Source organism: Streptococcus catagoni (assembly GCF_011421425.1).
Lineage (GTDB): Bacteria > Bacillota > Bacilli > Lactobacillales > Streptococcaceae > Streptococcus > Streptococcus catagoni.
The window spans coordinates 634,384-692,054 of sequence record NZ_WPCW01000001.1; the positions used below are offsets into that span (position 1 = coordinate 634,384).

Consider the following 57,671-nt stretch of genomic DNA (forward strand, 5'->3'; position numbering starts at 1 on the left):
TTCCTTGTTTTGAATCAACTTATCAAAGAAATGTTTATAAACTTGTAAGTCAGCTTGCTCTGATAAATATTCTTGGTATTTCTCCTGACTTAAAGCCATAAATTCTGGTTCATAAAAAGAGAAAACTTCACTAAATTTTGCATATAAAGCAGAGGCTTTTGATTGGAATTCTTGGTATTTTGAAAGGGTCGTATCCTGATCATTTTTCATTTGCGCATAGACATAAACTTTTTCGATGCGTCGTGATAATTCAAGATAAAAGTTAGTAATAGTGAGTAAACTTTCACTAGAGTCTAATAAGTGACCAGAGAAGGCTCTTGCTTTTTCCAGTTCTCCAAGTAAAGCTTCATGTTCTTGTTCCCAAGCAGTATCCGTTGCAAAAACCGTGCTTAAATCCCAAGTATATTTTTCTTCCAGATGATTCCTATTATCAGTCATATATTCCTCCTTAAAAACTATTCTTTCATATTTTAACATAAAAGTAGGGGGGATAAAGCGTTTGCACGTATTTATTTGATAAATTTCGGTAATATTTTTCAAAAGCTTGGTAATAGGGTTCTAAATCTTTTTGTATTTGACAAAATCCAATTTGAGATCTTACTGGTTTAACTTGGGGATAATAAGCATCCAATGACTTTTGCAAAATGTTTTCTCCCTTCAGATAAGCCAATTCTTGATAGTGCAACCATCTTTTTTCTTTCCTAAAGAGAGCCTTTTGAACCTTAAATACAAGATTTTGATCCATTTTTACTTCAAACTCTTTGCTTTTGATTTTCCTATAGGGCAGCCTAAAAAAAGACAACAAGTCACTATTTATGGCAGTAGATCTTGTTAGAAATACAACTTTTCCAAAAATATCTTCATGAATAAGGTACTTGAGCCTCACTAAATTTTTCTCTAAGTCCAATTCCCAAAGGTGAAAACCAAAGTCCTTTGTGAAATAAAGAAACTGTTTTTGAAGAGCAGTAAGTCGATTTTTGAGCCATAGTTTTTTACCTAGAAGCCACAAAACATGAAAACCATTAGCATAATAGGCCTGACTTCTGCTGCATAGCTTTTCTAAGGAAAGACTGGAACACTGAACCTCTAAAATCAGCTTTTGGTTGATACACAAATCTGCCACCTGATTAAGCTGGGCATCAAATTTTTCCAATTCTACAGTTCCTTCTTTGATCAAGCTTTGGTATAGTTTTGCCTTTAAAGAGAGGTGTTCATAAGATTCATTTTCCGAAAAATAGCAAGACTTTTTTAGCTGACGATGTGCAAAATGTGGACATTTTATTTTGCCGTTTTTTAATAAGACTTGACCAGCACAGGCTGGGCAGGTAAAGCTTTGTTTAACAGGAATACCTTCTAATAATGATACTAAATTCCCCTTTTCATCAAGTGCCCTGAGCATTATTTCTCCTTCTTCATAAGTCCTTACTTAACTATACGAAAAAAGACTCACTTCTTTTGCAAGTCTGAGAAAAAAATTTTTTTAATCTAAATAAGCCTTGATTTTATCTTTTTCAAGCTTAGTCAGTGGACGATAATCGCCTACTTTTAACTGGCTTAATTCAAATTCAGCAAAGGCAACACGCTTCAAATAAATAAGTTTCAAGCCATAAGTCAGAAACATCTTCTTAACCTGATGAAACTTTCCTTCTGAAATAGTCAGATAGGCTAGGGAAACATCCTCTCCTTCTTCTATTATTTCGAGTTGCGCAGGCTTACAGACATTTCCATCAGGAAATACCACTCCATTCATAAAGAATTCTACAGCATCTTGTCCCAAAAAACCATTTACTGCAAGATAATATTTTTTCTTAACATGATACTTAGGATGTAACATTCTAAAACCAAGTGGACCATTAGTTGTCATAAGAACTAGGCCTTCAGTATCTCGGTCTAAGCGACCAAGGGGATAAATCCCCTCTTTTTTATCATCTTCTCTCAGTAGATCTACTACTGTTTGGTGCTTAGAATCCGTCCGTGCTGTAACCGTTCCAGCAGGTTTGTTAAGCAGATAGTAGGCTTCAGGAAAAGCTCTTATCTGCTGACCTTCAACCAGAATCTCTTGAATACCAGAATCAACATTTTGTCGACCACTGGTGGCTATTCTGCCATCAATGGTAACTTGTCTCGCCTTGATCAGCTTTTTGACTTGATTTTTGGAACCTATCTTAGTATTTTCTAGCAATTTATCTAATCTCATAACTCTAGTTTAGCATAAATCCGAGTCAGACAAAAAAGACTTTTTCTGCCATGTCAAATCACTATTTCTCAGAGAAATCTTATGGTGAGCACAGCCATTGGCGAAAAAAGTGAGCCCCCAACCCTTTAGAAAAGTACAAGAAAGTGACAAAAAAAGATTTAAGAATTGAGCAGGTTCAAGTCTTAAATCTGAAGATCTTATTCTAATTCTGATGCTGCTTCTTTGTCTACAACAACCACAACATTATCATGTTTTTGAAGGATACTTGCTGGCAAGTCCTCTCTAATATCGCCACTAATCATTTCTTTGACAGCTTTTGCTTTTTCTTTACCAAAAGCTAGTAAGACAATCATTTTTGCCCCCATGATTGAAGCTATCCCCATGGAAATAGCTTGTTTAGGCACCTGATCAATGCTGTCAAAAAAGCGGCTATTAGCTTCAATTGTCGAAGCTTCTAAGTCTACCAGATGCGTTTTTGTAGCAAAGGAAGTCCCTGGCTCATTAAAGCCAATATGCCCATTTCTGCCAATTCCTAGAATTTGGAAATCAATAGGATGATCTTCAATAACCTGATCATAACGCTTAACTTCTTGATTCAAATCTTGCGCTAGACCATTTGGTAAGAAATTTTCTTTAAAGCTTTTATGATTAAATAGCTGAGCAGCCATAAAAGAATGATAGCTTTGTTCATGCTCAACTGGTAAGCCAACATATTCATCAAGATTAATTGTGGTAATTTCTGAAAAATCTAGTTGACTTTTGACCACTTCTTCATAGAAGCTTATAGGTGTACTTCCTGTTGCTAAACCTAAGGTTTTTGCCCCTTGAGCTAAACTTTCTTTTAAAAGTATGAAGGCAATTTTTCCACCTTCTGCTTGGTTTTCCACACGAATAATTTTCATATTAACCCCCTATTGGTATAGACCTCTTATGTTTTTATTATATGGTATATACCAATTTTTGTCAAGCCATTATCTCTTTTTTATAGTTTATTTTAATGACGCAAGACTTTGCAAGTGTTATAATGGTTAAGTTGATTTATTTGATAAGAATACCTAGAAGAGAAAAACAAAGGAAGTAAAGATGAATACCACTGATTTTGACTTTGATTTACCAGAAGAATTGATTGCCCAAACACCTTTGAAAAAAAGGGATAGTTCAAAACTTTTGATTATTGATCATAAAAAACAGAGCATGAAAGATAGCCATTTTGATCACATTATAGAAGAACTTAATCCTGGCGATGCCTTAGTGATGAACAACACCAGAGTTCTACCTGCCCGTTTACATGGGGAAAAACCTGACACCCATGGTCATGTTGAATTATTATTACTTAAAAATACCAAAAATGACCAGTGGGAAGTTTTAGCTAAACCAGCCAAAAGATTAAAAGTTGGGAGCAAGATTTCTTTTGGTGACGGACGACTTCAAGCTACCGTCATTGAAGAACTTGAACATGGAGGCAGAATTGTTGAATTTACTTATCAAGGCATCTTTTTAGAAGTCTTGGAAAGTCTAGGTGAGATGCCACTTCCGCCTTATATTCACGAAAAACTTGAGGATTCAGAGCGCTATCAAACCGTTTACGCTAAGGAAAATGGTTCTGCTGCTGCTCCGACAGCTGGTCTTCATTTTACAGAAGAACTCCTTGAAAAAATCAAGGCCAAAGGTGTTCACTTAGTCTACCTCACCTTACATGTCGGTCTTGGTACCTTTAGACCTGTTTCAGTTGAAAATGTTGATGAACATGACATGCATTCTGAATTTTATAGCTTATCTGAAGAATCAGCTCAAACCCTACGTCAGGTAAAGGCTTCAGGTGGTCATGTTATTGCTGTTGGAACAACCTCCATTAGAACCCTTGAAACGATCGGACAAAAATTTGAGGGTAAGATCGAAGCTGATTCTGGCTGGACCAATATTTTTATTAAACCAGGCTACCAATTCACTATCGTTGATGCTTTCTCAACAAATTTCCACCTTCCTAAATCAACCTTGGTCATGCTGGTTTCTGCATTTGCAGGCCGTGAATTTGTCTTAGAAGCCTACAAACATGCCGTTGAAGAACAGTATCGCTTCTTCAGCTTTGGCGATGCCATGTTTGTCAAATAAGTTCATTATAAATGAGCAAAGAAAAGCTCCCCTAAGAACTGATTTCTGATACGTACCCCTTTTACTGGACTAATCCAGTGGAAGGGGTTTTTGTATGAAATATAATTATAAGTTTAAATTAAATGCAGTAAAAATGTATCAATCAGGTCAGTGGATAGAGACTCCAGTTGGTATTGGACAAAAAAACTTTAGAAAAAGAATTGTGCAGTGGTCAAAAACTGCTGAAATACATGGTTTTGATTTTTTTAACATTCAAAATCATCTAAGGATCGTACAATTGAAGAAAGATATGAGTTAGTTGCACGTGTCTTGTCTGGAGAATCTCAAAAAAGTGTTGCAATTAACGCGGGTATTGATTCTGGACTATTGTCTAAATGGGTTCAAATATACAAAATAAAAGGGTATGAAGGATTGAACCTTAAAAGAGGTCGCCGAAGGAAAAAGGAACCGCCTATGAATAAAAAGGATAAGCCAGCTGATTTAACGCCTACAGAAAGAGAAGAGTTAATAATATTAAGAGCTGAAACAGCCTATTTAAAAACAGAAAATGGAGCAATAAAAAAATTAATCGCCTTGAGACACAAAAAGGAAGCTGCACTACTCAAGGCGAAAAAGCGGCAATTGTCAAGGAACTTAAAGAAAAAGGATATCACTTAAAATATCTTCTCAAAGCAGTAAACCTAGCCAAATCAACCTATTATTTCGAGATTGGCAAGATAGATGTTGTTGCTTTAAGAAACGAAGAGTTACTTAACGAAAACAAAAGTATTTTTGAGTCAAACAAATGTAGATATGGCGTTAGACGAGTTTATCAAGAACTGATTAATCGTGGATACAAAGTGAACCATAAGAGAGTTCAACGTCTCATGCATGAAGAAGGCTTATTAGGCAAACATCCGAAGGAAAAATACCACTCATATAAAGGTGAAGTCGGAAAAATTGCCGACAATATAATTACTAGAAACTTTAACACAACTGCACCTTTACAAAAATAGACAACAGATGTATCTCAGTTCAATTTTTTACGGGGAAGTGTTACATATCGCCAGTTTTAGATAGGAATACAAATGAAATCATATCATATGACTTATCCAGGAGTTCTAAGCTTGAACAGATAAGAAGAATGCTCAGTAGAGCTTTTAATAAATTCCCTTCAGTAGAAGGTCTTATATTTCATTCTGATCAAGGCTGGCAGTACCAACATCCTTATTTTAGAAATACATTACACAAACATGGTATTATCCAGTCTATGTCGCGGAAAGGTAACTGTTATGATAATTGTATAATGGAGACATTTTTTGGAAGGTTAAAAAGTGAGATGTATTATGGCTATGAGAAAGACTATTCTTCATTTGAAGAATTCTCAAGAGCTGTTGAGGAGTATATAGATTATTATAATAACAAAAGAATTCAGGCAAAAACAAAATGGATGTTATCCTGTACAATACAGGATAACATCCATGGGGGCCGCCTAGTTAATAAGTATGTGTCCAGGATTCTGGGTACATATCATTCTCAGCTTTTAGAGAGGGGTTAATTTTTAAAAAAAGAAAAAGATCAAAGAAAGGAGCCATATGGGAACTTTCTTCAATCTAATTTAATCAAGCTGTCGCTAGGACTTTATCATTTATTCTTTATTTTGATTGACACGGTGCCATTGATTGATTACATAGGTTAGAGCAACCAATTGGTTATAGCCTGTGGGACTGATTTCTGTAGTATCCTCACTTGTGCCTCCTAAATTAGCTGTGTATAAAGCAATAAGATATGGACTTTTCTCACATACAATGGCATCAACATTCAGAGCTTCTCGAACATAACCTGGCTTTTGATAAATGACCAAGTCTGGTAAATAGGTTTTATAATATTGATCAGGGAAGGATGCGCCAATATAATAAAGTATATCTTTATACTTTTTCTGATGTTTCCACAAATATTCTAAGACTTGGATATAGTAGTCACTTGTTGTCTTATTTCCTTGACGTTGAATAGTCTTAATAGAGGTTTTTGATTCCCCATATTTTTTTAGGTGTTTAAAGGCCTTGTCCATACCTCCTAGTCTATCTGCCAAGGCATAGGCCGGGGTGTTTTCAGAATAAACCAAGGAATACTCCTGCATTTCAGGGATGGTCATAGCTCCAGCAAATTGACCAACATAAGCCTTGTGTTCCATCTCATATTCATAAGTTGTATTGGTAATATCATATCTTTCATCCATTGAAAGCTTACCCTTAGACACTTGATCAACCACTAACATATTGAGAGGCAACTTATAGGTACTCCCTGCAGTCATTGGCTGGGTTTCATTCATCGAAAATGTCTTCCCAGACTCTAAGTCCTTATATGAAAAAGCAATCTGTGAATGATCAATACCATATTCATCTAGATAAGCCTTTACCGTATCAACCAAGGAAAGCTTGTCATAATCATAGTAAAGCCCCAAAGCATTCATTCGATCCCAATCGGCTTGCATAACAGCCTCCTTAGCTTGGGCTGATTTTTCTTTGGCCTTTACTTCCTTGCTACTGTCCTTAAGCTTATTCTTTTTCTTCTTAAGTTCCAGGCTTAGATAATTTCCTCGAGCAAATTTATTTTTTTCAAGAGCTGAGCTTGTCACGACAAAAATCAAAATACCCAAAAACCCAATACAAAGACTAATTAAAAACAACTCTTTTTTAATAGATTTTCTCTTCTTATCCACTCTAATTCTCCTATGATTATATTTTATATCAATTTAATAAAAAATCAAGTAAATATGTCCATAGTTTACAAAAATATGTCAATATTATTACAAAGCAGGGATTGAAGAGATACTAAAAAGAGCTAGACTCTTGTCTAACCCAAAAACTCCCATTTTTAATTTTAAATTATGCTTGTGCTTCTTTGTATAATTCAGCAACCTTGTTCCAGTTAATAATTTCAAAGAAAGCTTTAATGTAATTTGGACGTACATTACGGTAGTTCAAATAGTAAGCATGTTCCCAAACATCAAGTGCTAAGATTGGTTTTTTACCTTCTGAAATTGGAGTGTCCTGATTTGCAGTTGAGGTAATTTCAAGTTTACCGTCTTTGTTAACGACTAACCAAGCCCAACCTGAACCAAAACGTCCTACTGCAGCAGCTGTAAATTGCTCTTTGAACTTGTCAAATGAACCAAAGGCTTCATCAATTGCCTTGGCAACTTCTTCAGTGACTTCTGTTTTCTCAGGAGAAAGCAACTCCCAGAAAAGAGCATGGTTAAGGTGACCACCACCATTATTGATCAGTGCTTGACGAATATCAGATGGAATAGCATCAACATTAGCCAGTAGTTCTTCTAAGTTTTCACCAATTTCAGGATGTTTTTCAAGTGCTTCGTTGGCTTTTGCTACATATGTTGCATGATGCTTATCATGATGGAGAGTCATTGTTTCTTTGTCAAATTGTGGCTCTAAGGCATCATATGCATATGGGAGATCAGGTAAAATAATAGCCATGATTTTGTCCTCTTTTCCTCTTATTTATAATCTTATGGTAACGCATTTTGATAAAGCTTTCAACTATTTTGTTTATAGGAAAAGAAAGCTGATACTAAGTATTTTAGGTCAAGCTGAGAAGTTTAAGAATTGCTAAATCAAACAAATAAGATTTTTCATAAAGACCAGTTTTGATCTGGTAATCTGTTTCAATCAAAATTTTAAGGGCCTTTTCTAAAAAGTCAATAGTAAGAGTACGAGAGTCTTTTATGGCATACCTAACCTGATAAGGATTTATTTTTCTGCCTAGAAGATCTGAAAGAGACATGATTATAACCTGCTCATTTTTACCTTGCTGTGTTAAAATGGCAATTTGCAAAAACAAACGAAACTGCCCCAGCATGATAGCAATCAATTTTATCTCATCTTCACCCGTTAACCTCAGATCATGTACCAGTTCTCTGGCCTGATCGCTGTTTTTTTGAAGCACTAATCGTGTGAGTTCAAAAATATTATCTTGAAGGCTCTTTGGTATGGCTTCATCAATATCTGAAAGTCCTATAACTCCGCTTTTTTTGTAAGATTTTAAAAAAAGCAAATTTTTCATCATTTGACTAAAATCATCATTGGATTTTATCAGTAGCTTTTCAAAGACACCACTATCAAAGCTTAACTTTAGCTGATGACTATATTTTTGAAAATAAGTTGTCAACTCATTACTCTTTAAAGGATTAGCTTCTAAAATATGGCCATCTCTTTTTAACAGTTTAACCAGACGCCTTTTTCCATCCAGCTTACCTGGAGCAAATAAGATCAACCTTGTTGTATCTAGAGGATTTTCCAAATAAGTTTCCAAGGCCTTCAATTCAGTATCCTTTAAGAAATTTTTTTTCTGAGTTGTAATGTCTTGGAAATGATCAAAGATAACAATCTTGTAGTCAGCAAAAAAAGGTAGGCTTAGTAAGTCCATTTCTGCATCTTGATAATCAACCTCGGACAAGTCAAAATAGGAATAGGTCAAGTCATCCTTATCAAAGCCAATTTTTTTCATAAACTGCTCTTTAAGGTGACTAAATTGACCAATATCTTCTCCTGTTAGAACTGTCAAAAGTGGCAAATTGTCTTTTTCTATTTTATCAATCTTTTCTATAGCAATCATACCCTTATTATAACATCTTATTTATCAATTCGTCTCATATTCCTTTTTTATTGCTTCAATGACAGGTTTCTATCTGCCATTTTTTAATTCCTTTTAAGCGGATTGCCCCATTTTGGTCTGTACGGTAGGTGACAATCTTTCTTTTTTTGAAGCGTTCAATGGTCTCTTTATGAGGATGCTTGTAAATATTATCTTTCCCAGCAGATATTAAGCTAATACGAGGCTTAACATGGTCTATAAAGGATTCAGTAGAAGATCCTTTTGAACCATGATGAGCTGCCTTTAAAATATCAACTGCTAGCTTGGGATAACGTTCAATAAGGGCTTTTTCTCCTTCTTTTTCTAAATCACCTGTAAAAAGAAATCTTTGATTTAAAAGTTTCCCGTATAAGACAATGGAATCATTGTTTTTACCATCTCCTTTAAGCCAAGGATAAATCACCTTTAATTGACTTCCCATAATCGAAATGCTATCCCCTATACCAAGAACCTTAACTCTCACTCTTAACTTGGCCAATCGTTTGAGGAAGGCCTTATTGGTCAGGCTGCCAGAACTAATTAAAATCTGATCAACCTTAAAAGATTTAACCACCTCTTCCATATCTCCCACATGATCAGTATCTGTATGCGTAAAAAGTAATTGGTCTATCTGATCTATTCCTCTTGATTTTAAATAGGGAATAAGGGTCTTTTTAGCATTAGCGACGGTTTCTTTCTTTTGCCAATTTTCTCTACCTTGAAAGTGGTATTGACCCCCAACATCAATAAGGAGAGTCTTATTATAGATATCACGAATAAGGATACTATCACCTTGCCCTACGTCTACAACTGTCACCTCATTATAGAGGGGCATTTTTATAGAATAGAAGATCAGGCTCAAGATCAATAGCAGAGCTAACCTTGTTTTTTTCTGTTTAAAAGTGGCCTGTAAAATAGTCAGTGTCACTATTAGCAAGACAAATTGAAGAAGATTAGGACTACCGAAGATAAGCTGACTGGAGAAATTTTTTTCGACAAATACAATTATTTGTTCCAAAAAGATAAAGGCTGGATTAATAAAGCTTATCTTAACTAGTGGGGAAAGAATGAAGATAAGAGTTAAAACCGGCAGCATGAAAATATCAAATACCAGTGAAAAAAGAGTCGTTAAGATGATTGAAAGAGGGTTAAAACTGGCAAAGTAGAATATAAGAAATGGTAAAATCCCTACACTTAAGGTTAGTGTTTCAATGACTTTCTCCTTTAGCTTAGCTCTTTTATGACTCTTAAAATGACTTAGGATAAAGGCATAAGCATAAGAAAGAACCCCTCCAACTGTAAGTAAAAAATGAGCTTCTAGAAAAAACATCACTAAAAAACTAAAAGCAAAATTAGTCATACCCCTAATCCCAATATTGGAAAAATTCCTCTGCAATAAACTCCTGACAACTGAAACACTATAGCCGGTCAAAGCAGCATAAAAAAAGGAAAAAATGAATTCACAAATGGGAAAGTAGCTCTGCCCTATACCTATTTTTTTTAAAATATTTCGAAAACCATTGAGAAAGAATGATACCTGCATACCTGACAAAGCAAATAAATGGATGATCCCCAGATGGCTATAAGTTTCTGTCATAGAAGTAAAGGATTTATCTAAATAGCCAAATAGTAAACCTGTCATATAGTGAGACATGGGCTTAGGAAAAGCTTCTTGGCATAGGACAATAGCTTGCCGACGCCACTGAGACAAATAGTTCTGAAGCTGACTGACTTTGACAAGATCAAGCCTAGTGATTTTTTTAATATGTCCTATCCTATAAATTCCCTGATTTTTCAAATGTTCTTGGTAGTTAAAGCCCCCAAAGTTTCGTTCTTTATCAGCTTTTTTCAAGATGATATCAGCCTGAATTTGTAAAAAATCTTTATTTTTCTTGAAAAATTGATATTCTTTTTTGGACTTTAATTTATAAAATAGTAGAAACTTATCTCCCTCATTTTCTCCTTTAAAGGAGAGGTTATCACCATTAATAAAAATTGTATCTGGAATGAGTTTCACAACTTTAAGTTCAGTTCTTTGCTGATTAAAGGACTTTTCCTGAGACTCCTTAGTAAAGGTGAAATAAGCTATAAAGACAAGTAAAATGGCAAGTACCTTTAATAGATCTTTGAAGCTATGATTTTTAAATAGCTGAATAATCAAAAACAAATCTATTACATAAAGTAAAAGTGAAGGTTTATAAATACTAAAAAAACAAAGTATGAGTAAGTAGATCAGTTGAATGGGCGGAATAGCTATTATCTTAGTCCACACTGATATCATTTTTCAGTTTTTCCAAGGTTTTTTGTCCTATGCCAGATATCTTCAATAGGTCATCCAAAGACTTAAAGCCTCCCATTTTCTCTCTGCTTTCCAAGATTTCTTTTGCCCGCTTTTCACCTACCCCAGGAATTTTTGTCAGATCCTCCAAATCAGCTTTATTGAGATTAACTTTTTCTTTCTTTTCTTCTTTTAAGCCAGCTGCAGTTAAGGAACTAGGACTTTCAGGTCTATTTTCACCTTTTTTGGCCACATAAATAAGGGCTTCATCACTCAGCTTCTGGGCTAAATTCAAGGCATCTTTATCAGCTTCTTCCTTCAAGCCGCCGGCCAGCTTTATAAGATCAGTAACACGGCTACCTGCCTCTAGATGATAAACACCTTCCTGTTTAACCGCCCCCTTAAGATCAACGACTATTTCTTGTCCACTACCAACTTCTGAAGTTGATGAGCTTGTTTCAGCTTTACTGATGACTTGCTCTTCTTTTGCTAGATTTACCAGCTGTTCAGACTCTGCTTTTTTATCACTATATCCCCAAAAAATCAGATAAGCAACCAGTAAAAGACCTAATAATAAAAGAAGGGTTATGAGACGACTGCGACCCATCTTGTCAGTAATCAATTTTTTCAAATATACTAGTTTATCTTCCATAAAATCTACCTCACTAGTTTATTCGAAAAAAGTTTTCAAAAATAAAAAAATAAGTAGCAAAAATAGCCAATCGGTCATAAAGAAATTTATGGATTGATGATAAAAGGCAAAGCAGTTCCTCATTGAACCTCGTATCCAACACGGGGTTTCTTTATACAAAAAGACGATAGATTTAAATTTTTCTATCGTCTTTGATTTTATTATTATTAGATTCAGTTCAACATACTGTAATTTGACTATTTTTTACTCCTCTATTTTATAAGAAGGTTTAATATGAAGTTCCTCTTAAAATTTATTTATTAAGTAGTAGCTTATAATTCCCTGGATTTTGCGGATCTATAAGCACATTCAGATAATATCCAAAAGGACATATTTTCTTGAAGTTTTGTATCTGAATAGCTTCAGAGTTAAAGTAGTCTCCTTTATCATCTGCCAATTTAACATACTGAAGTCGATAAGGTAAGTGTCCATTAGTTGTATAAATTGCAGAATCTCCCTATCCAATAATACGAGTTTTATCATAACCCCCTGAGCATGACGTTTCTTGAATCGGTTCCGTTTTTCATGATAAAAATATAAGAAAGCAATACCAACCATCAAAATAATAACCCAATATTTGCAAACTTCAATTAAATTCAAATTTTTATAACAGAATATCAATTTGATTATAATCCATTATTTATTGCGAAATTCCTCAATATCTCTGCATCATTATTTTCCTTTTCTGGAAATATTGAAAAACAAAAGCTTACAGTTTTATCATCCTTGAAATGTTCAAACAATGATTTTCTTAAAAGCTTTGTTTTATCTGAATTAAATTCACTTCTTTTTTCCCCTTTGTATTTCTCTTTACATTTTTACAATATATCTTTCTCGGATCTTCCGCATCACTCAAGCTTAGAGAATTTACCATAGATATTTTTTCTGCTTCAGAAATATGTTCTGGAACACTGACAGGGATATAACGCCCTAAATAATCAGTAAACTGTTTTAAAATATCACCTAAATTTTCTGTATATTCTATTTCAAAGTATTCTCTCATAGTTTTTGGACCTATCAACAAGCTATGACTGTTTGCTTCGCAAATTAAGTCATTTGACAAATCATTCGATCTCATAAAATGTAATTTTACTAAGGCAAATTTATCAACTCTTAGCTCATTTCCAACAAATCTTTTCACTAAAATGATATACTCAATATCTTTGTAATTAAAAATAAAACTACATATTGTCCAATCAAGCCTTTCCATATCCTTTTTTAGTAGCTTTAAATTTTCTAGCATAGTTCTATCTCCTCAAGTTATATTCTCCATAAGTTTCAAAATATATATTATTATATCAAATATCCTCATACAATACAGAACTATAACAATAACTACTATAATCTCGTAAGCAAAGTATTTTTATTAAGCTTAGCTTTGCTTTTCCTCCTACATATAGCTTTCCATATATTTTTTATAGTTATTCACATTACTGGAAAATATGGTAGATTATAAAAATTAAAAACAGGAATAAAGTACTCACCCCCTAATTATTAAGGCTTTTGCTCTGTATCCCTATTATATTTCAAGCTCATTTTGTGTATGATAAACTATATGTCTTTTGTGCCATATTTTTACTCCTTTCGCTTTACAATTGCCTTAAGCACCTTGATTGTATCGTGATTAAAGTTTTTTGTTTTACACCTTGGGAGCAAAACGAACTTAAAGTCACAAAATAAAAATCCATCAATTGATGAATTTTTATTTACGATGTTTATCAGGATCCCACACAAAACTAGCAAGGTAGCTAAAAAGCATTGTTAATAGTAATATGATAATTAAAATGAGGCCCAAGGGCAGACGGTAGATGTAGGTTAGAGGATGACGTCTCTTGCCAGGCTGATAAATAGCCATTTCCTGGTCTAATTGTGTAAATGCAGCTTGGATGCGGCTAGCAACTTCTTCAATGCCTTCTTCATTCATTTTTTTGATATCAGAAATATCAATAGGCTGTCCAAAGTTCATATCCACGCGCTGTCCGCTAATCAATCCTTTTAAAGTCAAGGGGCCACAATAAACTGCAGGTTGAATTTTCACTTTAGCCATTTTAGCAATGACAGCAACCCCGCCTTTGACCTCTTGAGAATGACGGCTTCCACTAGGAAACATAACCAAAGACTTGTCTTTTTTCTTTAAAACACTTACAGGGTATCTGATCGCTTCTTGTCCAGGACGTTCACGGTCTATTGGAAAGGCACCACACATTTTAATCCACCAAGCAAATAAGCGGTTTTTAAAGAGTTCTTTCTTGGCCATAAAGATAAATTGTTTGGGTCTGGCAGCAAAGGCCATATAAACAGGATCCCAAAAGGTTCTATGGGGAGCAACCAAGATATAATTGTCTTCTGCAGACACTATCCTATCTTCATTGTGATAATGAGCATTCCCATTGACAACCCATAATAAGAAGACAACCAAGCCACGTAAATAAGAATAAAACACTTATTTCTCCTTTTTTTCGATATAAATACTTGCTCATTATATCATGAAAAGTCCTCTAGGGAAAGAGCTTGGCTCCTTAATAGACTAGCCTAGTTCTCAAAATGAGAAATTCTGTTATAATGTTCTTATGTCAAATACTATCTTAAAAACAGGCGAACGTATCGACCAATTATTCTCCAGCGATGTTAAAATTATCCAAAATAAAGAGGTTTTCTCTTATTCTATTGACTCTGTCCTCCTTTCTCGCTTTCCTAAAATGCCATCTAGGGGGCTAATTGTGGATATCTGTTCAGGTAATGGCGCAGTCGGCTTATTTGCCAGTACCAAAACCAAGGCTAAAATAATCGAAATCGAGCTCCAAGAAAGACTGGCTGATATGGCGCAACGTTCTATTTCTTTAAATGAATTAGATGATCAGGTAAGGATGTACTGTGATGATTTAAAAAATCTCCTGTCTTATGTGCCTAGATCAGGTGTAGACCTCATCCTATGCAATCCTCCATATTTTAAGTCAACAGAAACGTCTAAGAAAAATCTGTCTGAACATTACCTACTTGCTCGTCATGAAATCACAACTAATCTTGAAGAAATCTGTCAGATCAGTAGACAAGCCTTAAAGTCCAATGGACGTTTAGCCATGGTCCACAGACCAGATCGATTTGTGGAAATCTTAGAACTCTTGAAAAAATACGGCTTAGCACCTAAGCGGCTTCAATTTGTCTATCCTAAAATTGGCAAAGATGCCAATATGCTCTTGGTTGAAGCCATTAAAGACGGTTCCCTTGAAGGATTAAAAGTATTACCCCCATTGATTGTTCATCAGGAAAATGGTGACTATACAGACCATATTTTTGATATCTACTTTGGGCAAAATAAAGTTTAAAAGATTTCTTAAGCTTAAAGGAAATTCCTTTTCCTTTAAGACTTTTCTTGGTCTTACACCTTCTTTTTCTCATTAAGAAAGCACCTAAAAAATGACTAATAAAAAAGCCTATATGTATGTCCTAGAATGTGCTGATAAAACACTCTACACCGGATATACAACAGACCTTGATAAGCGTTTAAAAACGCATAATGCAGGAAAAGGGGCAAAATATACAAAAGCACGTTTGCCCGTAAAACTCCTTTACTCTGAAGAATTTCCTAGTAAAGAAGAAGCCATGAGTGCTGAGGCCTTATTCAAAAAAAGAAAAAACCGTGCACAGAAATTAGCCTACATTGAGCTTAATACCAACAAAAAACATTGAGAAATAACTCAATGTTTTTAATTATTATCCATTTTCTGAGGAAGACTTATTTCTTTAATAGGTAACTTCAAGATGTCAGACAGTATCAAAGGAACAACTTCCACAGTTACCTCAGAATACTGTAGGCCAAACCAACGGGACGGCGTTGCTGTAAAATGTTTAATACTAGCTTTTGTCTGCATGATAAAGCGCTCAAAACCATTGAGTTGACGTGCATTGGACACACGTTCTTCAATGATAACAAAGCGAAAGTCACCAACCTTACGGCCAGGAGAAATGGAATACTCTTGTTCTTGTTTTGGCAAGCGTCCACTTTCCATTAAATCTTGAACGATTGAGCGTAAATACCGTGGAACGGTTTGAGGCATTCTAAAGCCAAGGAAGAGTTCAACCTTAACCATGTAGTCGGTTCCCATCATGTCTACCTTATACTTGGCTGTATAGGGTTCATCTGTTACTTTAACATTGACAAACCAATAAACCTTAGCCCTTTTAGGCCTTTTGTCTAAGATAGAATAAAGGATCGACTTATCAATCATATTATCTTGTAAACGATTGGTTAAGTAAACAACATTGGTTTGATAGAGGTCAATAGCCTTGTCGTCTCTAAGAGCTTTGATTTGTTCTCTATAATCTAAAAGATTAAGAGATTTGACATACTTGAATACAATCCTTGTTCCACGATACCATATGAACATGACTGAGACAATTCCAAGTGCTAAAATAACAACAACATAACCACCATGTAAAAACTTAACTGCTGAGGCCCAGAAGAAGATAAATTCAATCAGGGCAAAAAAGGACATGATCAGATGAGCCAGGATCGAATGCATACCTTCTTTAATCAGATAATAATTCAACAAGATAGTCGTCATTAACATCGTAATGGTAATGGCTAAACCATAGGCTGCTTCCATATGTTCTGAATTTCTAAAATAAAGAACTGTACAGGAAGTGACCAAAAAGAGTACCCAATTAATCACAGGAATATAAAGTTGCCCTAGGTTAGCACCAGGATAGGTTACCCTAAAGAGTGGGAAAATCTTAAGGCGCATGGCCTCTGCTACTAAGGTAAATGAACCTGTAATAAGGGCTTGAGATGCAATAATAGCAGCAAGTGTAGCCAGAATAACGGTATAAACTCTAAGATTCTCAGGAATACTTGCAAAGAAAGGATTGAGATGTAAGCCACTGTTCTTATTGGCAAGAACCCAGGCTCCTTGACCACAGTAGGAGAGCACAATACAAACTTTAACGAAGGGCCAGCTCATATAAATGTTTCCCCGGCCAACATGCCCCAAGTCCGAATAAAGGGCTTCTGCACCAGTCGTTGCTAGGAAGATTGAACCTAAGATAAAGATACCCCTTTGGTTTTCTGGGCTAAACAAGAGACGAATGGCATAATAGGGATTGATGGCCTTGAAAATTTCAAGATGACCCATACTATTAAGTAAACCACTTAGACCAAGAAAGGAAAACCAAAGCATCATGACAGGTCCAAAAAGCTTTCCAATAAAGCCTGTTCCGAAACGTTGAATGCTAAATAAGGTCAGAAGAATGAGCAAAGTGGTGATGATAACATTGGTTTGATTCTGATAAATCTGACTAATACCAGGGACAGCCTTTAAGCCTTCAATGGCTGTTGTAACTGTTACTGCAGGCGTCAAAGCCCCATCTGATAGTAAAGTCGCTCCTCCTATCATAGCAGGAATCATTAACCATTTCGACATTTTCCGAACCAGCGTATAAAGTGAAAAAATACCACCTTCATGGTGATTATCTGCTTTTAAGGCTATCCAAACATACTTTATCGAAGTGATTAAAGTTAAGGTCCAAAAAATCAAAGAAACAGACCCTAAAATGAAAGTCTCAGAGATTTGTGAGAGACCACCTTGGTTCTCAACCAAGGACTGCATGGTGTAGAGCGGGCTCGTTCCAATATCTCCATAAACAATACCCAGCGCTATAATAAACCCCGCTTTTGTTGCTTTATCAAAAGACGAGTGATTGGCATTAGACATCCCAATCTTCCTCCTATAATTATTAAAAATACCAAAAATGGCTGACACCATTATAACAGATTAAACTTTAAAAAGAAAACAAGAAAAAGAATTGAATCAATTTTCAATTCTTTTCTACAATCTATTCACCTTTATGACGGATCACAAAGCCTGCGTCCTTATGGCCAGATTTCTTTTCCTTATTAAAAAATTCTTTAGCGTTTCGTTTTGCTTTACGTTTAAAATCATGGCTACCACCACGGTCTTCACGTTTATCCCCACGACGGTCTTCACGTTTTCCACGATAGCCTCCGCCACGACGATCACCTTCACGGCCACCACGACTGCGGTTATCACGACTACGGCCGCCTTTACCTTTTTTGTTACCGTGTCCTCCACCAACATACTTAAATGGAAGTGGTTTTTCACGCGCAATCTCAACTTCTGGTAAAGAAGCAGGGTCTTGAACAGTTAAACTTAGAATATATAAGGCCAACTCTTCTGGTGTAAATTCAGAAGCAAGTTGCACAGCATCACCTTTGAACTTATCAAAGTTTGAACGGATAGAATCATCTGCAAAATCACGCTCAATTTTCTTAAGAGCCACTTTTTTCTTAGCTTGGAAAGCTTCTTCTGCTGTTGCTGGCTTAAGAGGTTTCATTTGTTTCTTAGTGAGGGTTTCAATCATTGAAAGGTAACCCATTTCATTAGGAGAAACAAAGGTGATAGACTCTCCTGATTTACCAGCACGTCCTGTACGTCCGATACGGTGAACGTAGCTTTCTGGATCTTGTGTGATATCGTAGTTATAAACATGGGTCACGCCAGAAATATCTAAACCACGCGCTGCAACGTCTGTTGCAACTAAGATATCAATCTGATCACTCTTAAAATCGCGAATAACACGAAGACGTTTATTCTGATCTAAGTCTCCATGGATCCCTTCAGCTCGGTAACCACGTAACTTAAGCCCACGTGTAATTTCATCAACACGACGTTTCGTACGACCAAAAACAATAGAAAGTTCTGGTTGCATAACATCCATGAAGCGTGTCATGGTATCAAATTTTTCATGTTCTTTAACGCGAACGTAATATTGTTCAACATTCACATTTGTCAGTTCTTTATTTTTAATTTGGACATGTTCAGGATCTTTCATGAACTTAACACCAATCTGTTTAATTGGCGCTGGCATTGTCGCTGAAAATAAAAGGGTTTGACGTTGGGAAGGTACTTGACTAATGATTGCTTCAATATCTTCCAAAAATCCCATGTTAAGCATTTCATCTGCTTCATCAAGAATAAGGGTTTCAACCTGTTCTAATTTTAAAGCTTTGCGTTTAATTAAATCTAGTAAGCGTCCTGGCGTCCCAACAACAATATGGGCACCTGATTTTAAAGCTTTTATTTGTTTATCAATGCTTGATCCACCAAATACTGAGCGGACCTTTACACCCTTATCACGGCCAAAACGGAATAGTTCCTCTTGACTTTGAACAGCCAATTCACGTGTAGGTGCAATAACTAATGCTTGAATAATATTATCATTGGTACGGATCTTATTCAAGGTTGGAAGTCCAAAGGCTGCTGTTTTACCAGTACCAGTTTGTGCCTGTCCAATGACATCCTTACCCTCTAATGCTAATGGAATAGTCATTTCCTGAATAGGAGATGCTTTCTCAAATCCTGCTGTGACAACAGCAGATAGGATGTCTTCTGATAAGTTAAATTCTGTAAATTTCAAATGTTTCTCTTTTCTAAAAAAGCAGTGCGAAGCTGCCTTATAAGCCTTATAGTTCTGTCGTTAAATTAACAACTAGACTAGTGTAACATAAATTAAATTAAAAAGATAGGAATTATCTTATGAAAGGGTTTTTATATTAAGAGAGAAGATATAAATGATAAGATAAAACCTTTTCCCTCTAAAGAATAGGCCAAGCCAGGCCCCAAGTAAGTAGGAAGAATCAGCCCGTGAAGACAGTAAGCTTGCTAGTAACCTTACCTTAGTATCCTAGAGATCACTGTCAACGAAAAAACTAGTGGAATAATTTACTAGCGTTTTTATTGGGCTCTTAAGAAAGGATGATTCTCCATTTCAGCACTTTGACCTACCATAAGTCTGTCCTGCTGACTAACACTATTATTGATTTCATAGAGATTACCAGCTGGAATATAAATGAAGGCAGCTGCGCTATAGGCTTTTCCTTCTTCTTTTACAGGTGCACTTATGCTAGCATAAAAGAAGCTCTTAGCTGGGTTGTCAGTCTGATACAGACCTAATTCAGATACAGATCCTTCCTTGCTTGTGTATTTTATATTACCATTAGCAGTAATATCCATGGTTTCACCCAGGTCATTCTTCCATTTTCCAGCTAGACTTGAAAAATCACTCTGATATAAGGCAGTCAACTGAGGACTTGCTGACTCATTTGTAGACTCTTTATTTGCTCCTGCTTTTTCAGTGGCAGCGCTAGCTCCTGCTTCTTTTTGAGCTTGATCTTGATTTTTGCTGTTGGCATTTTGGGATAAATCTTGAGAAGGTTGGATACTGCTTTCTTTTGCTCTACTTTTTCTCTTAGAAGCTACAACTTTATCATCTGCCTTTGTTTTCTTCTGACTTTCTTTATCTGAAGAAGACTGCTTCAAAAACTCTGATTTCTCAGAATTCTGATGATGATGGTTATAAGAGTTAATAAAGAAAATAAGTGACGAAAGTGCTAATAATAGCAAGAGGGTAAGAGTAACTTTCTTTTTCATAATATGATCTCCTTTAATAATTACATTATTTATTATAACATTTTAAAACATAAACGCAATACTTTTGTTACATTTTTGTAATATAAAGTAATCAAAAAGACATTTATGACTCTATTAAAAAAAACTCATCCCTTAACTCTCTTGTTGTAAGGAATGAGCACATCTTCTTAAAAAATTACATTTTCTCTTCTAATTTAACGTGAGGGTATTTATCTGCAAACCAACGTAAGGCAAAATCGTTCTCAAAGAGAAAGACTGGTTGATCATGACGATCTTTGGCTAAGATATTTCGGCTTGAAGACATCTTTTGATCCAAGTCTTCTTGACTAATCCAACGAACCGTTTTTTTACCCATGGGCGTCATAACAACTTCTGCATTATATTCACCTTCCATGCGATGTTTAAAGACTTCAAACTGAAGCTGTCCTACAGCTCCCAGCATATATTCGCCTGTCTGATAGTTTTTATAAAGTTGGATGGCACCTTCTTGAACAAGCTGTTCAATTCCCTTATGGAATGACTTTTGTTTCATAACATTTTTGGCAGAAACCTTCATAAAAATTTCTGGGGTGAAGGTTGGTAGGGGTTCAAATTCAAACTTGTTTTTCCCAACTGTCAAGGTGTCACCCACCTGATAAGTTCCTGTATCATAAACACCAATAATATCACCTGCTACTGCATTTTGCACATTTTCACGTGATTCAGCCATAAACTGTGTGACATTTGATAATTTAGCAGATTTTCCTGTACGTGGGAGGTTAACCGATATTCCCTTTTCAAATTCTCCAGACACTATGCGGACAAAAGCGATACGATCACGATGGCGTGGATCCATGTTAGCCTGAATCTTAAAGACAAAGCCTGAAAAATCTTTTGCAAGAGGATCAATGATCTGATCCTCAGTTGTCTTATGTCCATGAGGCTCTGGGGCAAACTGTGAAAAGGTATCTAGGAAGGTCTGAACTCCAAAGTTGGTTAAGGCTGAACCAAAGAAAACAGGTGTCAGATTTCCCTCTAGAATAGCTTCTTCAGAGAAATCATTGCCAGCTTCTTCGAGCAGTTCAATATCTTCCAGTGCTTGCTCATAGAAAGGATTATTAGCAAAAAGCTGCTTGCCTTCTTCTAAATCTGCAAAACGTTGATCTCCCTTATAAAGTTCTAAACGTTTATTATGTAAATCAAATAAACCTTCAAAAGCCCTTCCCATACCAATTGGCCAGTTCATTGGATAGGAAGCTATTCCTAAAACGTTTTCTAATTCCTCTAGCAATTCCAAGGGCTCTCTACCATCTCGGTCAAGTTTGTTAATAAAGGTAAAGACTGGAATGTTACGATGTTTTACAACTTCAAATAATTTCTTGGTTTGTGCTTCAATACCCTTAGCTGAATCGACCACCATAACTGCAGCATCTACGGCCATTAGGGTCCGATAGGTATCTTCAGAAAAATCCTCATGCCCTGGAGTATCTAAAATATTGATACGTTTTCCAGCATAATCAAATTGCATAACTGATGAGGTTACTGAAATCCCCCTTTGCTTTTCAATATCCATCCAATCGGACTTAGCAAAGGTTCCTGTTTTTTTCCCTTTGACCGTACCAGCCTCACGAATTTCTCCACCAAAATACAGGAGCTGCTCAGTAATAGTTGTTTTACCAGCGTCAGGGTGACTAATAATAGCAAAGGTTCTTCTTTTTTTAATTTCTTCTTTAATAGACATAGTTTCTTCCTTGGTCATTTTGCACTTCATTCACAGTAGTTCTATTATAATTCTTTTTACATTGTTTTTCTCCATACAAAAAGAGCCAACTGACTCAGGTGCTCTTTTTATTATAGCTAATTTTGTAAGCTTTAGCAATCTTTGCTATTAGACAGGGCTGCACTTTCTTGGTTTTGATCCAGTGTCCATCTAAGAAGGATCATTTCAACAAAACGAATCAAAAGGACTATGGCAAAGGTCACCACTATGAAGTTAAAGACCAAGTTATGAGTGTGTAAAAGAGGAGTTTCTATAAGAAAACCATAATTCCCTTTTGTCAACAAATCAACCACAATCAAAAAGAGATTTAAAAAGGAAAATGCTTTTAAAGAAAAATCCATAGAAGACAGGCTGCTATCATAATATCTTAGTAAGTAAATCAAGGCATTGACCAAGAGAGCGTAGTGTCCAAGATAAAAAGCCATATTACTTGCATGTAAAAAAGGATAGGGATAAAGATCTGGTGAGAATAAAGCTAGTATTGGTCCAACCACACCTAACAACATAAAAAGCTGTTTTAACCTCATTTTATCTGGTAGGAGAAAAATTACCAGCATAGCAATGCGACAGTGGTATAAGGGTAGGGACTCCTGTAAAGGAAAACCTCTTAGAAAATACCATCCATATAAAGTCACCAATTGTGAAAATTGAAGAAATAGGAAAAATCGCCTATAAGAGGGAGATTTGTAGTAGTTAAGAGTTAAAAGTATCAAAATTGGCGCTAACATTATAAATAAAAAATAAAAGAAGGGAGGGACAAAGGGTAGTCCACTTTCTTTGAGCGCAAAAAAATCCATAAATAGTTGAGTCATCATTTTTTAATTATACCCTAACCCATATCAGTAGACAAGATCTAAGGTGAAAAAATCACAATAACAACTATTCATGGATGGTATTAATGCTGGTCACCAGTCAATAAGTTCACAATATGGTCCAAATTCATGGAATTACTTCCCTTTAAGAGAATTTGATCTTCTGGTTTAAGGATACTCTGCAAGTAAGCACCCATCTCTGCCATTTGATCAACCTCTTGATCCTTCTTAAAGAAGGCAACCTTACCAGCTGGATAGATTTGTCCTGCTAGTTGTGATAGTTCTTCAATATCCTGACCATAAAAAATGGCATGGTCAATCAGTTGAGGATCCAAGTTTGCCAGTAAGTCTGAATGAAGAGAAACGGAACTTTCTCCTAATTCTTTCATATCGGCAAGTAAGACAAGTTTTTTCCCAGCTTCATTTAAAGGAATATCAGAGAAAGTTTCCAAAATCAGACGAGTGGCTGTAGGATTGGCATTGTAAACATCTGAAAGAATATCTGCGCCATTCTTAGCCTTTTTCCACTCTGTACGGTTCTTACTGAGTTTGACATTTTCTAAGGCTTCAATGATATCTTCATCAGCTACGGCTAATAGTTTACCAACATAGGCAGCAACCATGGCATTTGTAGCATTGTATTTGCCAGACAGGGGCAAGGTCACTGGACCCTCTAGTATATTTGTTGTGAAGGTCAAAGACGTCTTTTCTTCTTGAATAGAATTGACAAATATCTCCTGATTTTCTCCAAAACGAATCACCATTTGATTCTCTGGTAGATAAGGATCAATGATGGGATCACCCGGAGCAATTAAGATACCATGTGAATCCATACCATCAACAATCTGTATCTTGCCTTGGGCTATTTTTTCTCTGGAACCAAAGAATTCTAAATGAGCTTCCCCTACTAATGTTAATACGGCAATATGAGGACGGGCAATCTCTGACAGCAAGTGAATGTCTCCCATATGATCTTGTCCCATTTCTAGGACAATTTTCTCAGTATCATCAGGCATATGTAAGACTGTATAAGGTAGGCCAATTTCATTGTTGTAATTGCCTTGCGTTTTGTAGGTCTTGTAGGTGGTTGCAAGCACTGCTTCTATCATGTCCTTTGTACTTGTCTTACCATTTGAACCAGTCACTGCGATGACATCAATACGCATTTTTTCAATATAGTAGTGGGCTAATTTTTGAAATGCAAGTAAGCAGTCGTCAACTAAGATATAGGGATGACCACTGATTTCCTTCTCAGAAAAGGTAGCTACTGCACCATTTTCAAAAGCAGTCTCAATAAAATCATGACCATCTCTAGCCCCTTTGAGGGGTAAAAAAAGATCGCCTTTTTCTATTTTGCGGCTATCAAATTCGATCTGTTTCAGAGGAACGTCGTCGAATTCTGAGATTGAATTCTGTGCCTCCACTACTTTTGCGACTTCATACAAAGATAATTTCATTTCTTTTTCCTTCTTAACTCAGTAGTTCATGTACTTTCTACCTATTATAACACAATTTTAAACTTAAGAACGCTCATTTGCAAGCCCTCCTTTTTGTGTTATAATTTTCCCGAGTTAAGGGCCTATACCGTTAATTCTAAACAGAGTGGACGAGATGACATCAGCTAAGAAAGCTCTAAACATAGTAATTCATTGCATCTACTGTTATTTACCTAACCGTTCCCTGCAAATTCAAAGGAGCAAAAATGACAACTTTTTTCAAGCATCCGAAATTAACAGTACAAAGACTGGTAACATTGGCCATGTTGATTGCCTTAACAAACATTATCAGTAAATTGTCAATCCCAGTCATACCACAACAACTGGTTATCAGTTTTACTTTTATTACTAATAGTGTCATTGGCATGATTGCTGGACCTTTTTGGGGATTTATTTCACTTGGACTTATAGATATTGTGGACAATCTCTCAAGCGGCTCAGGTAACTTTATTATCTGGTGGACAGTAATGGAAGCCATTCAAGGATTTTTCTACGGCTTTTTCTTCTATAATCATCCTCTTTCTATTTCTAATAAGAAGGATTGGCTGCACCTTAGCCTGGCAACTATCGTCATAATGACTATTGGAACCTTTACCATTACACCACTCTTGATTCAAATATACTATGGTGTACCTTTCTGGACTCAATTTATAGCTGGACGCTGGTTGAAAGTTTTTGAAATACCACTGAGGATCATTGTAAGCATGTTAGTCTTCCCCCCTTTACAAAAAATTCCAGAATTAAAAAAATTAACCAAACTTAAATAAAAAAGGTAGAGTGTCAATTCCACTCTGCCTTCTTTGTTTATATTTAAATAAGATGTTCTTCTCGTTTTTCAAACATTTTCATGCCCAAATTAGCTAGTTCTTCAATCAGTTCTGAGTAACTTAGACCCATATTTTCCCAAAGTAGGGGAAACATTGACCACTGCGTGAAGCCAGGAATGGTGTTTAATTCATTCAAATAGATCTGACCATCTGCTGTTAGGAAAAAGTCACATCGAGATAGGCCACAACCACCCAGAGCCTTAAAAGCCTTTTCAGCATAGGTACGCATTTTTGTGACCAGTTGAGGATCAATCTCAGCTGGGATAGCCATCTTTATTTTGTTATCAATATATTTTGCCTGATAGTCATAAAAGGCAACTTCTTTGACAACTTCCCCTGGCAGTGTTGATCTAATCTGGCCATTACCCAATAAACCAATCTCAATTTCTCTGGCATTGACACCTTGTTCAATAAGGATACGGCTATCATACTTGAGAGCAAGTTCTATGGCTGCGCGTAGTTCTTCTTCTGACTCTGCTTTTGAAATACCAACAGAAGAGCCCATATTTGCTGGCTTAACAAAGATAGGATAGGACAAAGTTTCCTTACTTTCTTTGATACAAGTTTCTAAATCATCTCCTTCAATGAAGACAGTATAGGCTACCTGAGGCACTCCTGCAGATTCTAGGACACGTTTTGTCGTGATTTTATCCATAGCAAGACTTGAAGTAAGTATGTTTGTTCCCACATAAGGCATTCTTAAAATTTCTAAGAAACCTTGGATAGAACCGTCTTCTCCCATTGGACCATGAAGGACTGGAAAAACAATGGCTCCCTCATCATAAATATCACTTGGCTTTATTTGAGAAGCCTCATTAAGGCTCTTATTAGTCATCAACTTTTCACTGATATCTGGCTTTTGACTAAACTCTTGTGTCTTATAGAAATCACCTTTTTGTGATATAAAATAAGTTTTTACAAAAAACTTACTATAGTCTACAGCTCTCATGACACTCTCAGCAGAAAGGACTGATACTTCTCTCTCCGCTGATCGGCCACCATATAGTAATACTAGTGTTTGTTTAGTCATTTCTTTTTCCTATCTGAATTGAATTTCTATTAATTATAACAAAAATAAGAATACTTTTCAAAAACTCTTCTTTTCTGACCTTAGAGCTCTGTTCTATTTTCAATGGCTCTAAGAAGAGTGACTTCATCAGCATATTCAATGTCTGAACCGACAGCAAGGCCTCTGGCCAAACGAGTGACCTTGATTCCAGCAGGTTTTAGTACTCTGGAAATATACATGGAGGTTGCTTCGCCATCTGCTGTAGCATTGGTCGCAATAATGACTTCACTAATTTCACTGTCCATCAACCTGGTAATTAAGCTTTTTAAGTTAATATCATCTGGGCCAACTCCATTCATTGGAGAAATCAAGCCATGGAGAACATGGTAATAGCCATGATACTCCTGGATTTTTTCCATGGCAGAGACATCCTTGGCATCTTCAACCACAAGGATCTGGCTCTTGTCCCTAGTCTGATCTTTACAGATGGAGCAGGGATCTTCATCGGTTAGATTACCACATATGGAACAATAGCTTAGTTCCCTTTTGGCTGCTAATAAATTTTTAGCAAAATCATTGACATCCTCATCAGTCATACCTATTGTGTAAAAGGCTAAGCGCGTTGCTGTTTTAAGGCCGATTCCAGGTAGCTTGGAATAACTCTCAATTAATTTAGCTATTGGGGTGGGATATAACACACATTTCTCCTTTTGTTAATTGGCTTTTGATGACATATACAGATTAATGATATCTCGAGCCATATACTGATGTGATTTTGATAGTGCATCACTAGCATGGGGATACATAATGGCAACCGCTATTTGAGGGTCACTACTTGGGCCATAGGCAACAAGGTTCAAATTAAAAGTCGCCACGGTTTGACCATTTTTATCCTTGGCATAGGTTTCTGCCGTACCTGTTTTGGCACTGATTTCAATAGGTGAGCCTGCTAGGCCTTTACCTGTTGCATAGGGACTTGAGCTATTAACCACCTGGTAAAAACCGTTTTGGATGATGGCTAGCTCTTCGTCTTTTATATTGACCTTATTTAAGACTTTAGGCTTAATGGCCTTCTCTTCTTTACCTAAGGCATTGCTTCCATCGTTTTTATAGATACTATCCACAATGCGAGGTGCCACACGTTTTCCATTGTTAGCAACTGTTGAAGCATACTGAGCTAGTTGCAGTGTTGTATAGTTATCAAACTGACCAAAGGCTTCTGTGATAACATTTGAGACTGTAAAGTCCTTGGTTAAAAAACCAGTTGACTCTCCTGGCAGATCAATTCCCGTTGCTGCCCCCAAACCAAATTCAGCATAGGCTGCCCTTAATTTCTCCATGGTCTTCTTCATGCCATCAGTCATCAAGGACATGCCGACATGATAGTCTTGTCCCATCATCTTCAGGGCAACCTGCACCATGTAAGTATTAGAAGAATACTCTAGGGCTTGGGTAGCTGTGATGTTTTGTTGACCAGCCGTAAACCAAGAATTAATAGGTTTGGAATTGCCAAACTGGATTGGTTGGTCTGTCAGTACCTGATTTCCTGAAATGACACCAGCTTGCCAGCCTGCAGCTAGGGTTCCACCCTTGACTACTGACCCTGGGGTAAAGACATTTGTCAGGGTTCCCAAGGCATTTTTTTCCAGATTTCCCGTGTCACTGTCTCTTGATAGGCCAGACAAAGCAAGGATAGCTCCAGTCTTAGGATTCATAGCTACAGCATAAACCCCTTCCGAATAATTAGCCTTTCCTTGTGAGAGTTCTGATTGGAAGTAATCTTTTATAATTTTATCTACACCTTTTTGAAAATCACTGGATATGGTCAGCTTGAGGTTATTTCCTCTGTCACCTTTATGAGTGATCTTATCAGAGATGATTTTGCCATTTTTATTGGTTTTAATTTCTCTGATTTCGTGTTTTCCTTGGAGTTCTTTTTCATATTCTTTCTCCAAATAAGAGGTTCCAACGCGATCATCTAAAGAGTAACCTTTTTTAATAAAGTTTGCAGCTTCTTCTTGGGGCAGACCAGCTTCTCTACTAGAAACCTTTCCAATAATAGAAGACAAACTAGGATCTTCCATTTTCCTGTCCCAATCTGAGTCCACAGAAATACCTGGTAATTTTGATTTATTGGCAGTTAAGTAAGCAATTTCTTTGTCTGTAAGGGGTTCTGTCCTTAAATTGACAGTATTGAAGGTTGCTGCCGCATTCATTTGGTTAAAGATTGAAATGACTTTCTCTTCTTCTTTTGAATACTTGATATCACTGTCTTTGACAGCATTTACAACATGTTTGTAGGCCTTAGATTCTGGTAAATTATTGCCATAGGAATCAAAACGCTCCTTTTTAGGAAGAGACTTGACAACCTTGGCATAGGTTTCTGGTTCAGCCAGAAAATAATCTTTTTTAGCTCGGTTACTTGGCTTTGCACTTGAGTAGGTCACGTAATGTTCTAATTTTTGAGCTAACTTTTTAATATCCTTTGCTCTATCTTTGGGACTTCTGGTATAGGAAACCACGTCCTTAATATCATTAGAGACTAGTAGCTTTCCTCTTTGATCAAAGATCATACCTCTGGGATTAGAACTTTTGATCTTATAAATGGTTGAAGACTTTAGCTTGGCATCATAAAAAGCCTTATCTTTTATTTGCATTTGCGCTAGACGCAAGATGAGGGTAATAAATAAAAGGACGATAATGAAAAAAAGAAAAAGTATCCGATGTGGGATGTTTGCTTGTTTCTTATTAATGAAATGAGTTTCTTTTTTGTCTTTGATTTTTCATACCTCCCTTAATAAAACTACGCTTATTATTTTAACATAAAATATAAAAAGAAGACTGAGAAATAAGTCCTCAGTCTCATTATTTTTTCCCTTAAACACTTTCTTTGGGATGGTAAAAAGCTTTGAAGTAGAAGAAGCTTACAAAGACTGCTCCTCCAACTATATTTCCGGCATAAACCACAGAAAAGTTGGCAATAAAGTCAAACCATGTAGCAGCATTTTCAAAAATAGCCGCAGGTATAATAAAGGCATTTGCCACACTATGCTGGAAACCAGCTGCAACAAAGGTCATTACTGGGAACCAGATTCCCCAAATTTTGCCACTAGCTTCAGTTGCCCCATAATTTAACCAAAGAGCCAAGCCAACAAACCAGTTACAACCAATACCCGAAACAAAGGCCTGTAGAGGACTAGCTGCAAGCTTAGCATGCGCTACCTCAATCACTTCTTTTTTAAAAATACCAGTAGAAGTCAAACCTAAAAAATGACCAAAAACATAGGCAACAAAGAGAGCACCTATAATATTAAATAAAGTGATAATCAACCAATTTTTAACCAGGTCAGACAGTTTAACTTTTTTAGCAAAAAAACTTGCTGAAACAGCCATCATATTACCAGTGATTAATTCTCCACCAGCCATTAAGATAATAATTAAACCTATAGGAAAGGCACAGGCTCCTAAAATACTTGAGAAAGCTCCAAAGCTTGCCATGGCACTGGCTGCCACCCTAACATAGAGCAAATAACCTAGGCTGATCATTGCGCCACCAATAAAACCTAAGATAGCTTTTGCAGGCATTGATTTTTTAATTTTATGTTGGCCAATAAGGATTGTTTCTTGTAAAATGTTTTCTGGACTTTTCATACCTTCTCCTAATGTCAAATTAATCACAAATGTAGCTATAGTATATCAATTTTTCAATAAAAAACAAGCCCTTCCACCGGAAGAACTCCTTTTTATGACCTTCCAAAACTTAGGTCAAATCTCTTTATTGAAGTATTCCATAGGGTCAAGGCCAGGTAAAAATCTACCATTCCATGAGCTAAGGTCCCAAAACCGACAAGACCTAAGATTGACCAGATATAGGCCATTTCGGTCGATGCGGTGTGAGTCATCAGTAAAACCACTAAAAATTCTGCCAGAGCATGAATCATATTAATACCGATGGCAAATGGCAGAGCTGTCAAAGGGCTTTTTAATTTTTCTTTATGATTCCTGATATATAGAGCAGCAACTATAGCAAATCCTAGATGAGAAAGTGCCCTCATTACAATAACAATAGGAAATCCTGCTAGGAAGAATCCTAAGGCCGTTCCTAGAGATACGAAAATCGCAATAGGCAGAGAAATAAAAGTTGCTAGAAATACCGGCACATGACTGGCCAAGGTAAAGGAAGCTGGTCCAATAATAATCTTTATAGGCATAACCAAGGGAATTACGATACCAAATGCAATAAGAATTGAGGCATATGCAATGGTTTGAGTTAGTCTTTTTGTCATTCTATCTCCTTTCCAAAATATTATAAACAAACACCTTACAGCTGTCAAGACATCTGTAAGGTGTTTGTTTAATTATTGATATAAGATTCCAGCCTGATTCAGTTCAGCTTTGATAGCTTCAAAGGCTTTCAAACTGGGACAGGAAATAAGATGACTATGCAGACCTTCTGTTAATGAAGATAATAATTCAGCCTTATAGGTATTGACCTTGACCATAAAATCTTCAATATCATCTTTTGTTTTAATATTTAAAGGGGCAGTAATCATTCCATATATGGGGTGCTCCACTTCAACTGTGGAAATAATACCACCATGGGAAACAATAATATTGAGCTCTTCTTGAGTATCTGAAGGACGATGCTGACAAACAATACGGGCACTATAATTATTTTTATAGAGGGCGTCTTTCATCAGATAGCCCTTAGGTGTTGAAACAATGGCCTTTTGAGATGCCCTAAGTAGGGCAATATCTCCTACAATAACCTGCCTACTCACTCCTAAGTCCTTAGCTAATTGACTAGCTGAAATCGTCTCAGTAGCAGTTTCTAGCATACCTACAATTTTCTCTCTACGTTCTTTTGCCTTCATTACATCCCCTTCCACTTAAAATAGTCTAACTTTATCATACCATATTTTAAAGGGAATCAGACATAAAAAACCAAGGCAAGGCTTGCTTTGCCAAAAGAAGATCAACTGATAAAGATTCTTGTCCTCTTATTATTAAGGTATTAGTCCTGTTTTCAAATAGGATATAAACTGAGGAGAGTAGAAGGAACTCCTTTATTTATATGGGTTATTTATATGGGGGGAAGTTAAACTATTATGCTCTATTTAAAGCTATCTTCAAGACCAGTAAATTGACATTGGCATGCTCCTTCAAAGCCATTAGTATAGGCTTTTTGTTAACTTCATCGTCCTAATAAATTGTACCGTTATAAGCTTTGTCTTCCCTATCAACCGTACTACCTTATTGAGGTCAAATGAAAACAAGCTTTTATCATTTTCAAATTTTTCCAAATAAGCCTGTCAGAAAATTTCAGAATTAGCTTTAAAGCAGAGCTTATAAGAGCATAAAAAAAGCCTGAAGAAAACATTTCTTCAAGCTAAAAAACCAAGGCAAGCTTGGTTTTTCTAATTATTATTTGCCAAGATAGTACTCAGCAGTAATGTTTAATTTGTCATCCAATTCAAAAACAAGTGGTGGGAAATTTGGAATTTCAACATTCATGATCTCATCATCAGATAAACCTTTAATGTGTTTTACAATGGCACGAATAGAGTTTCCATGTGCTCCGACAAAGACATTTTTACCTTCTAATAGAGCTGGTGCAATTGATTCTTCCCAGAAAGGTAGGGCACGTTCAAGAGTGATTTTTAAGTTTTCAGCATCTGGAATCAAGGCTGGGTCCACGTCAGCATAACGACGGTCTGTGTGTGCTGAGTATTGGTCATCCTTTGGCATAGCTGGTGGTAAAACATCATAAGAACGACGCCAGATGTGGACTTGTTCATCACCAAATTCTTCAGCTGCTTCAGCTTTATTTTTACCAGTTAAGGCACCATAGTGACGCTCATTTAAACGCCATGACTTTTCTACAGGTAACCATAGTTGGTCAGAGTATTCTAGAGCTAAGTTTGTTGTTTTGATAGCACGTGTTAAAACTGATGTAAAGGCTTTATCAAACGTAATACCAGCTTCCTTGATTAATTTACCAGCATCAATAGCTTGTTGTGTTCCTTTTTCTGAAAGATCAACATCAGCCCAACCAGTGAAAAGGTTAGCTTTATTCCATTCTGACTCACCGTGGCGAGCAAAGACTAATTTTACCATTAGATCATATCTCCTTTTATTTTAGGTTATTACCTAGTTCTTTTCTATTTTACAAAAAATAGGCTAAAAAAGCTAGCCTCTGAGGCTTATTTTTGAAAATGTCATGCTATTATCATGAAAACAAAAGGTTCGGAAATCAAGGCTCTATCTTTCTAAAATGTCAAAAATTCTTGCCTTCAACTAAATCTAGTGATAGAATGGAAAAAATTTAGCAAATTTAGGAGGAACATATAGTCTCTACTTCTACTCAAATTGCAGGTTTTGACTTTTATAATTGCCTTATGAACGGCGCAGGAGTTTATTGTATGACTAAGGAAGAATTGTCAAGGTAATCCCGAACCCCGCTACACTCCAACTAGCTTGGGATCCATTAATTCCATGGGTCTGCCTAACTTGGGCTATGACTATTACTTAGAATTTCTCTTGGCTTTAGAAAAAGATAGTCAGAGTAAGAACCATATCTTATCTGTGGTTGGCCTTTCTCCTGCCGATACTCATCAGATTTTAAAAGCCGTTGAAGCTTCAGACTACAAGGGTTTAGTGGAACTGAACCTTTCTTGTCCAAATGTTCCAGGTAAACCACAAATTACTTATGATTTCCGAATGACAGAAGATCTCTTAAATGATATTTTTTCATATTATAGTAAGCCTTTGGGGATCAAACTGCCTCCTTATTTTGACATGGTTCACTTTGATTAGGTAGCCAAGATATTTAACCAGATGCCTCTAGCCTTTATTAATTGTGTCAATTCTATTGGTAATGGCTTGGTAATTGATGATGAAAAAGTTGTCATTAAGCCTAAGAACGGCTTTGGCGGCATTGATGGTGATTATATTGAGCCTACTGCCTTAGCCAATGTCCATGCATTCTATAAACGTTTAAGACCAGATATCCAAATTATCGGTACTGGTGGTGTCAAAAAAGGACGTGATGCCTTTGAACATATCCTATGCGGTGCTTCCATGGTTCAGATTGGAACTGCCCTGCAAGAAGAAGGTCCTGAAATTTTCACACGTGTGACCCAAGAGTTAAAAGATATCATGGCTCAAAAAGGCTATGAGACCATTGAAGATTTTCGTGGCAAACTAAGCTATTTATAAAATCAAAAAGAGATTACTTTCAAAAGTAATCCCTTTTTTCTTTTTCAGCTGGGCTGCAGTCCTGATCATCTTTAAAATGAGTATCTTCTGCTGCAGCATGGCTATTTTTCTTTTTTATTTTAGGCAAGAAAATATCCGATATCTTAATAAAAAGGATAATCTTGATTACTGAAAACACGGCTAAGCCAATAATAACTAATTTTAACATCCTATTACTTCCTATCTCCAAGGCTTAATAATAGTATAACCGCTTTCAAACTAGCAATCAAGATCTTTTTTAGTTAAAGGTTAATAAGCGTAAGCCATTTAGGATAACCAAAATGGTGGAGCCTTCGTGTCCAACAACTCCCAGTGGTAGATTCACAACTTGGAAGACATTGGCCAATATCAAGAGGGTAATAACTGTCAGAGCGAAAATGATATTTTCTTTAACAATTACTTTCATTTTCTTTGATAAACGAATAGACATAGGAATACGAGTTAGATCGTCCATTATAACGCTGTCTGCGCTTTCCATAGCAATATCGGTTCCAGATCCAATAGCGTAGGAGATATCAGCCTGAGCAAGTGCTGGAGCATCATTAATGCCGTCACCCACCATTGCTACAAAACCATACTCTTCTTGCAAGGCCTTGATCTTACTAACCTTGTCCTGAGGCATGCAGTTGGCAACAACTTGGTCAATTCCCAGTTTCTTTGCCACATATTGTGCTGTTTTTTCTTGATCTCCTGTTAGCATAACTGTCTTAATGCCCAGCTCATGCATCATCTGAATGGCCTTTAGAGCATCTTCTTTGATATCATCTAAGAGGGCAAAATAAGCCATTAGCTTCTGATTCCGACTGACAAATATCAAGGTTTTTCCTTGTTCTTCAAGTTTATTAATATCTTCTTCATATTGATCCAGTTCACTGACTGTTTCTAAGATAAAGGATTTTTTCCCAATGCGCCAGTCACTGCCTTCAAAGCTAATCAGGAAGCCCTTCCCTGATATTTCCTCACTTTTTTCAAGCTTAAGACGTTCACTTTCTTTTGTAAATTCTATGATAGCTTTTGAAATAGGGTGACTAGATGCTTCTTCAGCTGTTTTTACTAGACTATTGACCAAATCTTTGTCTTGAACATAGTAAGAATCCACAACAGAAGGCTTGCCTTGTGTTAGGGTACCGGTTTTATCCATTACCACTGCTTTGATATTTGCCATGTTATCAACGATATCGCCACCTTTGATCACTAGTCCTTTTCGGGCAGAACGACTAATGGCTGATAGGGATGCTGGAGTTGATGAAGCAATTAGAGCACAAGGTGAAGCAACTGTTAAGAGTATCATCCCTCTATAGGATGCATCTAACCAGGTCCAACCTAGGATGAAATGGCAGAAAAGTATAAAGCTTGGCACTAGAATGAGGACAAATTTAACATACTTATCTTCTAAATTTTCAATAAAAGTGGCTGTTTTACTTTTTTGACTTTGGGCTGATTCAACCAGACTTACAATCTTTGCAAATAGTGTGTCCTCGTTTTCAACACTAACTTCCATAACTATGCTTTGGCCTTGATTGATGGTACCGCCAATAAGCTGTGCTCCTTTTTTCTTATCAACGGTGATAGGTTCTCCAGTAACCATTGATTCATCCACTTCAGTAAAATCACTTTTCAATTCCCCATCAATAGGAATGGATTCTCCTTTTCTCACCTGAAGTAAGTCGCCAACCTTTAAATTTTTAGTTTCAATTTCGTGAATACTACCAGCTTCATCTAGCTTTCTAGCCATATCAGGAGTGAGGTTCATCAAAGCTGAGATGGCGTTCTTGCTCTTTTCCATTGCTAGCTCTTCTAGGGTACTAGAAAGAGAAAAAATAAAGATCAATAGAGCACCCTCTAGCCAGTAACCAATAATCCCTGCACCAATGGCTGCTAGAATCATTAAAATGTCAACAGACAAGTGTTTATCGACAAATAAGTCAGTGATCCCATTTTTTGCTGATTGGTAACCACCAATAAGGAAAGCTGCAATAAAAAGCCAAGATGCAACTTCCGGGTTTCTACTGAGAAGTGGTAAACCTATTAAAATAAGTAGTAAGCAGCAGGCTGTTTCTAAAATATGAATATGTTCTTTAAGCCAAGTCATTCTTTATCCCCCAAATTTAGAATCATTCTAAATCTTTAACTTTTCTTAATTATAATAATTCTAAATAAAAAAGTCAAGTATTTAGAATAATTCTAAATAAAAACTATCTACCCTTTTTTGCCCCTTTTTTGCCCCCTAAACACAAAAAAAGCCTATCACACAGGCTAGGAAGCTTGATATGATAGGCTTTTATTATATGAATTATTTAACGGCGTCTTTAAGTGCTTTACCAGCTTTGAATGCTGGAACTTTTGATGCTGCAATTTTGATTTCTTCACCAGTTTGTGGGTTACGACCTTTGCGGGCAGCACGTTCACGAACTTCAAAGTTACCAAAACCGATTAATTGAACTTTTTCACCTTTTGAAAGGAAACCTTCGATTGCAGAGAATACAGCGTCAACTGCTGCTGCTGAATCTTTTTTAGTAAGTTCAGTTGCTTCTGCAACTTTTGCGATTAAATCTTGTTTGTTAGCCATTTAACAAATCCTCCAATTAATTAATAAGCAATATGCTTTGACAGTTACAATAATAACTAAAAAATGCTGATAGGTCAAGTAATTAACGTCATTTTAGCTTATTTCTTGTAAATTTCAAAGCTAATTTGGTCATTAACCAGGTCAATCTTTTTAGCACTTAGGTAAATACCCGCATTATTTTCAATTTTTCTCAAATTTATAATGATAGAAGACTGCTTAGGTTGGACCTCTACAAAGCTTGGTAGCTGGTAACTTGATTTTAAATACTGCAGAACTTCTGATTCAGGTAAGGGGAGTGTACCAGCTGAAAATGAACTTACCTGTAATTGGATGCTCCCATCTTTCAGACCAATGGGTTGAAAATAGATATAAAGAGGAACTTCATAGCCCAACAATTGATACTTGCCCTCAAAGATAATTGAGGAAGACGAGCTATACAATTTGTAGGATATCTTTTCTGACTGATAATCCTTTAAAAAACTAGCAACCGTTTTATTTAATTGACTGCGATTTGTGACAAAGGTTCCAACTTTAACATCTTTTTCCTGGTAATTACTGATGTGTTTAGAATCCGGTTCTCTAACCTGGACAAGACGACTGGCGATAACTGCCACAAAGGCAAGATTGAAAGCTAATAGGAATAAAAAAGCCCACTTCCACCACTTAATTTTTAATTGTTTTTTCATATTTTTTGATTCTCTCCATAAGGGCATCTGACATAATGCGATAACCAATATTATTAGGATGGAAATGGTCATCTTTAAACAATAGGTCATTGACTACACTTGTTTTATCAGCTTCTGATTGGACAAGAGCATTTTTTCCATCAATTCCTTTATACAATTGATCATTTATGGAAACAAAGTAAACCCCTTGATAATCTGAAATAACATCTTTTGTAGCCCGGTTCCATCGATCAACGACCTCCTGCATCTCAGTCATTTCTGGAAAATTGAGGTAAAAGGGATTATAGATACCTAGCACAAAAATAGATAGCTTTTTATTTTCTTTTTTTGCCAGATCCAAAATTTTTCTCAGCCTTTTTTGATAGGCTTTGGCTGGCATTTTAAAACTAGCACTTTCTAAGTGGGCAAAATTTTCTCGTATAACTGCCATGACGTCATTTCCACCTACAGTTAAGGTCATAATTTTGGCCTTTTTAAGATCTGTCTGGAGTTGCTCATCCTCAGTCATTCGAGAGTAAATTTGTTGACTGGTATTACCTGACACGCCATAATTTTGGTAATCGACCTTGACAGCTAGGTCCTCTTCCATATCACTGGCCAGTAAAGGAACAAAGCCTCCCTGACTGGTAGAATCGCCGACCCCTTCGGTCAAAGAATCACCAATGGCAATATAATTCCACTTTGCTTTTTCTTGAAGGATGTAATCTGCTTTTTTGACCTGAGCAGTCCTTTGAGGGATAATCACCTGTAAAACAAGTGCTGACAATAGGAAGACCCCTAGAAAAAAAGCAAAGCCTTCAAACCATTTTCTTTTATTCATATCTAATCATAACCGCAAATGCGCCTTCACCAGTGTGGGTTTGAATGATAGAACCAGTTTCCATCATAGAGATTGCTCCTGTATAGATCTGACTGATCTTTTCTTTTAATTGATTAGCCAAACTCTTATCCCCAGCATAAGAAATGGTTAATTCCTTAATGGGTAAGTCGGCAGTCTCTTTCATATAATTATCAATCCACTTGATAAAGGTTTTATTGCCTCTTCCTTTTGCGACAGGTTTGAGCTCAGAATCCTTTAATTCCATTAACAGTCTGATATTCAATAAACTGGTAATGGCTCCTGTTACACGGCCGATTCGTCCCCCTTTAACCAGATTTTCTAGGGTTGATACTCCAATATAAAGCTTGGTTTTACTTTTAACTTCTGCAATTTTTGCAAGGATGTCTTCAAGTGGAGCATTATCTTGAGCCATTTTAGCAGCTTCAACGACTTGAAATTTCATGGCTTGATCTGTGAAGCCCGAGTCTAAAACATGAACCTTTGCTCCTGCAATTTCTGCACCCTGCCTAGAAGCTTCAATCGTTCCTGATAGAGCTGGTGTCAAATGGATTGCAATAATATCCCTTGCCCCCTCCTTGACTAGCTTTTCATAGTAGTCAGCAAATAAACCAACAGGAGGTTGACTGGTTTTTGGCAGTTCTTTGCTGGATTTCATTAGTTTTAAAAATTGACCTTCTTCTTTCAAGTCCTTATCTGAATATAACTTACCATCTACCATTACTGAAAGTGGTACAACAGTAATATCATATTTTTCAATCAATTCTGGTTCAATTGTAATTGATGAATCTGTAACAACTTTTATCATTCTCATTTTATTTTTTCCATTCTTGGCATGTATTATTTCACCTTATTTTAGCATTGATTCTTAAATAAATCAAAATATGAGAAAATAAAATGAGGCAAAGCTTCTAAGCTCATCTCATTTCTTATCTTTATTTTCTTATGATAGCAATTCTCTGGCCTGTGTTCTAGCTGTTTCAGAAACATCTTTGCCAGCAATCATTTTGGCAATTTCTTCAATGCGTTCTTCATAGCTCAACAAGGTCACTCTTGAAACAGTGCTTTCTTCTTTGCTTTCTTTTGAGATGTAGAACTGGTAATCTGCTGCTGCGATTACCTGTGGTAAATGCGAGATGGCTAGAACTTGACCATTTTGTCCAATTTTATGGATCTTTTGTGCAATGGCTTGGGCTACGCGTCCAGATACACCGGTATCAACCTCATCAAAGACGATACTGGTCTTATCCTCTTTTTGGGAGATGGCCGACTTAATGGCTAGCATGAGCCGTGAAAGCTCTCCACCTGAGGCAACCTTGACCAGGGGTTTAAAGCCCTCGCCAGGGTTGGTTAGTATGTAGAATTCAACAGCTTCATTGCCTTGGCGGCTAAATTTAGATTTTGTGAATTTAACCTGAAAATCAGCCTTTTCCATATAAAGATCATTTAATTCTTTTTTGATATCTTTTTCTAGCTCCGTAGCTAATTGGTGACGCTTTTGACTAAGCAAGCTTGCTGCTGCAACCAGAGCCTTCTCAAGTTTTTTTAAGGCCAGTTCACTTTCAGCACTGCCTTGATCATCACCAACTAATAATTGGTATTCTTTTTCAATATTGTCGTAATAATCTAGTAGCTCGTCTACATTTCCACCGTATTTTCGTGTCAGGCTATTGATCAGATCCAGCCTCATTTCGATTTCTTGTAGCCTGCCAGCATTGAAATCCAGAGCATCAATCGTATCAGCTAATTCTTTGCTAAGATCTTCTAAAATATAATAGGCTTCGCTGGCACTAGAAGATAGGACCTTGTACTTAGGATCAAATTCTTCAATAGATAAGAGGTCATTCATGGCAGACCTAATATTTGATAGACTTGAAAAATCGTCATTGTCCAGCATGTTAAAGGCATTGGTCAATGTATCTGCAATATTTTTATGGTTTAAGAGCCTATCTCGTTCTTGATTTAAGAGAGCATCTTCTCCTCGTTTTAAATGGACAGATTCAATTTCTGCTATTTGGAAAGACAGCATTTCTATTCTTTCCTTATGTTCGCGTTCATTTCTTAGTTTATCACTAACCTTTTTACGAAGCTCCTTATAGTCTTCAAAGATCCTTTGATACTCTGCCTTTACCTTTTTAAAATCACTGTCCCCAAAGGAGTCTAAAATAGCCTGATGATGGGGAGCGCGCATCAACTCTTCTTGGTCGTGTTGACCATGGATATCCACCAGGTGTTGACCAACTTGTTTGAGTGTCGTCACATTGACCATTTGGCCATTAATGCGGCAAACACTTCTACCATTGGCAAAAATATCCCTACGAAGAATAAGGTCATCCTCTGTTTCTATGCCATTGTCCTCTAAAAGCTTTTTCAAGGCACTGTTCTTTCCTAAGGAAAACAAGCCTTCAATTTCTGCCTTATTTGCGCCATGTCTAATAACCTCAACGCTTGATCTGGCTCCTAACATCAGATTCATGGCATCAATGATAATTGATTTTCCAGCTCCTGTTTCACCTGTTAAAACAGTCATACCATTTTCAAAATTGAGGGAAATTTCTTCAATTATGGCAAAATTTTTAATGGAAATTTCTAGTAACATTTTCAGTCCTATCCTTATTTTGTCTTGGCCTGCATCCAAGTTTTGACTTCTTGTCGAATGTAATCAGCATCTCTTTCTGTTTTAGCAATTAACAAGATGCTATCATCATCTGCAATAATGCTAAACAATCTTTCTGAAAAGTCTGTCACAAGATAGCGCTTGATAAGCATGGCATTGCCTGGAATCACCTTTAAATAGATGTGTCTTCTTAGATCATCAATCTTGTCTGACATATCTAAAATAGTGCTTCTGATAGATGCTGGTCTTTGAATAATCTTTTTCCCACTATCCTGAGAAAGGCCATAGATATAGCGACCAGAACCAGATGGGATTTTAACAATTCCAATTTCATTCATATCTCTAGATATGGTTGCCTGAGTTAGTTCTAAGCCTTGCTCTTTTAACAAAGCTAGCAAGTCATGCTGAGTTTCAATATCATGTGATAGAACAATTTTTTTAATTAAATCTAAACGTTCACTCTTCTTCATTTTTATTAAATTCCTTATGAGCTTTGTCTACTACGTCTTTGATAATGTTCTTATCAAAATCCTCAATAGCTGACGTCTTTTTTAAATGAGCTAAAAATTCAATATTACCATGTCCACCTTGGATTGGAGAAAAATCAAGCCCTTCAATAGTAAATCCGAATTCTTGAGAGAAACTTGTGACATTTTCTAAAACTTTTTGATGAATAGCCTTGTCCTTAACAATTCCGTTTTTTCCAATCTGGGCACGACCGGCCTCAAACTGAGGTTTGATTAGAGCCACTACAGAACTTTCTGACTTTAGAATACCGTAAAGTGCTGGTAGAATCAGTTTTAAAGAAATAAAGGAAACATCAATGCTTGCAAACTCAGCTAGTCCATGAGTAAAGTCTTCTGGGATTGCGTATCTAAAATTATATTGCTCCATGCTTACCACGCGCTGATCCTGCCTTAGTTTCCAGACCAGTTGGTTGGTACCGACATCAACTGCATAAACCAGTTTTGCCTCTGCTTGTAACATAAGATCAGTAAAGCCACCTGTGGAGGCTCCAATGTCTACTGTTGTTAAGTCTTTAACACTTATTTTAAAAACATCAAGAGCCTTTTCCAGCTTCAATCCTCCACGGCTAACAAACTTTAGCTTTTCACCCTTACGTTTTAATTCAGTAGCAGCATCAATCTTTTCACCAGGCTTATCATAGCGTTGACCATTAATCACTGATAGTACTAAGCCTGCCATGACAGCACGTTTGGCCTGTTCTCTGGTATCAAATAGTCCCTGTTTATAGGCTAAAACATCTACTCTTTCCTTAGCCATTTAGTCCTAACCTTTCTATGATTGCAATGATATTCACGGGATTGAAGTCCGTCATTTCTTTGATCTCTAACAAGATAGCAATGCTCTGATCAAGGTCTTCTTGTAGGATGTCATGAGATTTTTCAAGCCCTAGAAGACTAGGATAAGTTCCCTTTTGAGAATCCAAATCCTTGTTTGGGGTCTTTCCTATTTCTTCAAAGTTGGCTATCAGATCTAAGATATCATCACGAACTTGAAAAGCGTGGCCAATGCGATTGCCTGCCTCTTCCAACTTCTTTAAAATAGCTTCAGAAACACCAGCTACCAGCCCTGCAGCTATAAAGGGAAAGGCCAGTAATTTACCTGTTTTATGGGAGTGGATAGCCTGTAAATCTGGCAAATCTACTGTTCTTCCTTCAGCATCCATATCAAGCATTTGACCAGCCACCATTCCGTAGGTTCCAGCTGATTCTGAGAGAGCTTGAATGATCTTAACCTTTATCTCAGCTTCTAGTTGGCTGCTAGCCACTAGTCCAAAAGGATCTAAAAAGAGGCTATCTCCTGCCAAGATGGCTGTGGCTTCATCAAACTTTTTGTGGTTGGTCAGCTGACCACGTCTATAATCATCATTGTCCATGGCTGGTAAGTCATCATGAACCAGACTTCCTGTATGGATCATTTCGACCGCAGCTGCTAATTGGTAATGGGATTTTTCTAAGTCCAGACCAAAAGCCTCAATCATTTCCAATAATAACAAAGGACGCAATCTTTTCCCACCAGCCTGAATAGAATATAAGATAGCTTGGACTAGATGGTCCGAAATGGAACTCTTTTCTTTATAAAATTGCTCCAGTGTTTGGTTGATTTTTCTTAACTTTTCCATCAAGCGTCGATTTCCACTTCTGTTCCATCTTCTTGCATGACTTTAACCAACGTTTTTTCTGCATTTTGTAAGGTTTTTTGCAGTTCTTTGGAGAGAATCATTCCCTTTTGGAATTCACTAATAGCTTCTTCCAAGGGAACATCGCCATTTTCTAACTTATTAACTATGATTTCTAAATCTTGTAAATTTTCTTCAAATGTTTTTTTGGTTGACATGATTTACCTCTACTTCTAATTGACCATCTCGCATTCTAATAGCTAAGTGATCACCTTTTTTTATTTCTTTGACAGATGCAAGAACCTTGTCATCTTTATTTACCAGTGCATAGCCACGCGCAATAATACGCTTAGTATCTAAGGATAAGAGGGCATCTTGAGCCTTTTCGAAACGAGCCAGCTTACTATCTAATTGTTTTTTGATATCAGATGACAATAAGTGACGGATTATTTTTAAATGATCTTTGTGTCTATCTATTGTGGCTGTAAGATTAGTGGACTCTAAACGATGCTGCAAGTGGATTTGCTCTGCCTTATTCTGGACAATCCTATCTTTCATTTCAGTGATCAAGCTAGTGTTTAGACGATCAATCTTTTGCAGATAGGCATCATAGAGCCTCTGAGGCTGACGAAAAATAACAGACTGAGATAGCTTGGTAAGCTGCTCAGCTTTATGCTTCAGTAATCTTAAATTAGCCTGAAAGGCCCGGTTTTCACGTTCATTAATCCAAGATATAATATCTGATTTGGTAACAGGTGTGGCCAGCTCAGCTGCAGCTGTAGGTGTAGCCGCTCTTTTGTCAGCTACAAAATCGGCCAAAGTGACATCTGTTTCATGGCCAACACTGGAAATGATTGGTAAAGCCGATTCAAAAATGGCCTGAACCACTATTTCTTCATTGAAAGACCATAAATCTTCGATAGATCCTCCGCCACGTCCCACAATCAGCAAATCAAGATCATCTCTGGTATTTGCCTTAGCAATGTTTGCAACAATTTCTTGTGCAGAGCCCTCTCCTTGAACCTTGGTAGGAAATAAGAGAATCTCAACACCAGGGAAACGACGGGATATGGTGGTAATAATATCACGAATGACAGCACCACTAGGACTGGTTACAACACCGACTTTTTGAACAAATTGAGGTAGGCTTTGTTTATGACGATCATCAAAATAACCTTGTTCAGCAAGATTCTTCTTAAGTTGTTCAAACTGTAGGGCTAGAGCACCCACGCCATCAGGCTCAGCCTTTTCAATAATAATAGAATAAGAACCAGAAGGCTCATAGATCTGTACCCGACCAATGACATTAACTTTCATGCCTTCTTCTAGGTCAAAGCCCAATTTCTTGTAGGTGCCAGCCCACATAGTCGCCTGAATAACAGCTCCTTCGTCCTTGAGAGAGAAATATTGATGAGTGGGTCTTTTACGAAAATTCGAAACCTGACCAGTTAGGTAGACCCTTTCCAAATAAGGATCACGATCAAACTTCAATTTCAAATATTTTGTTAGCTTAGTAACGCTTAAATAGTCTGACATCAGGCTTCCTTTCTTTTTAGTTAGAGTAGCTTGACTCCTTGCATAATAATGCAATTATACCATTTTTCTTTATAAAAAAGTGCCTAGAAAACGCAAAAATAGGTCTAAAAGAAAGGCCTTAGCCCCCTATAGCCTAAAAAAGGTCAGCACCAGATGGTTCCAACCTTTCTTTTCTTATTTTTACTTCTGACTGAATTTTTGCATCCATTTTGGAATTTCTTCAGAAATGGTACTTGGTAAGACCACATAATGGTCAGCTGAGAGTTCATCTGCAATAAGTGAGTGTAAACAGACTGCTGCCGCAACCCTATCTAAAAGAGAACTTTTAGGGAACTGAACAGCAAAGGCAGCAATCATCCCTGCCAAGGTGTCTCCCATCCCTCCTGTGGACTGGTAGGGGCCTCCCTTTTGTAATTGATAAACAAAATCACCTTGTAGAATACTGGTCTGATGGCTCTTTGCTACCAGAATCGTCTGCTCTGAAAACTGCTCCTTGAGAATAGCTTGATTATTGTCTAAAGTCTGCTGCTCAATTGTTAGTCGGGACAAGTTTTCCCATTCTTTCTGGTGAGGTGTCAGGATAAGTGCTCTTTTCTTTGATAGTAAGCTAGGACCTTTTTTAGCCAAGATTCTTAAGGCAGAGCCATCAATTAAGAGTAACTTCTTGGGGTCTATCTGATCTATAAGAAAGTCAAATATTTCTTCAGACCTGTCAGTTTCATTCAAACCTGGTCCTATTAAAACTAAGTCTGATTTTTCAATGTTTTCTTCTAAAAGAGCTCTATCATCCACATCAAAGGCCATTGCCTCTGGCAGTCTACTATGTAGGGCTGAAATATTATCCTTATCTGTAGCAACCGTCACTAGGCCAGCTCCGCTATTGACACAGGCCAAGGCAGACAAAAGAATGGCTCCTCCAAAGGGGTAGAGCCCTCCAATCAAGAGTAGGCGACCGAAATCGCCCTTATGACTTTCTTTGGGTCTAGGGATAATAACTTTTTTTAGATCTCTTTCATCAATTATCATTTGCTCACACTTCTTAAGGCTGCTTGGTAAGTTTGTTCTAGAAGCATTGTGATTGTCATTGGGCCAACTCCTCCTGGCACGGGTGTGATCAGACTGGCCACCTGTGAGACTTGTTCAAAATGAACATCCCCCAGAAGTTTCCCATTGTCATCACGATTCATCCCAACATCTATGACAATAGCGCCATCTTTGACAAAATCTTTGGTCACAAAATTACCCTGACCAATGGCAACAATTAAAATGTCTGCCTGTTTTGTGATTTCTGAAAGGTGGCGAGTTCTAGAATGTGTTAGGGTGACCGTTGCATTTTTATCCAGTAGTAGCTGGGCCATGGGCTTGCCAACAATGTTTGAACGGCCAATAATGACAGCTTGCTTGCCTTCTAAATCAATCTTGTACTCTCTAAACATCTCCATGATCCCTGCCGGTGTACAAGGTACCATCAAGGGGCGGCCTGACCAGAGGTGACCTGTGTTCATAGGATGAAAGCCATCCACATCTTTATGGGGATCAATGGCTAATATAATCTTTTTATCATTGATATGATTTGGTAAGGGGAGTTGCACTAAGATCCCATGAATGGAATCATCATTATTGTACTCTTGAATAATATTGATTAATTCTTCCTGGCTGGTTGATTCTGAAAGCCTGAGGGTCACACTTTTAAATCCAGCCGCTAGGGCGAACTTTTCCTTGTTTCTAACGTAAACCTGACTGGCAGGATTATCACCAACTAAGATAACAGCCAAGCCTGGGACAATCCTAGATTGGGCTTTTAATTCCGCAACTTTATCTGCTAATTTGGCCTGCATCTTATGAGCAAGTGCCCTACCATCTATTATTTGTGCCATGAATACCTTCCCCTACATTATTTTTTATATTATAGCAAATTATGGCAGAAAAAGGTTCATCCATCTTTTCCTTCTTTAATCTCCTATGCCTTCAAAAATAAACAGCACCCCAAAAGTTAGAGGATTTTTATCCTACTTAGGAGGTGCCGTTCACAAACAAATTTTATTATTTCTTAATAGAGTAAATCATAAATTTCCATTGCAATGAGGTCAATGCTATCAAATGAATATGATTCACGAGCTTCAACATCACGTAATGTAAAGACTGGACCACTTTCTGGATCATTTGAAAAAGCTACCTCGGCAACGACAACACCGTCTCGTTCAAAATTTCTTTTTAAGTTGCCTCCGTCAGTCACCATCAATTCAAGACGGTTAATGATTCTCACTAAATGTGATTCCATTTCTATTCTCCTATTCGTTTATTGTCCTTATCATTTTAACATAAAATTGCCTAAACCTACACAAAAATAGGCAAGTTTCTATTAATTTTCCATTTTCCTTTCATTATAAGGGGGTTTAAGAAGACCTTATCACTCTCACTAGACAAGTGCTAATATTTATACTTTTTACTTGCTTTTCATTATCATGGTGCTATAATATGAGTATAAAGTTTGACCATTTTTGACTAAATGACTTGACTTTATATAGAACCTGTGGAGGTAGCTTATGCTTTGTCAAAATTGTAAATTAAATGAAGCTTCCATTCATCTTTATACCAATGTGAATGGTCAGCAAAGACAGATCGATCTTTGTCAAAATTGTTATCAAATCATGAAAACAGATTCCAACAACCCTATCCTAAGAGGATTAAATAAAAAAGACAATCAAGATTCTATGAATCCATTCGATGATTTCTTTGGTGATTTAAATAACTTTAGAGCCTTTGGCCAATTACCAAATACCCCTCCAACCCAAAGCGGAGGTAATGGTGGAAACAGAGGAGGTAATAATAATGGCGCTGCAATTCGTCCAAATCAGACCAATCAAAATGAGCAAAAAGGTTTGCTGGGAGAATTTGGTATCAACGTCACTGAAATAGCCCGAAAAGGGGGTATTGATCCTGTTATCGGTAGAGACGATGAAATCAAGCGGGTCATTGAAATTTTAAACCGTCGCACAAAAAATAATCCCGTCTTAATTGGTGAACCCGGTGTAGGGAAAACAGCTGTGGTTGAAGGTTTAGCCCAAAAAATTGTTGATGGCAGCGTACCACACAAGCTGCAGAATAAACAGGTTGTCCGACTGGATGTTGTCAGCCTCGTTCAAGGTACTGGCATCCGTGGTCAATTTGAAGAACGCATGCAAAAACTGATGGAAGAAATTAGAAATAGACAAGATGTGATTCTATTTATTGATGAAATCCATGAAATTGTAGGTGCTGGTAATGCTGGGGATGGCAATATGGATGCTGGTAATATCCTAAAGCCTGCTTTGGCTCGTGGTGAACTGCAACTAGTAGGTGCCACAACCTTAAATGAATATCGCGTTATTGAAAAAGATGCTGCCCTCGAACGACGCATGCAACCTGTCAAGGTTGATGAGCCATCGGTTGAGGAAACCATTACTATATTAAAAGGTATTCAAAACAAATATGAAGATTACCACCATGTCAAATATAGTCAAGATGCTATTGAAGCAGCAGCAAATCTGTCCCACCGTTATATTCAGGATCGTTTTTTACCTGATAAGGCCATTGATTTATTAGATGAAGCCGGCTCGAAGATGAATCTAACACTTAATTTCATAGATCCAAAAGAAATTGATCACCGACTAGTAGAAGCTGAAAACCTAAAAACTCAAGCTACACGTGATGAAGACTATGAACGAGCTGCTTACTTCCGAGACCAAATAGCCAAATATAAAGAACTCCAAAAACAAAAGGTCAACGAAGAAGATATTCCTATTATCACAGAGAAGACCATCGAAGCTATCGTTGAACAAAAGACCAACATTCCAGTAGGTGATTTAAAGGAAAAAGAACAATCACAATTGATTAATCTAGCTGATGATCTAAAGGCTCATGTTATTGGGCAAGATGATGCAGTTGATAAGATTGCCAAGGCCATCCGTAGAAACCGCGTAGGTCTGGGAGCTCCTAACCGTCCAATAGGCTCCTTCCTCTTTGTCGGACCGACAGGGGTCGGAAAAACAGAGCTTTCAAGACAATTAGCCATTGAACTCTTTGGTTCATCTGAAAATATGATTCGTTTTGATATGTCTGAGTATATGGAAAAACATGCAGTCTCAAAACTCGTAGGTTCACCTCCAGGTTACGTCGGTTATGAAGAAGCTGGCCAATTAACTGAAAAAGTTCGCCGAAATCCTTATTCTTTAATCCTCCTAGATGAGGTCGAAAAGGCACACCCAGATGTCATGCATATGTTCCTACAAGTACTTGACGATGGGCGCCTAACAGACGGACAAGGCCGTACAGTTAGTTTCAAGGACACAATCATTATCATGACTTCAAATGCAGGGACAGGCAAATCAGAAGCCTCAGTCGGCTTTGGAGCTGCCCGTGAAGGCCGTTCTAACTCTGTTCTTGGCCAACTCAGCAACTACTTCAGCCCTGAATTTATCAACCGTTTTGATGGCATTATTGAATTCAAGTCCCTAAGCAAGGATAATCTCTTACATATTGTTGATTTAATGCTTGATAATGTGAATGAGCGCCTAGCTAATAATGATATTCATTTGAAAGTCACACAAAAAGTTAAAGAAAAACTTGTTGATCTAGGTTATGATCCTAAAATGGGGGCTCGCCCACTTCGCCGTACTATTCAAGAGTACATAGAGGACACCATCACTGACTTTTACTTGGAAAATCCTAGCGAAAAAGAGCTTAAAGCAGTCATGACAAGTAAGGGGAAGATTATTATTAAAAGTTCAAAAAACGAGCCAGTAAAAGAACAAAATGAGAAATAAAGAAGGGAGTGAGGATTGTTGACAGTCTTCACTTTCTTTATTTTACAGAATTCTTACACTTATGATTTTTACAATAATTCAAAAATTAATTAAGATTTATTTGAAAAAATTTAGTATAATAGGTAGAAAGGGGAAAATTTTATGTCTGTTCCAATTTTCGGTGAAAAAGAAATAGGTAAAGATTACCAATCACGCTATGGGGTGTACGCAATTATTCCCAACCATGAAAAGAATAAAGTCATTTTGGTCCAAGCTCCAAATGGTGCCTGGTTTTTACCAGGAGGAGAAATAGAGGCCAATGAGAACCACCTCAGCGCACTTGAAAGAGAATTAAAAGAAGAGCTTGGCTTTTCAGCTGAACTTGGCTACTACTATGGTCAGGCTGATGAATATTTTTATTCTCGCCATCGTGATACTTATTTTTATAATCCTGCCTATTTATACGAGGTAAAAAGCTTTGAGGTTATTGGTAAACCGCTAGAAGACTTTAATAATCTAGCCTGGTTTCCACTTGAGCAAGCTATCAAAAAATTAAAAAGAGGTAGCCACCAATGGGGTATTAAAAAGTGGCAGGAAAAACACCACTAAGGACTGTAAGTCTATAATTAAATGTCAGTTTAAAGTCATAGAAAGTGCGGAGGTAAGTATATGCGCTTAATTAATACGACAAGTAGTCATCCTGAACTCGTTCAAAATCAACTACGTAATACGGATGCTCAGTTGGTTGAAGTTTATTCAGCTGGTAATACTGATGTTATCTTTACTAAAGCACCTAGTCATTATGAGCTTTTGATTTCTAACAAATACCGTGCTATTAAAGAAGTGGAACTTGAAGTCATCAGAGAATTCTTTTTAAAAAGGAAAATTAGCCAGGCTGATATCATCCCAGAAAAGTCTCGGACTATTCACACTAATAATCTGATTGAACTCTCTTTCCCCTTAAAAACAAAGAAATCCACTTAAAGTATAGCTTAAAAAGCCATGAAAGACCTTCATGGTGTTTACAATAGATAAAAAGTGATGAATCTCTTGTTCATCACTTTTTATACTATTATTTTTCAAATCCTTGGATTAGAACTTCAGGGAAATTTTCTTCAATAACTTTTGCACTGGCATCACAAATGAAGGCACCATAAGAACGCATTCTTGTAGTTGGGTCAATGCGACGAGATCTTTCACACACTTCACCCTGAGCACGTTCAACTGTGAAGGCTACTCCTTCAAAGCTTAAAGCATCTGCTGGAGCTTCTGACAAGTCAAGGATTGACAATTGAGAAACAATCATCAGCAAGGCAATATCGCTATCTAGAGCACTTAGAAGAGTTTTCACTTCTGGACTAGCATAGATGCTTAGATGAGCTTCTAAGGATTTACCAATGATTTTTTCATTACGAGCTTCTTCTAAGGCTTTTTGTGCCTGAGTTCGTAAGGTCATGAAGGCTTCCCAGGCTTCCATGATCTGATCTTGTCCTTCAAAATGCTCTGCTAATGGCAGGTCTGTTAATTGAACAAAGTCCTCTTCTTCAAACTCTAGGTAAGACCAGATTTCTTCAGTGGTATGAGGAAGAATTGGTGTGAGAAGTTTGGTAATTTTAACAAGGATGTCATAAAAGACTGTTTGCATGCGGCGACGAGCTAAACTATCTGCTGCTTCAATGTAAACAACATCTTTTGCAAAATCCAAGTAAAAGGCTGATAAATCAAGGGTAATAAAATTAACAACTGCCTTATAGATTGCCATAAAATCATAAGATTCATAGGCATCATGGAAAACTTGCACTAATTTATTAAACTTAATGGTCATGTATTTATCAACAGGAGCTAGATTTTCAAAAGAAATGCTATCAGTATTTGGGTTGAAATCAGATGTGTTAGCAATCAGGAATCTCAAGGTGTTTCTGATTTTACGGTAGGTTTCTGAGACTTGTCCTAGGATATCCATAGACACACGAACATCATTATCAGTATCCACTGATGTTACCCATAGACGTAAAATTTCAGCACCATATTGCTTAGTAACATCACTAGGTAAAATGGTATTACCCTTTGATTTAGACATCTTTTCGCCCTTGCCATCTAAGACAAAACCTTGAGATAAAACACTCTTATAAGGAGCATGTCCATTTACAGCAACTGAGATAATCAAGGATGAATTGAACCAGCCACGATATTGGTCAGATCCTTCTAAGTAGAGGTCAGCTGGATAAGATAGCTCTTCACGGGCATTCAAAACACCATTCCAAGAAGATCCTGAATCAAACCAGACATCCATAATATCTGTTTCTTTGGTGAATTCTCCATTTGGTGAACCAGGATGTGTGAAGCCTTCTGGCAAGAGTTCTTTGGCTTCTTTTTTCCACCAGATGATAGATCCTTCTTTTTCAAATAAGTTAGCAACATGATCTGTTACTTCTTTTGATAGGATAGCTGTTCCATCTTCGGCATAAAAAATTGGTAGTGGAACTCCCCAGGTCCGTTGACGGGAAATGACCCAGTCACCACGATCACGGATCATGTTGTAAAGTCGAGTCTTACCCCAACTTGGATGGAAGGTTGTTTTTTCAATTTCATCCAAGATGTCTTGACGAAAATCTGATACAGAAGCAAACCACTGAGGTACTGCACGCCAGATAATTGGCTTCTTAGTGCGCCAGTCAAAAGGATAAGAGTGATTAATCACTTCACTAGCAAGTAATAAATCTCCTAATTTTTCTTTGACAATTGGAGTAACCTTATCATAAAATTGACCGTGGAAATCAGGACCAGCATTTTCCATCATAAGACCGCGTTCATCCACAGTAACAGCAACTTCAAGTTTGTATTTGCTACCAACATTGTAGTCGTCTTCACCAAAACCAGGCGCTGTATGGACAATTCCTGTACCAGAATCAAGTGTGACATGATCTCCTAAGATCACTAATTCGTCCACAGCTTCATCCCATGGGTGTTCAGTGACAATATACTCTAACTCTTTACCTTTGTAGCTGCCTAAAACTTCGAATTCTGGCCATCCAAATTTAGAAGCCAGTGAATCCAAGAGCCCTTCTGCAAGGACATACTTACGCTCACTTCCTAGGGGTTTAACTAAGGCGTAGTCCATATCTGGTCCTACTGTTAAACCACGAGAAGCTGTTACTGTAAATGGTGTTGTTGTCCAAACAACGATGTAGCTATCAGTATCAAGGATTCCCTTACCATCTTTAACCTTATTAGCATAGTAGAGTGAGGTAGAATCAATATCATGGTATTCAATTTCTGCTTCTGCAAGTGCTGACTCAGATGACCATGACCAATAAACTGGTTTTGCTCCGCGATAAATATAGCCTTTTTCAGCCATTGCACCAAAGACACGAATTTGATTAGCTTCGTATTCAGGTTTCAAAGTGATATAGGGATTTTCCCAATCAGCTGAGATTCCCAGACGTTTGAAGTCACTACGTTGTTTGTCAACCTGTTCCAAAGCATAGTCACGACACATTTCTAGGTAGTCCGCAAGATCAATTTCCTTACGCTTAACGCCTTTTTTAGCTAAAACTTGCTCAATTGGTAGGCCGTGTGTATCCCATCCAGGTACGTAGGGTGCTCGGTAACCTGACATTGATTTTGCTCTTACAATGATATCTTTTGAGATTTTATTTAAGGAATGCCCAAGGTGAATATTACCATTGGCATAGGGAGGGCCATCATGAAGGAAGAAGCTTGGTTTTCCTTCATTTAATTCTTGACGCTTTTGATAAAGTTGTGCTTGATCCCAAGCTTCTTGCCATACAGGTTCTTTATTTGGGAGTCCTGCACGCATAGGAAATGCTGTTTTCCCCAGATTGAGTGTGTCTTTTAATTTCATAAATCTAAACTCCTTAGTTTTAGCTTATCCGAAAGTTGCAAATATAAAAAAAGCTCCGTCTCCAGAAAGGACGAAAGCTCGTGGTACCACCTTAGTTTAGAATAATAAGCAAGTTATTATTCCCTCGTTGCTCGTAAGGTGAGCCTACCTCCTAGCTTACTGATTTCAGCTAGAATGATTGAAAATGATAATTGTTAAATAAGGGATTATAGGACTCTCATCATCTCCTACTTGCTGTCAATATTAGTTAACAATCTTGTTTTTCTTAATCTTTAATATTCAATTTGAAAGTTTGTGTTTCGTTGAGGTTGATCTCTGCTTCCCCATTGTCCTTCTTATCTTCCAACTGATAAGCTTCTAATTCTTTATTGCTTTCTTCAACACGACGTTGCAATTCTTCCATTTCTTCTGGACTAAATTGACGTGTTGCATCAAAAGAAGAGCTATCATTAGTTTCAGGTATATCTTCATCTAAAACTTCTTTGACAACTTCTTTAAAAGCAGCATCTGAGTTTTGAAGGTAAACAGCTGTTGGCTGTAACAATTCATCCCATTCAGGTGAATTTGATAAGGTCAACTGAGACTCAATAGATGCAATGAGACGTTGATGGAAAACACGTGTTTGGCGTTTTAATTCTTCTGTTTCAACTGCGACACGTTTAGCCTCATCAGTTGCATCACGAAGCATTTGATTAGCCTTTGCCTTTGATTCATCAAGTAAGTGTTGGGCATCATAGTTAGCCTTACTTACTAAGTTTGTAGCTTCAGCATTGGCAGAAGCCTTAACTTTCTCAGCAGTTTCTTGTGCAAGAATAACAGACTGACTGAGTGATTCTTTCATTTCATCAAAATAAGAGAGTTTTTCTTCAAGATTTCTGATCATAGCTTCTTGTTCACGATTCTTTTTAACCAAAGCTTCATAATCGTCAACAACTATATCAAGAAACTCATTAACTTCTTCTTCACTGTATCCACGTAATTTTGTTTTAAATGTTTTATCTTTAATTTCAAGTGCTGTAAGTGCCATTATTTCTCCTTATTTATGTATGGTTGTACTAAGTGATAATTTATGCTTGCCATTTTTACTGTAGCCATTATCTTTTAAGAGTTTAAATCTTCCAAAGCCACGAACACTTATTAAATCACCTACTGATAGTATATCAGATGATCTGATCCCTGTCCGATAATTAACTTTAACTTTTTCAGATTGGATCAATTTCATTGACTGGCTTCTTGAAAGTTTCAGTACACTAGCTAACAATCTGTCAACCCTTAAGCTAGAAACGGTAATATCAATGGTTTCTTCATCCTTTACCGGCTTAATCATCTGATCAAGGCTTACTTCTTTTAGACTGACGCTTGTTCTAGCAATTTTAGTAATATTCCCTAAAAAATAACTTAAATGTTTGCGGTTAATAAAAATCTGAGCGTAACCATCTTCAATGAGTATATCTCCAAGCAAAGATCTTTTAATGCCAAGTTCATTGATTAAGGTTCCTAAAATTTGTCCATGACTTATCTGATTAAATTTAGCATTATACTTTATTTCAATTAAAGCAATGTCAAAATCATCTTCATTTAGTTCATAGTAGTCTGGGGCAATAATGACCCGTCCATATTCTGTTCCATAAAGATCAGTGGAGGCGTAACATTTGTTGCCTGAAGCCGAAACTAATATTTTAAGTATTTCAATCTGTCTTGGATTTAAAAATTCAGTAACTTGAATAAGATAGGTGTTTTCAACCCTAATAATGAAATCACTCATCTTTTCGATAAATGAGAATTCATCTGGATGAAAATGTTGAAAGATCTCTTTATTAGCTGTCATCCTACAAATAATCTCAATAAGAAGTCACTTAATAAGTTTAAGCCAATCATAACTACAAATATCGTAAAGTCAATACCTGCAAACTGTAAGGGTAACTTTTGAAATGGTTTTAAAACGGGTTCAACCAACTGACTGATTAACCGCCCCACCCAGGTATCATAGGCACCTGGAAACCAAGAAAACAAGGCATAAGCTAATAGTAAATAGGAATATACTTTGATAATGTTTAATAGTAGAACTAATATGAAAAGCATAGGTTACCGTCTCTTCATATCAAAGTCAAAACCAAATTCTTGATTACTGTTCGGAACAGTCATTTCTTCAATATCAACAGATACATTTGATGGCGTCAATAAGTACATTGATGAGCCAACCTTTTGTAGTTTACCATATAGAACCTTGCTAGCTCCATCAATAAAATCGATACATCTTCTTGCCTGTGCATCAAGCATGAATTGGAAATCAATCAAGACACACTCATTTTCAATCAATAAGTCCACAATTTCCTGTGCATCTTCATATTTTTTAGGATACTTCAAAGCAATTGTGGTCTGACCTTGTTGAGTTGTGTATTGAAATTGATCACGACGAGTGGTAGAAGTTCTTTCTTCTTGCACTGCTTTTCTTTCCAAATGGTCAACCGACTTATTTCTTTGTTGCCCTTGGTAGTTGGGAACATGATGTTCTTGGCTACTACTTGGTCTTTTTTGTCCAAGGGGTCTATTGATTTGCTGCGATTGATTTGGTTTATCTACTTGCTGTGGTTTTTGAGCTCTCTCTGGTTGAGGAGAACTTTTCTCTTCTTCCACTTCACTGACCTCATCAGTATCAAAATAAGAAACCATCTTATTTATTGTATCTTTAAATGCCATCGTTTTCTCCATTTACTTAAAGAAAGAAGTTCCAATTCGAACAAAGGTGGATCCATGTTGAATAGCAATTTCAAAGTCACTACTCATTCCCATACTTAATTCGGTAAATGGCATGTTCTTTCTATTTTTCTCTTGCAAAGATTTTCTAAGCTGATTTGTTTTTTCAAATAATTCAGCTAGTGATTGAGGACTTGCTTTTAGTGGTGCCATAGTCATTAATCCGATAAGTTCAATCTTATCACACTGAGCAATCTCCTCTAAAGCATCATCCACTTCATCAACTGAAAAACCATGTTTACTTTCTTCTCCAGATAGATTCACCTCCAAAAAACATTTGACTTTTTTGTCAGCCCTCTTTTGAATTTCACGAGCTAGTTTAACAGAATCTAAGGCGTGGAAGTAGTCAATAAGATTAATAATATCTTTAACTTTCCGCCTTTGAAGATTACCAATAAAATGCCAAGTTATATCATTTTCTTGGAGATCATGATATTTGGTCAAGAATTTATCAACGCGATTTTCAGCTAAATCTTTTAGCCCTAAACGAACAATCTCTCGGGTCAGCTGACTATCTACATGTTTGGTCACAGCAACAACACGAACAGAGTCTTCACTTCTATTTGCTTTTGCAGCTGCTAGCTTTACCTTTTGGAAAATCTTATCTTTATTTTTTTGTAAATCCATTAGTTCCTATTAACGGTTTTTAAAGAATGGTGGTGTTTCTAACTCATCGTCAGCATCATCATTTGCTGAAAAAGTTGACATGTTTAATTGGCTATCCAATTGGTTTTCTTTAGGTTTTTCAATGTTGTCACGTCTCAAATCCCAATTTCCAAAGGCTGAACCTTGGTTTTGGTTAAGATTTTGTTTTGAAGCTCTAGAGTGTGATTTTGGCATCTCACGAGTTTCTGACATATCAAAATCAAATTTTGAAGGACGTTCAAAGTTTGGTTGTGAAGTACTTTGAGACTGTTCACTAGCATATTGTGCACCTGCTTGTTGTGCACTGGCTTGGTTGAAAGTTCTTGCTTGTGAACGAAAACCTGATACTTGCTCTGTCTTGTCTTGACGAACTCCAGTAGCAACAACTGTTACACGGATTTCATCGTTCATAGTATCATCAATTGAAGTACCCAACCAGATATTCACGCCATTACCAGCTGCTTGACCTACGATTTCAGAAGCTTCTTCAGCCTCAGTTAGTGTCATATCAAGACCACCTGTAACGTTAACGATAACATCTTCTGCACCATCAATAGTTGTTTCCAACAATGGTGAGTAAATGGCTTTCCTAGAAGCTTCAACAATACGTTCTTCACCAGTACCAATACCGATACCCATAAGTGCATTGCCCTTGTTTGCCATAACTGTTTTAACATCGGCAAAGTCAAGGTTGATGAGTCCTGGGCTAGTGATTAGGTCTGTAATCCCTTGAACACCTTGGCGTAAGACATTGTCTGCTTCGCTTAATGCTTCAAGTAGAGGTGTTTTCTTATCAACAATTTCAAGCAAGTTATTGTTTGAAATAATTAACAAGGTATCAACTTGTTCACGTAGCTCTTGGATACCTTCAACTGCGAAATTCCCACGTTTATTTCCTTCAAAACCAAAGGGACGTGTAACAACAGCTACAGTCAAGGCTCCTAAACTTTTAGCTATACGAGCAATGACAGGTGCCGCTCCTGTACCAGATCCGCCACCCATTCCAGCAGTGATAAAGACCATATCAGAACCTGTTAGAGCTTCTGTTAGAACTTCTTCACTTTCTTCAGCAGCTTTGCGACCAACTTCTGGTTGACCTCCAGCACCTAGACCACGAGTTAATTTAGGGCCAAGTTGAATGACTGTTTCTGCTTTAGATGAACTTAGGGCTTGGATATCTGTGTTTGCAGCGATAAATTCTACGCCTGAAACGCCTTCTTCGATCATGCGGTTAATGGCATTACCGCCACCACCACCAACTCCGATTACCTTAATAAGTGCACCCTGTACAGATGCTGTATCAAATGAAAATGCCATTTTTATTCCTCACTTTATTACTATCTTTAATCAAACATGCTTCCAAAAATACCACGAACGCGATCACCAATCTTTTGTTTTGGTTCAGCTGGCTCTTTTTGTCCATATTCTGTAGGTGCCGCTTGGTTGTTGTAATTGGAATGATTTTCCGGGCTAGAATGTGTTTCACGGAAATTTGAAGTATAGCTTTGCTGACCAGAAAAATCAACTGGCTTGCGTCTCAAAAGTTCTTCACCAAAAACAGCATTTTGTGCTAGAACATCAACCTCAGACATCTTACCAACATATTCAACTAAGCTAATCACATTCGCAAACATTGGGTTTCTAATTCCTACTTGGTTAGGAACATGTAGCTTAACATTGGTACCAAAAATTTCTTGGGCCATCTCAACAACAC

Annotated in this window: 57 protein-coding genes and 3 pseudogenes (2 of these 60 only partly in view); 13 read left to right on the forward strand and 47 right to left on the reverse strand. The window is 36.9% G+C overall.

The window, feature by feature from the left end:
- The 4 genes from pepF to nagB form a co-directional block, all read right to left on the reverse strand.
- Window positions 1-438 carry the 5' end (the start) of an oligoendopeptidase F gene (gene pepF, locus HBN42_RS02975; RefSeq protein ID WP_165993583.1) on the reverse strand. 1,365 nt of this gene lie to the left of the window's left edge, so the window shows 438 of its 1,803 coding nt (coding positions 1-438); its start codon is at window positions 436-438; its stop codon lies beyond the left edge, outside the window.
- A gap of 25 nt (window positions 439-463) precedes the next feature.
- The gene (locus HBN42_RS02980) at window positions 464-1,399 is read right to left on the reverse strand and encodes a competence protein CoiA (RefSeq protein ID WP_165993585.1); all 936 of its coding nucleotides are present in this window, start codon (window positions 1,397-1,399) and stop codon (window positions 464-466) included.
- Window positions 1,400-1,480: 81 nt separating this feature from the next.
- Window positions 1,481-2,197 (reverse strand): pseudouridine synthase, encoded by a 717-nt coding sequence (locus HBN42_RS02985; RefSeq protein WP_165993587.1) that lies wholly within the window; start codon window positions 2,195-2,197, stop codon window positions 1,481-1,483.
- Between the two features lie 197 nt (window positions 2,198-2,394).
- The gene (gene nagB, locus HBN42_RS02990; RefSeq protein ID WP_165993589.1) at window positions 2,395-3,099 is read right to left on the reverse strand and encodes a glucosamine-6-phosphate deaminase; all 705 of its coding nucleotides are present in this window, start codon (window positions 3,097-3,099) and stop codon (window positions 2,395-2,397) included.
- Between the two features lie 181 nt (window positions 3,100-3,280).
- Here nagB and queA point away from each other — a divergent pair, with 181 nt between their 5' ends.
- From queA to HBN42_RS10295, 6 genes and pseudogenes are all read left to right on the forward strand, one after another.
- On the forward strand, window positions 3,281-4,309 hold the full coding sequence (gene queA / locus HBN42_RS02995; RefSeq protein ID WP_165993591.1) for a tRNA preQ1(34) S-adenosylmethionine ribosyltransferase-isomerase QueA: 1,029 nt from the start codon (window positions 3,281-3,283) through the stop codon (window positions 4,307-4,309).
- 94 nt (window positions 4,310-4,403) lie between these two features.
- The gene (locus tag HBN42_RS10060; protein WP_235925318.1) at window positions 4,404-4,607 is read left to right on the forward strand and encodes a hypothetical protein; all 204 of its coding nucleotides are present in this window, start codon (window positions 4,404-4,406) and stop codon (window positions 4,605-4,607) included.
- A gap of 11 nt (window positions 4,608-4,618) precedes the next feature.
- A pseudogene (locus HBN42_RS10065) lies at window positions 4,619-4,687 on the forward strand (helix-turn-helix domain-containing protein); the annotation flags it as partial.
- Between the two features lie 75 nt (window positions 4,688-4,762).
- Entirely contained in the window at window positions 4,763-4,966 is a 204-nt protein-coding gene (locus tag HBN42_RS10070) for a hypothetical protein (protein ID WP_235925330.1), read from the forward strand.
- A gap of 59 nt (window positions 4,967-5,025) precedes the next feature.
- Complete coding sequence (locus HBN42_RS10290; protein ID WP_413251923.1) at window positions 5,026-5,304, forward strand: IS3 family transposase; 279 nt, start codon at window positions 5,026-5,028, stop codon at window positions 5,302-5,304.
- 11 nt (window positions 5,305-5,315) lie between these two features.
- Window positions 5,316-5,846, forward strand: coding sequence for an IS3 family transposase (locus HBN42_RS10295; protein WP_413251924.1), 531 nt, complete (start codon window positions 5,316-5,318; stop codon window positions 5,844-5,846).
- 90 nt (window positions 5,847-5,936) lie between these two features.
- Here the strand turns inward: HBN42_RS10295 and HBN42_RS03015 are convergent, their stop codons facing one another.
- From HBN42_RS03015 to HBN42_RS03045, 7 genes and pseudogenes are all read right to left on the reverse strand, one after another.
- On the reverse strand, window positions 5,937-7,010 hold the full coding sequence (locus HBN42_RS03015; RefSeq protein WP_165993592.1) for a serine hydrolase: 1,074 nt from the start codon (window positions 7,008-7,010) through the stop codon (window positions 5,937-5,939).
- 166 nt (window positions 7,011-7,176) lie between these two features.
- A complete protein-coding gene (gene sodA, locus HBN42_RS03020; RefSeq protein WP_165993594.1) occupies window positions 7,177-7,785 on the reverse strand; it encodes a superoxide dismutase SodA in 609 nt (202 codons plus the stop codon).
- 103 nt (window positions 7,786-7,888) lie between these two features.
- A complete protein-coding gene (holA, locus tag HBN42_RS03025) occupies window positions 7,889-8,923 on the reverse strand; it encodes a DNA polymerase III subunit delta (protein ID WP_165993596.1) in 1,035 nt (344 codons plus the stop codon).
- Window positions 8,924-8,978: 55 nt separating this feature from the next.
- Window positions 8,979-11,222, reverse strand: a complete 2,244-nt coding sequence (locus HBN42_RS03030) for a DNA internalization-related competence protein ComEC/Rec2 (RefSeq protein WP_165993598.1) — start codon at window positions 11,220-11,222, stop codon at window positions 8,979-8,981.
- A complete protein-coding gene (locus tag HBN42_RS03035; protein ID WP_165993600.1) occupies window positions 11,203-11,871 on the reverse strand; it encodes a helix-hairpin-helix domain-containing protein in 669 nt (222 codons plus the stop codon). The genes HBN42_RS03030 and HBN42_RS03035 overlap by 20 nt, the downstream gene beginning before the upstream one ends.
- Before the next feature lie 665 nt (window positions 11,872-12,536).
- Window positions 12,537-13,153 (reverse strand): annotated as a pseudogene (locus HBN42_RS03040) (DUF6037 family protein).
- A gap of 459 nt (window positions 13,154-13,612) precedes the next feature.
- A complete protein-coding gene (locus HBN42_RS03045; RefSeq protein ID WP_165993602.1) occupies window positions 13,613-14,353 on the reverse strand; it encodes a lysophospholipid acyltransferase family protein in 741 nt (246 codons plus the stop codon).
- 127 nt (window positions 14,354-14,480) lie between these two features.
- Here HBN42_RS03045 and HBN42_RS03050 point away from each other — a divergent pair, with 127 nt between their 5' ends.
- Both HBN42_RS03050 and HBN42_RS03055 read left to right on the forward strand, forming a co-directional pair.
- Window positions 14,481-15,236 carry a tRNA1(Val) (adenine(37)-N6)-methyltransferase gene (locus tag HBN42_RS03050; RefSeq protein WP_165993603.1) on the forward strand — a complete coding sequence of 252 codons (756 nt, stop codon included), beginning with the start codon at window positions 14,481-14,483 and terminating at the stop codon, window positions 15,234-15,236.
- Between the two features lie 91 nt (window positions 15,237-15,327).
- Window positions 15,328-15,600 (forward strand): GIY-YIG nuclease family protein, encoded by a 273-nt coding sequence (locus HBN42_RS03055; protein ID WP_165993604.1) that lies wholly within the window; start codon window positions 15,328-15,330, stop codon window positions 15,598-15,600.
- Window positions 15,601-15,617: 17 nt separating this feature from the next.
- Here HBN42_RS03055 and HBN42_RS03060 read toward each other — a convergent pair whose 3' ends face one another.
- From HBN42_RS03060 to HBN42_RS03085, 6 genes are all read right to left on the reverse strand, one after another.
- The gene (locus tag HBN42_RS03060; protein ID WP_165993605.1) at window positions 15,618-17,621 is read right to left on the reverse strand and encodes a KUP/HAK/KT family potassium transporter; all 2,004 of its coding nucleotides are present in this window, start codon (window positions 17,619-17,621) and stop codon (window positions 15,618-15,620) included.
- Window positions 17,622-17,742: 121 nt separating this feature from the next.
- A complete protein-coding gene (gene cshA / locus HBN42_RS03065; RefSeq protein ID WP_165993606.1) occupies window positions 17,743-19,344 on the reverse strand; it encodes a degradosome RNA helicase CshA in 1,602 nt (533 codons plus the stop codon).
- A gap of 317 nt (window positions 19,345-19,661) precedes the next feature.
- Window positions 19,662-20,357: a DUF6287 domain-containing protein gene (locus tag HBN42_RS03070; protein ID WP_165993607.1), complete on the reverse strand. Its 696-nt coding sequence runs from the start codon at window positions 20,355-20,357 to the stop codon at window positions 19,662-19,664.
- Between the two features lie 175 nt (window positions 20,358-20,532).
- Window positions 20,533-22,077, reverse strand: coding sequence for a peptide chain release factor 3 (locus HBN42_RS03075; protein WP_165993608.1), 1,545 nt, complete (start codon window positions 22,075-22,077; stop codon window positions 20,533-20,535).
- 131 nt (window positions 22,078-22,208) lie between these two features.
- On the reverse strand, window positions 22,209-22,931 hold the full coding sequence (locus HBN42_RS03080) for a TMEM164-related integral membrane acyltransferase (protein WP_328804318.1): 723 nt from the start codon (window positions 22,929-22,931) through the stop codon (window positions 22,209-22,211).
- An 80-nt stretch (window positions 22,932-23,011) separates the two neighbouring features.
- Window positions 23,012-24,385, reverse strand: a complete 1,374-nt coding sequence (locus HBN42_RS03085; protein WP_165993609.1) for a UDP-N-acetylmuramoyl-tripeptide--D-alanyl-D-alanine ligase — start codon at window positions 24,383-24,385, stop codon at window positions 23,012-23,014.
- A 245-nt stretch (window positions 24,386-24,630) separates the two neighbouring features.
- Here HBN42_RS03085 and HBN42_RS03090 point away from each other — a divergent pair, with 245 nt between their 5' ends.
- On the forward strand, window positions 24,631-25,191 hold the full coding sequence (locus HBN42_RS03090; protein ID WP_165993610.1) for a folate family ECF transporter S component: 561 nt from the start codon (window positions 24,631-24,633) through the stop codon (window positions 25,189-25,191).
- A gap of 43 nt (window positions 25,192-25,234) precedes the next feature.
- Here the strand turns inward: HBN42_RS03090 and HBN42_RS03095 are convergent, their stop codons facing one another.
- From HBN42_RS03095 to HBN42_RS03125, 7 genes are all read right to left on the reverse strand, one after another.
- Entirely contained in the window at window positions 25,235-26,281 is a 1,047-nt protein-coding gene (locus HBN42_RS03095; protein WP_165993611.1) for a D-alanine--D-alanine ligase, read from the reverse strand.
- Between the two features lie 80 nt (window positions 26,282-26,361).
- Window positions 26,362-26,958, reverse strand: a complete 597-nt coding sequence (recR, locus tag HBN42_RS03100) for a recombination mediator RecR (protein ID WP_165993612.1) — start codon at window positions 26,956-26,958, stop codon at window positions 26,362-26,364.
- A gap of 15 nt (window positions 26,959-26,973) precedes the next feature.
- Window positions 26,974-29,040, reverse strand: a complete 2,067-nt coding sequence (gene pbp2b, locus HBN42_RS03105) for a penicillin-binding protein PBP2B (RefSeq protein ID WP_165993765.1) — start codon at window positions 29,038-29,040, stop codon at window positions 26,974-26,976.
- A gap of 97 nt (window positions 29,041-29,137) precedes the next feature.
- Complete coding sequence (locus HBN42_RS03110; protein WP_165993613.1) at window positions 29,138-29,911, reverse strand: formate/nitrite transporter family protein; 774 nt, start codon at window positions 29,909-29,911, stop codon at window positions 29,138-29,140.
- A 92-nt stretch (window positions 29,912-30,003) separates the two neighbouring features.
- On the reverse strand, window positions 30,004-30,546 hold the full coding sequence (locus HBN42_RS03115; RefSeq protein ID WP_165993614.1) for a hypothetical protein: 543 nt from the start codon (window positions 30,544-30,546) through the stop codon (window positions 30,004-30,006).
- Between the two features lie 72 nt (window positions 30,547-30,618).
- The gene (locus tag HBN42_RS03120) at window positions 30,619-31,134 is read right to left on the reverse strand and encodes a transcription repressor NadR (RefSeq protein WP_165993615.1); all 516 of its coding nucleotides are present in this window, start codon (window positions 31,132-31,134) and stop codon (window positions 30,619-30,621) included.
- 550 nt (window positions 31,135-31,684) lie between these two features.
- A complete protein-coding gene (locus tag HBN42_RS03125) occupies window positions 31,685-32,377 on the reverse strand; it encodes a phosphoglycerate mutase (protein WP_165993616.1) in 693 nt (230 codons plus the stop codon).
- 230 nt (window positions 32,378-32,607) lie between these two features.
- On the opposite strand from HBN42_RS03125, the pseudogene HBN42_RS03130 reads away from it, so the two are divergent.
- A pseudogene (locus HBN42_RS03130) lies at window positions 32,608-33,478 on the forward strand (dihydroorotate oxidase).
- Between the two features lie 19 nt (window positions 33,479-33,497).
- Here the strand turns inward: HBN42_RS03130 and HBN42_RS03135 are convergent.
- The 15 genes from HBN42_RS03135 to HBN42_RS03205 all read right to left on the reverse strand — a co-directional run bounded on the left by HBN42_RS03135 (window position 33,498) and on the right by HBN42_RS03205 (window position 46,187).
- A complete protein-coding gene (locus HBN42_RS03135) occupies window positions 33,498-33,686 on the reverse strand; it encodes a hypothetical protein (protein ID WP_165993617.1) in 189 nt (62 codons plus the stop codon).
- A 69-nt stretch (window positions 33,687-33,755) separates the two neighbouring features.
- The gene (locus HBN42_RS03140; protein ID WP_165993618.1) at window positions 33,756-35,609 is read right to left on the reverse strand and encodes a heavy metal translocating P-type ATPase; all 1,854 of its coding nucleotides are present in this window, start codon (window positions 35,607-35,609) and stop codon (window positions 33,756-33,758) included.
- Between the two features lie 201 nt (window positions 35,610-35,810).
- A complete protein-coding gene (locus HBN42_RS03145; protein ID WP_165993619.1) occupies window positions 35,811-36,086 on the reverse strand; it encodes an HU family DNA-binding protein in 276 nt (91 codons plus the stop codon).
- A gap of 98 nt (window positions 36,087-36,184) precedes the next feature.
- Window positions 36,185-36,772, reverse strand: coding sequence for a YpmS family protein (locus HBN42_RS03150; protein ID WP_165993620.1), 588 nt, complete (start codon window positions 36,770-36,772; stop codon window positions 36,185-36,187).
- Complete coding sequence (locus tag HBN42_RS03155) at window positions 36,750-37,592, reverse strand: SGNH/GDSL hydrolase family protein (RefSeq protein WP_165993621.1); 843 nt, start codon at window positions 37,590-37,592, stop codon at window positions 36,750-36,752. Before HBN42_RS03155 ends, HBN42_RS03150 begins: the two co-directional genes overlap by 23 nt.
- Complete coding sequence (locus HBN42_RS03160) at window positions 37,585-38,424, reverse strand: DegV family protein (protein WP_165993622.1); 840 nt, start codon at window positions 38,422-38,424, stop codon at window positions 37,585-37,587. Before HBN42_RS03160 ends, HBN42_RS03155 begins: the two co-directional genes overlap by 8 nt.
- Window positions 38,425-38,553: 129 nt before the next feature.
- Entirely contained in the window at window positions 38,554-40,209 is a 1,656-nt protein-coding gene (recN, locus tag HBN42_RS03165) for a DNA repair protein RecN (protein WP_165993623.1), read from the reverse strand.
- A gap of 14 nt (window positions 40,210-40,223) precedes the next feature.
- Window positions 40,224-40,697: an arginine repressor gene (locus tag HBN42_RS03170; RefSeq protein WP_165993624.1), complete on the reverse strand. Its 474-nt coding sequence runs from the start codon at window positions 40,695-40,697 to the stop codon at window positions 40,224-40,226.
- Entirely contained in the window at window positions 40,684-41,511 is an 828-nt protein-coding gene (locus HBN42_RS03175) for a TlyA family RNA methyltransferase (protein ID WP_165993625.1), read from the reverse strand. Before HBN42_RS03175 ends, HBN42_RS03170 begins: the two co-directional genes overlap by 14 nt.
- Window positions 41,504-42,373, reverse strand: coding sequence for a polyprenyl synthetase family protein (locus tag HBN42_RS03180; protein WP_165993626.1), 870 nt, complete (start codon window positions 42,371-42,373; stop codon window positions 41,504-41,506). The genes HBN42_RS03175 and HBN42_RS03180 overlap by 8 nt, the downstream gene beginning before the upstream one ends.
- Complete coding sequence (locus HBN42_RS03185; protein WP_165993627.1) at window positions 42,373-42,588, reverse strand: exodeoxyribonuclease VII small subunit; 216 nt, start codon at window positions 42,586-42,588, stop codon at window positions 42,373-42,375. Before HBN42_RS03185 ends, HBN42_RS03180 begins: the two co-directional genes overlap by 1 nt.
- Complete coding sequence (xseA, locus tag HBN42_RS03190) at window positions 42,566-43,906, reverse strand: exodeoxyribonuclease VII large subunit (protein ID WP_165993628.1); 1,341 nt, start codon at window positions 43,904-43,906, stop codon at window positions 42,566-42,568. Before xseA ends, HBN42_RS03185 begins: the two co-directional genes overlap by 23 nt.
- A 180-nt stretch (window positions 43,907-44,086) precedes the next feature.
- Window positions 44,087-44,932 carry an NAD(P)H-hydrate dehydratase gene (locus HBN42_RS03195; RefSeq protein ID WP_165993629.1) on the reverse strand — a complete coding sequence of 282 codons (846 nt, stop codon included), beginning with the start codon at window positions 44,930-44,932 and terminating at the stop codon, window positions 44,087-44,089.
- On the reverse strand, window positions 44,929-45,783 hold the full coding sequence (locus tag HBN42_RS03200; protein WP_165993630.1) for a bifunctional methylenetetrahydrofolate dehydrogenase/methenyltetrahydrofolate cyclohydrolase: 855 nt from the start codon (window positions 45,781-45,783) through the stop codon (window positions 44,929-44,931). Before HBN42_RS03200 ends, HBN42_RS03195 begins: the two co-directional genes overlap by 4 nt.
- 173 nt (window positions 45,784-45,956) lie before the next feature.
- Window positions 45,957-46,187: a YkuJ family protein gene (locus HBN42_RS03205; protein WP_165993631.1), complete on the reverse strand. Its 231-nt coding sequence runs from the start codon at window positions 46,185-46,187 to the stop codon at window positions 45,957-45,959.
- Window positions 46,188-46,452: 265 nt separating this feature from the next.
- Between HBN42_RS03205 and HBN42_RS03210 the strand changes: the two genes are divergently transcribed.
- The 3 genes from HBN42_RS03210 (at window position 46,453) to HBN42_RS03220 (ending at window position 49,674) form a co-directional block, all read left to right on the forward strand.
- The gene (locus HBN42_RS03210; protein WP_165993632.1) at window positions 46,453-48,711 is read left to right on the forward strand and encodes an ATP-dependent Clp protease ATP-binding subunit; all 2,259 of its coding nucleotides are present in this window, start codon (window positions 46,453-46,455) and stop codon (window positions 48,709-48,711) included.
- A 141-nt stretch (window positions 48,712-48,852) separates the two neighbouring features.
- Window positions 48,853-49,299, forward strand: a complete 447-nt coding sequence (locus HBN42_RS03215) for an NUDIX hydrolase (protein ID WP_165993633.1) — start codon at window positions 48,853-48,855, stop codon at window positions 49,297-49,299.
- A 60-nt stretch (window positions 49,300-49,359) separates the two neighbouring features.
- Complete coding sequence (locus tag HBN42_RS03220) at window positions 49,360-49,674, forward strand: DUF1827 family protein (protein ID WP_165993634.1); 315 nt, start codon at window positions 49,360-49,362, stop codon at window positions 49,672-49,674.
- Between the two features lie 88 nt (window positions 49,675-49,762).
- Here the strand turns inward: HBN42_RS03220 and ileS are convergent, their stop codons facing one another.
- The 8 genes from ileS to ftsA all read right to left on the reverse strand — a co-directional run.
- Window positions 49,763-52,555, reverse strand: coding sequence for an isoleucine--tRNA ligase (gene ileS / locus HBN42_RS03225; RefSeq protein WP_165993635.1), 2,793 nt, complete (start codon window positions 52,553-52,555; stop codon window positions 49,763-49,765).
- Between the two features lie 265 nt (window positions 52,556-52,820).
- Window positions 52,821-53,582, reverse strand: a complete 762-nt coding sequence (locus tag HBN42_RS03230) for a DivIVA domain-containing protein (protein ID WP_165993636.1) — start codon at window positions 53,580-53,582, stop codon at window positions 52,821-52,823.
- A gap of 9 nt (window positions 53,583-53,591) precedes the next feature.
- Window positions 53,592-54,383, reverse strand: coding sequence for a YlmH family RNA-binding protein (locus HBN42_RS03235; protein WP_165993637.1), 792 nt, complete (start codon window positions 54,381-54,383; stop codon window positions 53,592-53,594).
- Window positions 54,380-54,637 carry a YggT family protein gene (locus tag HBN42_RS03240; RefSeq protein WP_165993638.1) on the reverse strand — a complete coding sequence of 86 codons (258 nt, stop codon included), beginning with the start codon at window positions 54,635-54,637 and terminating at the stop codon, window positions 54,380-54,382. The genes HBN42_RS03235 and HBN42_RS03240 overlap by 4 nt, the downstream gene beginning before the upstream one ends.
- A gap of 3 nt (window positions 54,638-54,640) precedes the next feature.
- Window positions 54,641-55,255: a cell division protein SepF gene (locus HBN42_RS03245; RefSeq protein WP_165993639.1), complete on the reverse strand. Its 615-nt coding sequence runs from the start codon at window positions 55,253-55,255 to the stop codon at window positions 54,641-54,643.
- Between the two features lie 12 nt (window positions 55,256-55,267).
- The gene (locus HBN42_RS03250; protein WP_165993640.1) at window positions 55,268-55,939 is read right to left on the reverse strand and encodes a YggS family pyridoxal phosphate-dependent enzyme; all 672 of its coding nucleotides are present in this window, start codon (window positions 55,937-55,939) and stop codon (window positions 55,268-55,270) included.
- Between the two features lie 9 nt (window positions 55,940-55,948).
- Window positions 55,949-57,274, reverse strand: a complete 1,326-nt coding sequence (ftsZ, locus tag HBN42_RS03255; protein ID WP_165993641.1) for a cell division protein FtsZ — start codon at window positions 57,272-57,274, stop codon at window positions 55,949-55,951.
- 26 nt (window positions 57,275-57,300) lie between these two features.
- Window positions 57,301-57,671: the 3' end of a cell division protein FtsA gene (ftsA, locus tag HBN42_RS03260; RefSeq protein WP_165993642.1), read on the reverse strand. The gene runs 997 nt beyond the window's last position; 371 of the gene's 1,368 nt are visible here — the last part of the coding sequence; its start codon lies off the right edge, out of view; the stop codon is at window positions 57,301-57,303.

Excerpts from the sequence above, each read along its gene's own strand:
- HBN42_RS03110 (WP_165993613.1), bottom strand. The coding sequence starts at position 29,911 with ATGAAAAGTCCAGAAAACATTTTACAAGAAACAATCCTTATTGGCCAA.
- HBN42_RS03050 (WP_165993603.1), top strand. The coding sequence starts at position 14,481 with ATGTCAAATACTATCTTAAAAACAGGCGAACGTATCGACCAATTATTC.
- ftsZ (WP_165993641.1), bottom strand. The coding sequence starts at position 57,274 with ATGGCATTTTCATTTGATACAGCATCTGTACAGGGTGCACTTATTAAG.
- HBN42_RS03185 (WP_165993627.1), bottom strand. The coding sequence starts at position 42,588 with ATGTCAACCAAAAAAACATTTGAAGAAAATTTACAAGATTTAGAAATC.
- HBN42_RS03060 (WP_165993605.1), bottom strand. The coding sequence starts at position 17,621 with ATGTCTAATGCCAATCACTCGTCTTTTGATAAAGCAACAAAAGCGGGG.
- HBN42_RS03180 (WP_165993626.1), bottom strand. The coding sequence starts at position 42,373 with ATGGAAAAGTTAAGAAAAATCAACCAAACACTGGAGCAATTTTATAAA.
- HBN42_RS03205 (WP_165993631.1), bottom strand. The coding sequence starts at position 46,187 with ATGGAATCACATTTAGTGAGAATCATTAACCGTCTTGAATTGATGGTG.
- HBN42_RS03170 (WP_165993624.1), bottom strand. The coding sequence starts at position 40,697 with ATGAAGAAGAGTGAACGTTTAGATTTAATTAAAAAAATTGTTCTATCA.
- HBN42_RS03055 (WP_165993604.1), top strand. The coding sequence starts at position 15,328 with ATGACTAATAAAAAAGCCTATATGTATGTCCTAGAATGTGCTGATAAA.
- HBN42_RS03250 (WP_165993640.1), bottom strand. The coding sequence starts at position 55,939 with ATGGATTTACAAAAAAATAAAGATAAGATTTTCCAAAAGGTAAAGCTA.
- HBN42_RS10070 (WP_235925330.1), top strand. The coding sequence starts at position 4,763 with ATGAATAAAAAGGATAAGCCAGCTGATTTAACGCCTACAGAAAGAGAA.
- HBN42_RS03140 (WP_165993618.1), bottom strand. The coding sequence starts at position 35,609 with ATGACTTGGCTTAAAGAACATATTCATATTTTAGAAACAGCCTGCTGC.
- HBN42_RS03220 (WP_165993634.1), top strand. The coding sequence starts at position 49,360 with ATGCGCTTAATTAATACGACAAGTAGTCATCCTGAACTCGTTCAAAAT.
- HBN42_RS03135 (WP_165993617.1), bottom strand. The coding sequence starts at position 33,686 with ATGTTAAAATTAGTTATTATTGGCTTAGCCGTGTTTTCAGTAATCAAG.
- nagB (WP_165993589.1), bottom strand. The coding sequence starts at position 3,099 with ATGAAAATTATTCGTGTGGAAAACCAAGCAGAAGGTGGAAAAATTGCC.
- HBN42_RS03215 (WP_165993633.1), top strand. The coding sequence starts at position 48,853 with ATGTCTGTTCCAATTTTCGGTGAAAAAGAAATAGGTAAAGATTACCAA.
- HBN42_RS03195 (WP_165993629.1), bottom strand. The coding sequence starts at position 44,932 with ATGATAATTGATGAAAGAGATCTAAAAAAAGTTATTATCCCTAGACCC.
- HBN42_RS03120 (WP_165993615.1), bottom strand. The coding sequence starts at position 31,134 with ATGAAGGCAAAAGAACGTAGAGAGAAAATTGTAGGTATGCTAGAAACT.
- HBN42_RS03090 (WP_165993610.1), top strand. The coding sequence starts at position 24,631 with ATGACAACTTTTTTCAAGCATCCGAAATTAACAGTACAAAGACTGGTA.
- HBN42_RS03230 (WP_165993636.1), bottom strand. The coding sequence starts at position 53,582 with ATGGCACTTACAGCACTTGAAATTAAAGATAAAACATTTAAAACAAAA.
- HBN42_RS03240 (WP_165993638.1), bottom strand. The coding sequence starts at position 54,637 with ATGCTTTTCATATTAGTTCTACTATTAAACATTATCAAAGTATATTCC.
- HBN42_RS03035 (WP_165993600.1), bottom strand. The coding sequence starts at position 11,871 with ATGGAAGATAAACTAGTATATTTGAAAAAATTGATTACTGACAAGATG.
- HBN42_RS03210 (WP_165993632.1), top strand. The coding sequence starts at position 46,453 with ATGCTTTGTCAAAATTGTAAATTAAATGAAGCTTCCATTCATCTTTAT.
- xseA (WP_165993628.1), bottom strand. The coding sequence starts at position 43,906 with ATGTCAGACTATTTAAGCGTTACTAAGCTAACAAAATATTTGAAATTG.
- HBN42_RS03095 (WP_165993611.1), bottom strand. The coding sequence starts at position 26,281 with ATGACTAAACAAACACTAGTATTACTATATGGTGGCCGATCAGCGGAG.
- holA (WP_165993596.1), bottom strand. The coding sequence starts at position 8,923 with ATGATTGCTATAGAAAAGATTGATAAAATAGAAAAAGACAATTTGCCA.
- ileS (WP_165993635.1), bottom strand. The coding sequence starts at position 52,555 with ATGAAATTAAAAGACACACTCAATCTGGGGAAAACAGCATTTCCTATG.
- HBN42_RS03235 (WP_165993637.1), bottom strand. The coding sequence starts at position 54,383 with ATGACAGCTAATAAAGAGATCTTTCAACATTTTCATCCAGATGAATTC.
- HBN42_RS03125 (WP_165993616.1), bottom strand. The coding sequence starts at position 32,377 with ATGGTAAAATTAGTCTTTGCTCGCCACGGTGAGTCAGAATGGAATAAA.
- HBN42_RS03080 (WP_328804318.1), bottom strand. The coding sequence starts at position 22,931 with ATGATGACTCAACTATTTATGGATTTTTTTGCGCTCAAAGAAAGTGGA.
- HBN42_RS03115 (WP_165993614.1), bottom strand. The coding sequence starts at position 30,546 with ATGACAAAAAGACTAACTCAAACCATTGCATATGCCTCAATTCTTATT.
- HBN42_RS03070 (WP_165993607.1), bottom strand. The coding sequence starts at position 20,357 with ATGAAAAAGAAAGTTACTCTTACCCTCTTGCTATTATTAGCACTTTCG.
- sodA (WP_165993594.1), bottom strand. The coding sequence starts at position 7,785 with ATGGCTATTATTTTACCTGATCTCCCATATGCATATGATGCCTTAGAG.
- HBN42_RS03150 (WP_165993620.1), bottom strand. The coding sequence starts at position 36,772 with ATGAAAAAACAATTAAAAATTAAGTGGTGGAAGTGGGCTTTTTTATTC.
- HBN42_RS02985 (WP_165993587.1), bottom strand. The coding sequence starts at position 2,197 with ATGAGATTAGATAAATTGCTAGAAAATACTAAGATAGGTTCCAAAAAT.
- HBN42_RS03085 (WP_165993609.1), bottom strand. The coding sequence starts at position 24,385 with ATGAAATTATCTTTGTATGAAGTCGCAAAAGTAGTGGAGGCACAGAAT.
- HBN42_RS03200 (WP_165993630.1), bottom strand. The coding sequence starts at position 45,783 with ATGGCACAAATAATAGATGGTAGGGCACTTGCTCATAAGATGCAGGCC.
- HBN42_RS10060 (WP_235925318.1), top strand. The coding sequence starts at position 4,404 with ATGAAATATAATTATAAGTTTAAATTAAATGCAGTAAAAATGTATCAA.
- HBN42_RS02980 (WP_165993585.1), bottom strand. The coding sequence starts at position 1,399 with ATGCTCAGGGCACTTGATGAAAAGGGGAATTTAGTATCATTATTAGAA.
- HBN42_RS03245 (WP_165993639.1), bottom strand. The coding sequence starts at position 55,255 with ATGGCATTTAAAGATACAATAAATAAGATGGTTTCTTATTTTGATACT.
- HBN42_RS03145 (WP_165993619.1), bottom strand. The coding sequence starts at position 36,086 with ATGGCTAACAAACAAGATTTAATCGCAAAAGTTGCAGAAGCAACTGAA.
- recN (WP_165993623.1), bottom strand. The coding sequence starts at position 40,209 with ATGTTACTAGAAATTTCCATTAAAAATTTTGCCATAATTGAAGAAATT.
- HBN42_RS03175 (WP_165993625.1), bottom strand. The coding sequence starts at position 41,511 with ATGGCTAAGGAAAGAGTAGATGTTTTAGCCTATAAACAGGGACTATTT.
- HBN42_RS03155 (WP_165993621.1), bottom strand. The coding sequence starts at position 37,592 with ATGAATAAAAGAAAATGGTTTGAAGGCTTTGCTTTTTTTCTAGGGGTC.
- HBN42_RS03030 (WP_165993598.1), bottom strand. The coding sequence starts at position 11,222 with ATGATATCAGTGTGGACTAAGATAATAGCTATTCCGCCCATTCAACTG.
- queA (WP_165993591.1), top strand. The coding sequence starts at position 3,281 with ATGAATACCACTGATTTTGACTTTGATTTACCAGAAGAATTGATTGCC.
- HBN42_RS03160 (WP_165993622.1), bottom strand. The coding sequence starts at position 38,424 with ATGAGAATGATAAAAGTTGTTACAGATTCATCAATTACAATTGAACCA.
- HBN42_RS03075 (WP_165993608.1), bottom strand. The coding sequence starts at position 22,077 with ATGTCTATTAAAGAAGAAATTAAAAAAAGAAGAACCTTTGCTATTATT.